This window comes from Cryptocyanus atlanticus LEGE 06306, from assembly GCF_056633155.1.
The window spans coordinates 1-53,731 of the sequence record NZ_JBSJOZ010000015.1; the positions used below are offsets into that span (position 1 = coordinate 1).

The window sequence follows — 53,731 nt, forward strand, 5'->3', positions numbered from 1 at the left end:
CAGGGTGGGCCAGATTTCGTGTCGCCGGAGGACCAATTCCGGATGTCGCTTGACATCCCGCACATCTTTGAATTCTGCATAGCTTTTGCTCGCGGCATAAAGGAGATATGGACCCCGGATCTGCTGGCTACTGCTGCACTGCCTCAACATCAGGTCGTCGGTGGGAGTTGCTGTCAAGACCAATTGAATAGGGAAACCGGCCAAGTAATCAGATGCCTGGGTTCTCTGCAGGCCCCTCTCTCCCTGGTCAAGAGGAGCGAGTTCCCCAAAGCCCACCCCACAATTGAGGGAGTCTTGGCTTGATCGGGTGTCCCTGCTGCAGAGCCCCATTCAGCACCGCACCAAACTCCCCCGGGCGGAGCGCGATGTGCGGATCCTGCGCCTGCGGGCAGCGGGACAGAGCCATGGCTTCATCGCCCAGCAGCTGGGCTGCGGCGAGGCGACGGTGCAGCGAGTGGTGCGGCGCCATCTGCAGGAGCTCCAGAAGGAGATCAAGGTGCAGACGGCTTCGATCCGAGCTCAGCACCTGCTGGAGCTGCGCTGGCTACGGGAGCGGCTGGCAGGGGCGGTGGTGCGGGGAGAGGTTCAGGCGATCGGGCGCTGGATCCAGATCCAGGAGCGGGAAGCGCGGCTGCTGGGGCTGGATGTGCCGCTGCACCTAGAGGCCGCGGCCAGTGAAGCTGCCGCCAGCACGTTGCTGCAGCACCTCTCGGAGCAGCTCCCTGCAGAAGTGATGGAGCAGATCGTTGCTGTGCTGGTGGAGGACCCAAGCGATGAGCCACCGGCGTAGAACCATGCTGGCTGCGCTGCAGGCGCAGGCCCGTGAGATGGGGATCCAGCAACAGCGGCTGGAGCATCACCCGATCATGCAGGCCCAGAAGCGCCTGCTGGCTTGGGTGAAGAGCCGCCCGGATCTGCTGCCAGCAGTGCCCTGGCAGGAGCTGGACAGCTCCAGAACGCAACCTGCAGGGCGGCCGGTATTGGTTGAAGGGGATCTGTGGTTCCTGCGGATGCGGCGGAATCACTTCAGCGGGGCGTATTGGATTACACCCAACCCGACCGCGGAGCAGATCACCCGAGTGCAGCCGCTGAGCTGGTTCCCAATCCAGGGAAGTGAGAGCGAGCTGATCCACGCCTGCGGGGTCGCGAACATGGTGCAACAGGCCGCCGAGGGCCTTCCAGAAGCCTTGTCGGCAGTGCTTGAGGCGACAGGTCAGGAGGTCGCGGCCCGGTTCGTGAGGGAGCACGACGATGGGTATGACTTGTGGGGGCCTCCCATGGTGCCCGCATCCTTCCCCAGCCCGCGGACATTGCTGCGCCAGACGTTTGCTGATCCACGCTGGGAATGGGAGCTGGGTGTGCTGGAGGAACACACCGAAGGCGGGGAGCACTGGGAGCCGTGGCCGGAAGCGGTGTCCATCCCCGAGTTGGAAGGAGCAGTCCCTCAGATCGGCAGACAACTCCAGTAGGGGCGTCGTATTCGGCGCGAATGGAGTGCCTTCCTACTGGTTTCAGCGTAGGAGAAATCAGCCGGTATTTCCCTGCCCAGAAGCCTGCTCTGACTCCGTCCTGCGGTTGGAGCTGAGAGTGATTCGGCTGGGAGAGGATGAACCTCCAGGCACTGGCCGATGGGGGGTGATCCCCATGCTGGAGGTGCTGATGAACCTTGCCTACCGCTATTACACCAAGGAGGATCCCTGGGAGGACGACGATGACGGTTGTCATGGCCGCCCGGTGATCCTGGCCCGCATGGATGGAGCCCCCGGCGGAGAAGCCATCTGGAATGGTTTCCGAGGGTGCTGGGAGCCGTTCCCGGATCTGTGGCTGCGGCTGATCGGTGGCGACTGGTGGGACCGGATCGATGAAGACCGTGCACGCTGCTACTTCAAGGCTGAGGCGTTTGCGGGAGGGCCGATCCTTGAGCCCGCGCCGAGCAGCTGCTGGAGGGAATGCGAGCGGTGGGAAAGGGGGCGCAGACAGGGAAGAGGCCGATTCCTGTCGCGACACCAATTGGCGGTAATACTTAATGATGCAAAGCGCCGGACCAGTTTTCGCTGTCGCCTGACAAGCGGCGGCCTGTGGTGCAGCTCTCGTTGCCCCAGGTGGAGGACGCACGCACCCGTCCCATCTATCTCCTGCTCACCCGCGAAGGGATGCGCCCTTTTTCCGGGGATGACCCGGAGACAACCGCTCGATACTTCAGCCTGTCCGATCTCGGCTCTGCCGTGCAGCTGCAGCCCATCCCCGGACAGGTGATGAGTGTGATCGAGCTGCGTTCCTGGTTGCGGCAACACGATCCCTCGCTGCGGCACCTCACAGCCGCGATCACGCCAGACGGGGCCGGCTACTACCGGGACGTGCGCACCATCGCAGCCCAAGAAGGCTTCCGCTCGGGCTGGCTGAACCACGAAGGCGATTCTGTGGTGCTTGGAAACGCAGGGCGGAGCGGCTCGTTGGTGCAGTGAGAGAGATCGAGATTCCGAGCGCTGCCAGCCCCAACCCTGCCAACCTTCGATCGGGATTGCAAAGGTCAGAGGCTCACGAAGCCGCGAGAACGTTGTCGGATCGTAGGGGTGCTCATCACGGGTGAGGCAGTCAGTCGAGATCGACCGAGTCCAGCAATACTCTGGCACGCATCAGCCGGTCCGCGTCGATGGCCCAGGCCACGATTTGGCTGTGTTTGGCGCCCTCATCCTGCTGCATCTCCTCAACGACACCGTCGTGGAACGTCTCGAGATAGCGGACCAGTGTCAGGGCGATCTGCTGGTCCTCATAGGCACTGGTGTCGAGCTTCTCGATCAGATCGAGCACCTCCTTCACCTTGGGGCTCTGTCCGCGTTCGGGCTTCTCGGGGCGCTGGTCCTTGGACTGCATGTCGATGAGTTGCTGGGGACTGTCGGGGATGCCGGACTGCAGCGGCACTGCGAGCAAGTCCTCGGTCATCTCCGGGTGCAGGCCCTCGCTGGGGTCAACCGGCTTGCCATTGCGGAAGCGGTAGCGGAAGCTCCGGTGACCGGATTGATCTGGGGTGTGGTTCATTGCTTCCTCTCCATTGCTTCCACCAGGATCTCCGTGCTGAGCTGATTCGAGGATATTGTTCGTGCGAAACACGGAGATTGATGGCGGAACCATGATGTCTGTGTGCTCTGCCGCACCAGAAGGAAGCCGGTTCCCCTTCTGCTTCCGAGCCTTCGCTCAAGTCTGGGAGATCATGACTTGACGTTCTCACCAATGATTGATGAGGCCCACTCAATGGCCTCGGGATAATCGTCGCAATCAAGAACGAACTCCTGACCTTTGCCGACGGTGTTGAGGATCACTTCCTCACTTCGTCCCGTCGTCCAGCGCTTCGGATCGGCGTGGTATGTCAAAGGCTTGCGGCCTTCGGTGGGCATGAACCACGGCGGCAAAGACCAGATACTTCGGCTGTGCCCAGTTTTTGTTAGCTTCCGGCGTTGCGAAAACCTGGCGAATCTTCCGCCTCCAAAGCTGGCAGACTGGTAATAATCCGATTTGGCCTTGGAGATATACAGAGTATTGTGCTGATCCATGTAATGGCCTGGTTGAGCCACGTGTGGATGATCGACGATCCATGGGTGCCGCACCAAGCATTCTTCCCGATGAGTGACGACGGGAAGCCTTTCGTCAACTTCGAGCCAGCCGAAGATCAGGTGGAGATCGGGCGACTTTGCTGCATAGGTCCAGCGGCCATGCTGGCTGATCACTTCCCGAAACCAGCCAAAGAAAAGGAACAGGTCGCCATTGCCAACTCCCCGAGAGGCAAGATGGCTCTGAGCAATGCCTGTTTGCCCGAAGGCAGGTCTCCAGCCCTGCGGGCGACTGGCTTTGTTTCTGCGAAGATCGGGATCAAGATGGACGGTGCTTGAGGCGTGGAATTCCCCCTTGCTCAGATCCGAGAGAAGCTGATCAATTTCATCTGTAGATCCCAGATCGGCTTGTGCGAAAGTATGGTGATCGTGGGATGAGGGAATGGGTAGGGGCACAAGCCTTCCATCAGGAAGAATCGGGCTTGGTTTTCCTCCATAGGAAGCATCAAACCCTTTTCGTGACAGGATGATCTTCATTTCGAGGGCTTCATCTTAACGATCGGAGAAAGAGCCTAGTGCCCACATGGGGCGCATTTTGTAGAGCCCTGCCTACGGCTGGCGTGGTGAGTGCTTCCCGCGGGTTTCCCATGGATCCCTGCAGGTAACGAATGCAACCAGGCCAATACTGCATCTGTGGAGCCTCCCTCGGTGATTCGCTTATGGTTTGGGCCTGTCTTGATGATCCAGTGGTGTTGAGCTGGAATTTCAACGGCATTATCTCCGTAGTAGCAGAAATCCCGGCAGATCAGGGCATTTTCGCCACTCAGATCTCGCTGGATCGACTCGGGTCCATGAAATCTGTTGGAGTGCTGATGCCACCTGCCGCTATTGAATGAGTAAATGTTATCGCCGGAATACTCGCGGGGATCTTGGGAGGCCAGAGGCACCTTGCGGTGGAAATCCTGGCGGCGCCCATAGTCTGCCAAGGAAACCACTTCGCTCACGCGGCCAGCGTAGATGAGCTTCTTGTGAACTACAGTGGTTGACGACCCGGTTCCCACGATGTAGTCGCCGACGCTGGCTGTCTTGCGGATTTTGGGCTTGCACGTGGCCAGAGTCAGAAAGCCGCCATAGGGATTGGGGGCAAATCCCAGATCATGTCGAACGACATAGGAGAACAGGCTCATGGGGTGGCTCCTGGATGAGTGGCTATCGATTTCCATCACTGTGTCTTCCTCAGTTCGTGAATCAATCACTCATCCTGCGAAACACCAGGTGGATTGGTGTTTCGCACGAATCCATACTCCCTCGCTGGTTGGGGACGCGACGCTGCGGAGGCCATCGTTCATCAGAGCCCACGCCATGAGCCGTGAATCCGACCCCTTCCGCATCCCCCGCGCCGGCTGGGAGGCGGCCCCGACCGCCGGTGTGGCCTCGATCGACGTGAATGCCAACGGTGGAGCCTTCAATGGCGGGGAGTTCGTGGCCGAATCGACCATCGGCGGCGTGGTGGTCTACGCGATCTACCAGGCTCTGCTCACTGCCCTGCGCACCGAGGCCCTGCGCCAGAGGGGCGAGATCGACCGCGCCACCCAGGTGCGCACCATTGCCATGACGGTGTGGGAGTCCGCCAAGCAGGGGGCGGTGGTGAGCGTGGTGCTGGGGGTTGTACTGCTGGTGTTCCCCTGGCTGGGCCTGCCGCTGACGCTGTTCGGTTTCGTGGGGATGGGCAAGGCCTCGATGGATACGTTCCATGCCTTCTGGGACGGCCTGGGTGAGGTGCAGCGGGCGGAGCTGCTGGCAGCGTCCTACGAGGCGGGCGTCAACCTGCGCCGCTTTCTCGGTGGTGAGGAAGGAACGCAGCCGGCATGAGACCGCCATGGCGCAGCGGCGCATGGGGTGCGCTCATCGGTCGGCTCGGGGACGGGCTGGCCGATCCCGCCGCGATCGCGGTCCTGCAGGAACGGCTGGCCCGCCACGGCGCGGAGATCAGCGGCCAGCTGCCGGAGCTGCTGCTGCGGGCCCCCGATCCCCAGGCGGCGGTGCGCAGCTGGCTGGCGGACAAGGACCTCAGCCACTGGATCCCCCAGGCGGAGGGCGGAACTGCTGCGCAGGGATGGCAGTTCGAGACGGCGAGCTGGAACCGCGCCCGTGGTGCCGAAGGGATGGAGGATTGGGAGATCGGCCGCGCCCATCTCGATGGCGGCCTCGATGCGCTCGCCGCCGAGGGGATGCCGCAGGCGCTGGTGATCGAAAGCCTCGAGGCGGCGCTGCTGGCGGCGGGGCTGAGCCTGGGGCTGGCGCTGCTGCAGAGCCGCCGGAGGTGGAGCACAGCTGATCCGGCTGAACGGCGGCAGTTGCTGCAGGAGGCCCTGGCGGCCACTGGCCTGGGGGCCTTGAGCGGGGCGACCCTGTCACTGGTGCTGAGCGTGGCGCTGGCGCTGGTACCCGGTGGGCAGGTGCTGCTGGTGGGGTTGACGGTGATGGGCCTGAGCCGTTCGCTGCCAGGCCCCGGCGACGATCCCTTCCTGATTGTTCGGAGATAGCTCAGGGATCAGCACCAAGAAGCGTTGATCTCAGCGGCCACCCCAGAAACCCTTCCAGAGGGAGATGAGCAGATCACCGAGATCAGATGGCCCTTTGCCCGAGCCCCGGGGGCTCTGCTCGCGGGGGGCTCGGATCGACACGGCTGCCGAGCGCATCACCGACGGCATCGGGGCGGCTGCACGAGCAGGAGGCTGGCTCCAGCGGATGTGGTGGTGGAACTGCTCCCAGCTGCCGGAACGGACAGGCATGGGCGATCAGGCGAAGGACCGCTTCACTGTCCTGCTTGTCGGGCCGATTCATCCTGTTCCTCGTGCGAAGGACGAGGTTCAGGCCATCAGGGCCGCGAGGCGGAGCTGCCTCGTCCAGATTCGAAAAATGTTCTGATTCTCCGCGCTGTAGATCCAGGCGATCCGCTCCGGTGTCTCGAAGCGGTTCTGGGCCACGTGGGGCCGGTTGGGATCCAGCTCGGCCAGAAGAATGGAGGCACCCCGCTGCTGGAGCAGCTCCTGCAGCATCCGCAGGCCCCGAGCACAGTCGCGGTAACTGGCCTGATCACTGGCGAGCACGAGCGTTCCCGGGGCGAGGGCATCAAGGCGCATCGCCAAGCCCTGCTGGAGCTTCTCGGCATCAAGGCCCACCAGCTCGTTGAGGCAGTTCATGGTGGTGAACACCTGGGCGCACCGCAGCGCCTGATGTTCCCGAGCTGGCAGCTTGGGCTGAAACAGATCGATGGCCACACCGCCGATCCGCACTTCTGGATGCTCGGGATAGTCGTCAATGATGCGGGTGGTGATGGGCCAGCAGTCGGCCCAGGCTTCGGCATGAAGATCCAGCACGGTGGCCTGGAGGTATTGCCCCCCCGCCTGCTGGTGAAGCGTTGCCAGGGCAATCGCTTCTGGGCAGGGTCCACCGCACAGGGCCGCGAGCTTCAGCTCCGGCAGTGCGAGCACGTCTGCGGCGGCGGTGCCTTCCAGATCCCTCAGCAGATCGCCGAGCTGCAGGGTGTAGTGCCCCAGATAGCGAAACAGGTAGGCCGCTCTGAGGATGGGTTTGGCATAGGGCTCAGCCGCCACGGGTGCCGAGGTGGCGTAGTTCCCCCGCAGACGGATATCGGCATCGCGCAGACGGAGAAGGAAGTCGCGCTCGCTTTCTCCTGGGTAGGAAAAGGTGTCGATGACCTCGGGAATCAGCCGGTCATACATGGCGGATCGCCTCCGGGCGAATGACGCGAAAGGTGAGGTTGATGCGTTCCTGTTGCACCCGAAGGCGCTGGGGCACCTGGTGCAGCCAGTGCTCCTGGGTGGGGGGATCCATCACCAGGAGATCGCCGTGGCCCAGCTCATAGACCAGCGGATCGCCGGCATGGGCCTCGGGGTCCTTCGGCTTGAGCCGAAAGCTGCGCGCGGCACCCAGGCTGAGGGAGGCGATGGGAGATGCCGGATCGAGTTCCCGTTCATCATCGGCGTGCCAGTCGAGCTTGTCGCGACCATCGCGGTAGCGATTGAGCAGTAAGGAGTTGAAGCTGCAGCCCACCTCTTGCTGCACCCGCTCGCGCAGTTGCTGGAGCGGGGGAGACCAGGGCTCGATGGTGTTGGCCACGCCGCTGTAGGTGTAGGTACAGCCGGGATCCCCAACCCAGCAGGTGTGGCGCGGGATGGGATGGGTGCGGCCGAAGAGGGTGATCCAATCCTGTTTCCAGGCCACCTCACGCCGCAAGCGCTCCATCAAGCCATCGGCCTCGGCTCCGACCCAGCCGGGCCAAAAGCGCAGGGCAAGGCCAGGTAACGCCTGAAGCTGCGGAGCATCGCAGGGAGAGGGATCAAAGAAGCCGAGCTGGTCGGTCATCGGAGCAAACAAGCAGGCGGGAACCTCTGCTCTCCACGCTCCCACTCGTGACGATCCGGTGGGCCATCTTCGTGCGAATCACGAGCCATGGTCAACTTCTGTAAGGCCCATCTCTACCAAGCTGCTAGGGAGCTGCTCGAGGGGAACCAGTTCTCCTCGCCGCTGATCGAGAATGGAACTCAGAAACCCACCCAACATGTCATCGAGTCGCTGACATTCAGTGTAGGTGACGGGCTGAACTCCAACGTCATCGACGGTCGCAAGTCCAAGGCCGGTGGCCATCGTTTTGATTCCGCCGGTGTAGTCCACCCAGATCCGAGCTCCAGGCTCCTCACGTCGCAGCCGTTGAAGGAGATTGCGGCAGCACTCGTAGACGGCGTGCAACTGGTCGATCTCCCCTGCTGGTGAGTCGGTGCCGGCAGCGGACTGGCTGAGCACGAGTACATCACGTGTCGGCTCAAAGCCCATGACCCGCACCTTGCTGAGGATCTGATCCACCAGTGGCCGGGTGCCCTGCGAGCAGACAAACACCGTCCGGCGTGGCCGGAGGCGCGAGATGCACTGCTCCAGGGGGTCGGTGGTGGTGCCCAAGCTGAGCACGAGGATGTCGGTCATGAAGTCTGGCCGAGAAGGAAGCGGGCAGCGGGCCCATCGAGCAAGGTGGCTCCGGGCAGCTGGTGGGGCGGTGAACCCTGCGTGCAGCCGACCTCAGAGAGTGCCCTGGTCACCAGGTTGGTGACCCTTTGCTGCAGAGCCTGCCACTCCCCTTCCTGCACCGGCCGCAGACCGTGGCCGAGCAGGGACTGGTTGCGTGCTCCCAGAAGCTCGCGCAGCTGAAACCACTGGCTACCGGCCGCACCACCCAGGCCTGTACTCCCCTCGGTCTGCCGCAACCACCAGTAGAGACCACCCACGCCGCGTTTCACATTCCATTGCCTGCAATCACGCTGGATCTGCTCGTCATCCCAGAAGGCGTGATGGTCGTAGCCCTTCTCCAGCTGGATGTAGGTCTGGGCGAGCAGTTCGAGGGTCCGGTAGAGACGTGCCACAGCATCGTCGTACCAACCCCGGCAGCCCCGGCGTTCGGCGTTGAGCAACAGGTCCTGCACGAGTTCGTAGCCGGTGACGGTCACCGCTGGTTCCGCCTGATCCAGCCAGCGACGGGACTCCACCACCCGCTGCCACCAATCGATGAGGGCTGGGAACTGTTCCGGCAGGATGGTGCCGGCAGCCTGCTCCAGGGCCTCCTCCCAGCGAAAGCGATCCCAGAGCATCAGCACCGGCAGGCATTCCTCCAGCTGCTGAATCGCCTCCAGACTCGGTGTGTCGAGGCTGTTCTGATGGAGGGTGAGCAGTTCATGCAGGGCCACTGCAGCCCGGTCGTAGAAATGGGATCGCAGCAGCAGTGGCAGTTGCTCCTGTAGCAGACGCGTCGCCCGGAGGGGACCGACGGCAATGGAGCGGCTGCCCTCACTGGACTCAATACGGATCAGGTTGCTGCGCTGGCCCGCCACCAGGCTGATGCCGGCGCCCTGGTCCACCAGCACCATGGCCAGGGCCGCACTCATAGTCTTGGTCCCACCGCTGTAGTCGCCGCACAGCTCAAGCCGGCTGAAGCGCTGCTTGAGCGCCTGGCAACAGCTTTGGATGCGGCGATGGCAGTCCACCAAGTCGTCGGGATCCGGCAGCTCCACGAGTTGCAGATCGGGCCGGAAATCGGCAAGGCCTAGTTGGTTGACAAGATTGGGCCGCCATTCCTGCTGACCATCCGGGCCTGAATGCAAACAGGGCATCCCCTCACCGATCACCTGGTCGACGCTTGGCGCCTCACAGGGGGGGGCGCTGCAGATGAAGATCAACTCATCGGGCTGGTGGGCCTCCACTGCAGCCAGGATCGGATCGGGGCTGCCGCCAACGGTGACAAGCAACACGTGGGTCATCGGGTCAGATGGAGAGCATCACGTCCAGTACCTTTCTTGTAGGCGCCACGGACTACGAGCAGGTTGGGGTCCCCCGCGCCGTGTTCACCAGAGCCGGACTGAGCACCTCAAAAACCCGCTGCCGGGCGTCATCGGCGATCGCCTTGGCGAGTACGGACAGCAGTAAGGAGCTGCCATAGCGGTCCCGTAGCTTGCACGAAGAGCTGATGAACACCTGCACCGGAGCAAAGATCGTGACGACGGTAAAGATGGGTTGTGTGGCACCCGATTGATCTGCCAACCCGTTACTGCACGTCAACACGATGATTCAAGTGTGTGCTTTCTAGGCCGATTTCCCTGGAGTTGTCGCCATTTTGAGGCGAACTACGAAGTATTGAAGGATTGACGGGTTTGCAGGCCAGGTCCCCGTTCTTCGCACGAAGTGGAGACTCATCGCACCTGGTGTCGTCGAAGCTCGAAAGAACCCCGCACCACGGCTCGAGCGATGACCGATTCCTCTCAACGCCCTGCATTGATGGTTCATGGCCTGATCAGCCTGGTCAATGGGGCGATCACCCTGGTTCTGCTGCTGATCGCACCACTGGGGCTGGCTGCAGTGATCACGTTGACCCTGCTGGTCACGGCAAGCACCTTCCTCACCGGCCTTGGTGGTGTGGTGTTGCAGCGTTGGCTGGAGGGCGCCCAGCGTCAGCGGGGCAGGCCTCCAGCCAGCGCCTCGCCCGCGCGGAGCCTTAATCCGACAACCTGGCGTCTGCCCAAGCGCTGATGCGCAGCCTCTACCTGCTCCGTTCCTATGGAACGGCCGGCATCGATGGCGAGCAGCTGGTGGTGCGCTGCCGGGGGGAGGAGATCGAACGGGTGCGGCTGCCCCTGCTGGACCAGATCCTGGTGATGGGCAACCTGCAGCTGAGCACTCCTTTGATCCGGGCCTGCCTGCAGCGGGGAATCCCAATCGCCTACCTGAGCCGCCATGGCTGGTGCCACGGCCGTGTTCAGCCGGTGGAGGGAGGATTCCGGCACCGAGGGCGCCACCAGCTGATGCTGGGGGAAGCCGACCGGCTGGCCGCCGCCTCGAGCCTGATCGCCGGAAAGATCTCCAATGGCCGGGTGCTGCTGCTGCGGCTCACCCGCCGCGACCGGCGGGAGCTGGTGGCGACCACGATTAAGCGGCTCAACTGGCACGGGCAGCAGGTGCGCCTGGCTCGATCGGCCGATCGCATCCGGGGGTTGGAGGGAAATGCCGCCGCCGACTACTTCATGGCACTGGGCCGCTTGCTGGAGGGGGATGGTTTTGCCTTCCTCGGACGCCACCGCAGGCCACCCACCACGCCCTTCGATGCCCTCTGCGGATTCGGCTATGCCGTTCTCTGGAATGGTCTGCTCACCCGCATCGAACTGCAGGGTCTGGACCCCTATGAAGGGGTGCTGCATGTGGGTTCGGCGCGGCATGCCGCGTTGGTGTCGGATCTGATCGAACCGCTGCGCACCCTGTTGGTGGATCCATTCAATGTGTGGTTGATCCGCATCCGACGCATCCGGGCCGATCAGGGGTTTGAGGCCCGTAATGGCGGCATCTTTCTTGATGAAGCCACGCGCCGCCTGTGGTTGAAAACCTGGTCGAGCTACATGGCTGAGCGGGTGACATTGGCCGATAGCCGGCATGGGCCACGCTGGGAACTTGTCGACGGGCTGGTGCGGGCCTTTGTTCGTTTTGTATATGCCCCTGTGGATGGATTGGTGGTTCCCCAGCGGCGTTGAGTCATGGCTCGTGAACAACTCTGGGTGATCGCCTATGACAGCCCCAGCAACAAGCGCCGCCGCAAACTTGCCAAGCTGCTGGAGGGCTATGGCGTGCGGGTGCAGTGGAGCGTGTTCGAGTGCATGCTGCGAAAGGAGGAGATCACCGTGCTGCGGCAGCGCCTGACCCGGCTGATTCAGGTCGAGCTCGACAGCGTTCGCCTCTGGCCGGTGCCGGAAGCGAGCTCCGCGCGGATTGTGCACCTGGGCAAAGCCGTTGACAGCACAGACTGGGACGATCCGGTGATCTGAGCGCGCACCACTCGCTACGCCCAGATCCCAGTGATGGCTTTGCGTAGCGCTCAGCTTTGCCGTGCAACGGTTTTGAAGGTATTCAGCAGCGATGGGTCGTGTCTCTTCTGGTCCCTACCATCACCACCGCCCACACCGAAATTGTCCGCAGCGTCACCACTCGCTGGTGACCCCTCTTGATTGGAAACTTCGTGGGCCGCGGCAGCTCAACCCCGCCTTCGACGAGTCCATTGCCTCTACCGCCGAAAGGCCTGCAGGAGGCTCGATGAGAGCAGGGAGCGCTGGCAGAGAAGGGGGCGGTGCAGCCTCCACAGTAGAACGAAGGGCAGGGTCATCGATTTCGCCCGTTCGGGCGAAAGTGCTGCTGCGCGGCGAACACTTGGATCAGTCAGATTCCATGGGCACCAGTTTGCCGGCCCCGAAATGGCGCCCCCAGCCCACGGCGAGCAGCGGCATGGGCTGCTCCGCTTCCAGTTCGGCGTGGTAGCCGAGGGTGGAGGCCGCACGGCGATCACCGCGCCAGGCGACCAGGTTCCTTTCTGCCGCTTCCCAGGTGCGGGCGCTGAGGCGGCCGAGCCGCGGGTGTTCGATGCAAGCCCTGTCTTCGGTGCCTTCGAGCGCATGGGCTTCGAGGTTGATCTTGCCCTGCTCACCGAGCCCCCACAGCAACGACTGGATCGCCTGGATGGCTGGTGAGCGCTGCGGCCTGCCGGCCCGTGGCGTGGTGTAAAGCAGCATGGGGGTGGCGGTGCGAGCGCGTCGTGCACGGGCGATTGGCATGGCATTGAGCTGCATCAAGCGCAGAGGCACCTGCATCCCCCTAGGCCCGAAGAGAACCTGCAGACCCGTGAGTCCATCCAGCTCATCGTCGTCAAACGGCTGGGGGCTGAGCACCTCCAGGAACGCGATCCTTTCCTGGCTGGCTTCCCAGCGGTACCAGGCGCGCTGATCCTCCGGCAACGGTCTGCCGCTGATGAGGCCGGCAAACAGCGGAGAGCCAGGAGCCCGCTGTAGCAGGGCCCGATGCAGCCGATCCGTCCAGGCGATCCCGGCAGAGGACGGCAGGGCCACGGTTGTCTCCACGCCGTACAGCGCGCGGTTAGCCAGTTCCATGGCTGAGGAACCGGCCCGGGGGAGCCGGCGGGTTGGCGTGTAGCGATAGCGAACCGAGCGTTCCCCCAGCCCAGCAGGGTGTCCCGGGACACCGGTAGTGCCCGGTTCGGCCCAGCAGAGCAGCTGAAGGGTTCCATCCGGAGCGGGCATGCAATTGGGATCAGGCATGGAGGGGACCACCTGCCAGAGCGCCGTGTCCTGCGGCCGCCCCAGACAGCACAGTTCGGCCAGGCCGGCCGTCAGATGTCTCTCCTGTTCGGCCGAGAGATCCACAGGCCAAGTCACATGTAATGCCGCTCCAGAGCCGAGCTGGAGCTGGGAAGCGGAAGGCGCAGATCCAGAGGATCGCCTCAGGGCGTGCCGGGTGTCGACCTGGCCGTAGGGGAGGTGATAGTGCGGCGGTTGCGCTGCCAGCAGGCCAACCACCTCATCGAGCCCAGCACTGACCTGCGACAGGGCCTGCAGCAGAAACAAGGGGGGAGGGGGGTAGTGCTCCCGGCCACAGGAGCCGCTGAGCAAGGTGATCCTGATCGTGGTGGCCATCAGAGGTCCAATCGGGGCTGGCCTGCCGCCGAGCATGGCTGGTCGGGAGCGATGCAGCAACAGAGCGCGCAGCCCGAAAATCCCACAAAAGCCGCATTCCAGCGTGGAGCTGCGCGCTGCACTGCAGCGCAGGGGATCTCGGCGACCTAGACCCTGTTGCGGGGGAGGTTGGCAGGGTCCATAGTGGGGGTGCGCGCAAATAGCCTGCAAACTCCTTGGACCGGACGGCTTCTCAAGGCCAAAGTTCCGGATGACTCGCTCATCCGGGGAAGTTGAAACTAGACGGGGGCCTGGGGGATGGGGCGAGAGCGGCCTGTTCCGGATGACTCGCTCATCCGGGGAAGTTGAAACGCGAATGAATACTTTGAGCGCACGGGCGGGTAACGTTCCGGATGACTCGCTCATCCGGGGAAGTTGAAACGGGGGTGGGCCCCCCGTGCGATGACGGGAGGCCTGGTTCCGGATGACTCGCTCATCCGGGGAAGTTGAAACCCCCTCGTGTGGGACGGAGGTAGGCCAGGGTGATCGGTTCCGGATGACTCGCTCATCCGGGGAAGTTGAAACCTGGAGTTGCTCGTAGAGGGTGAGGGGGTTGAGTCCGATCTGCTGGTTCCGGATGACTCGCTCATCCGGGGAAGTTGAAACTCAACAGGGGGAACAGTGGGTTTAGCCACTTGTCGATTTGTTCCGGATGACTCGCTCATCCGGGGAAGTTGAAACCACTCTTGACCCCACCCCCCCATGACCCAACCCATCCAGGTTCCGGATGACTCGCTCATCCGGGGAAGTTGAAACTGGCCCAGCACACCGAGGCTCCCCATCAACGGGGAGCCTCGTTCCGGATGACTCGCTCATCCGGGGAAGTTGAAACCTTGGTCTGGGCCAGACCATCAACGACACCCCACCCACGTTCCGGATGACTCGCTCATCCGGGGAAGTTGAAACAGGACGTTGATCTGCATCGCCACATCTACAACCTCGCCCTGTTCCGGATGACTCGCTCATCCGGGGAAGTTGAAACGCTTTGGCTGAGGTCTTCTTCAGTCGGAAGCTCCTCGGTTCCGGATGACTCGCTCATCCGGGGAAGTTGAAACGAGCTGGGGTGATCTGGTAATGATCGCCCAGGTCTGGTTCCGGATGACTCGCTCATCCGGGGAAGTTGAAACTGTAAGCCAGTTTTGAAGTGTTCTCGGGCTGGATGGGTTCCGGATGACTCGCTCATCCGGGGAAGTTGAAACTCCCCGGCCCTTTGGCTGAGGTCTTCCTCGCTCGGAACCTCGTTCCGGATGACTCGCTCATCCGGGGAAGTTGAAACGTGATGTAGTCTTCCTGCTCGTTAGTGATCATGGCTTTGTTCCGGATGACTCGCTCATCCGGGGAAGTTGAAACTGGATCCACGCTTGGAGATGGCCATGACGAGGAGCCCCGTTCCGGATGACTCGCTCATCCGGGGAAGTTGAAACGCGGAGTCAATGGCCGCGGCGACCATCTGGGATTCTTGTTCCGGATGACTCGCTCATCCGGGGAAGTTGAAACGGTGTACCCCTCTGGCGCGCAGGAGGCGGCCTCCAGCTCCGTTCCGGATGACTCGCTCATCCGGGGAAGTTGAAACTGCCCACCCCCGCCTTTTGCTGCTCCTCGGTGGCAGCGTTCCGGATGACTCGCTCATCCGGGGAAGTTGAAACTCTTGTCCAGGTTGAGCTTTTCGTCGACACGGGCTGTGACGGGTTCCGGATGACTCGCTCATCCGGGGAAGTTGAAACCTCCGAGTCCGGGTCGTAGCCCAGTTTGTCCAGGGAGCTATGTTCCGGATGACTCGCTCATCCGGGGAAGTTGAAACTGCTTGCTTGACGACCATTCCGACATGGTGGAAGACGGGTTCCGGATGACTCGCTCATCCGGGGAAGTTGAAACATTTTGTCGAGGATCTGATCTCGAAGCTCAGGTGGAAGTTCCGGATGACTCGCTCATCCGGGGAAGTTGAAACAATCTCTCCGGTTGATTTGCGGATGAGTTGAATCGGTGTTCCGGATGACTCGCTCATCCGGGGAAGTTGAAACAACAGGAAGGCCGCGGCCTACGGCGCCACCGTGCGGGGCCTGGTTCCGGATGACTCGCTCATCCGGGGAAGTTGAAACCGGAACAGCTGCAACAGGTCGTCCTCATCCATGGCCAGTTCCGGATGACTCGCTCATCCGGGGAAGTTGAAACGTGTATCCCTCGGTGGCGCAGGAGGCCGCGGCCAGCCGGTTCCGGATGACTCGCTCATCCGGGGAAGTTGAAACTAGGCGACATTGAAGCCGTTTGACTTGAGGGTGTCCTCAGTTCCGGATGACTCGCTCATCCGGGGAAGTTGAAACAACATCATTGCCAGCTGAGCTGGTCCCTACCCTTTCGTGGTTCCGGATGACTCGCTCATCCGGGGAAGTTGAAACTCGCCTACGCCTGCCTGGCGCTGCTCCTCGGTGGCAGGTTCCGGATGACTCGCTCATCCGGGGAAGTTGAAACTTCCTCAGGATGGCGAACACCCCCGGGAGGGGGAAAGGTTCCGGATGACTCGCTCATCCGGGGAAGTTGAAACATGTACGTGTTCTGATTGGGTCGGATGCCGCCCACAATGGTTCCGGATGACTCGCTCATCCGGGGAAGTTGAAACTCGAATCGCATCAAAAGAATTTACGTGACCCCAGTACGGGGGTTCCGGATGACTCGCTCATCCGGGGAAGTTGAAACGAGATCGGCGTCACGGAGATTGGCGCCATGGAGAATGGTTCCGGATGACTCGCTCATCCGGGGAAGTTGAAACTCGGCCTTCCTCCAGCCTCGTTGCGATGATCTGCTCGTTCCGGATGACTCGCTCATCCGGGGAAGTTGAAACACGTTGAATCCGTTGGCCTTGAGGGTGTCCTCAAGGGTCCCGTTCCGGATGACTCGCTCATCCGGGGAAGTTGAAACTCGTGAAGGTCAGTGTTGGAGACCTCTGCCATTCTGTCTACGTTCCGGATGACTCGCTCATCCGGGGAAGTTGAAACACTGACACACCAAAAGACCATGGCTACACGTAAAGTGGTTCCGGATGACTCGCTCATCCGGGGAAGTTGAAACTCGTCTTCGATGACCTTCTGGAGCAGTTTTGCGTACTGGGTTCCGGATGACTCGCTCATCCGGGGAAGTTGAAACACCTCCTCGAAGGTGAGCAGGTTCCTCAGCTCCTGTTGTTCCGGATGACTCGCTCATCCGGGGAAGTTGAAACACGGAGATGTCGTCCTCCTCCTGGATTCCAGGGATGTCGTGGTTCCGGATGACTCGCTCATCCGGGGAAGTTGAAACCTGTTGGACTGCAGGGGCTGCAGCTCACCCGTTTGGGGTTCCGGATGACTCGCTCATCCGGGGAAGTTGAAACTTCGCTCAGCTGGAGCACAGCTCCGGCCGTGGCCGCCGTTCCGGATGACTCGCTCATCCGGGGAAGTTGAAACGTCTACTGGCGAGTGGGGGTACTTCCCCTCCTCGGGGAGGGGTTCCGGATGACTCGCTCATCCGGGGAAGTTGAAACTACTCCACCCCATGAGATGGCTCATAAGAGGAGCAGAGGGGTTCCGGATGACTCGCTCATCCGGGGAAGTTGAAACGAGATGCTTGATGAGCAGATCGCAGGCCTCAAAGCCCTGGTTCCGGATGACTCGCTCATCCGGGGAAGTTGAAACAGGCTCAATGCCTAGCCGTTCTTGTGAACCATCCCGAGTTCCGGATGACTCGCTCATCCGGGGAAGTTGAAACTAGTTGCAGTTGGATGCTCCCTTTCGAGAGCACTCTTAGGTTCCGGATGACTCGCTCATCCGGGGAAGTTGAAACGTCTGCTGCCCAGCAGATCAAGGAGGCGAACCGGGGTTCCGGATGACTCGCTCATCCGGGGAAGTTGAAACTTGAGGCAGAGGCATACGTCTGTTTTTCGAGATTCTGTTCCGGATGACTCGCTCATCCGGGGAAGTTGAAACATGAGCTGCCTTTGAATGGCTGCGGCCTGTTGGGCACTGTTCCGGATGACTCGCTCATCCGGGGAAGTTGAAACATGGCTGAGCCATGCAAACCGCCACCAGCAACACCGGTTCCGGATGACTCGCTCATCCGGGGAAGTTGAAACTGGTGGAGGTGGTGTCAGTAACAGCTCATGCTTGTCCTGGTTCCGGATGACTCGCTCATCCGGGGAAGTTGAAACACTGCTGCAGGGGTTCCTCCTGCGCAATGACCTCCAGACGCGTTCCGGATGACTCGCTCATCCGGGGAAGTTGAAACTTCATCGGCCTGTACGTTCAGGCCACTCCCCAGGAGACATGTTCCGGATGACTCGCTCATCCGGGGAAGTTGAAACGCTTTAATCCTCCACTTGTACCCCTCGGCGGGTTCGGTTCCGGATGACTCGCTCATCCGGGGAAGTTGAAACTCCCGCCGCCGTGGCGGGCCCGTCGATTTAGACGCGGGTTCCGGATGACTCGCTCATCCGGGAAGTTGAAACCGGGGGTGCGGCTGTCCTGAAGGCGGCGGATGAACAGGGTTCCGGATGACTCGCTCATCCGGGGAAGTTGAAACCCCGGTTCTGCCTGAAGAAGAAGTTCTGGAAGCTGCTGTTCCGGATGACTCGCTCATCCGGGGAAGTTGAAACCCTCTTGCGTTTGCAGCGTAGGTGTGATAGCGCCGTCCTGTTCCGGATGACTCGCTCATCCGGGGAAGTTGAAACCCGGAGAAGGGACTTTCCGAAATCGGTATCCTGTGGCGAAGTTCCGGATGACTCGCTCATCCGGGGAAGTTGAAACACGTTGTCCTTCAGCTCGGTTGGGTAACGAGAAAAAGGGGTTCCGGATGACTCGCTCATCCGGGGAAGTTGAAACCCTTGCGGGGCAGGCTGCGAGTGGAAGCTGGCGACGTTCCGGATGACTCGCTCATCCGGGGAAGTTGAAACGTGGGCGATCTCATCCACTGGGCTATCCGTCTTCATTGGGGTTCCGGATGACTCGCTCATCCGGGGAAGTTGAAAATTCAGTTGCCGAGAGTACAGAAACACGGCGATTCTTGGCGTTCCGGATGACTCGCTCATCTGGGGAGGCTGTACTCAGTGATGTTGTTATAATAGTAGCGTATTCACTGCAAAATGCCCGTCGATGGCAATGTATCAATTAGTATGTTGGCAGTCACTCCGGAGCCTCAGGCGTAGCTGCCAGCCACTCTTGGGCATGACATTCATGCATCAAGCTCAGCCATGGACAAAGGGATGAGACATTTTATTAAGATATGCTAGACCCGTAGCAAGGTCATGATTATAAATCTTGCATCCATGCAGCCAATGAACGCCTCGGGAGGTGCATCTGAATGGCACCTGACCAGCAGGAAGTAACTGTTCCGGAAGTACCTCATTACCTGCTCACCGTTCTGGGAACGCATCCACGTGAAGCCAGCTATTCACTCAACAGCCAGGTTGTGAATGCGGCTCTCGCCCCCCTGGCCTTGATGAGTCTTCTTCCGCCTGACCAGAGGCCTAACCGGGTGGTAGCTCTCTGTACTCAAGAAGCCCGTAAAGACAGCCTTCCGTTGCTCATGCGTGGGCTTCTTGGGTATTGCGAAGTGATCACAGTCGACGTTTCATCGGGCCATAGCCAGGCCGATATCAACACCTTTCTCACTCAGGCAACTGGAGCGATTCCTGCTGCAGTTGATGGCCCCCTTCGGATAAGTATCGATGTCACTCATGGCTATCGACACTTCTCCTTCCTCACCTACCTCGTCGGCCTCTATCTCGTCAGCCTCCGCAATGTCGAGCTGATCGGCGCCTGGTATGGACTATTGCAGCCCGAAGAGAGCCCCTTCCTTGATCTCAGGCCGCTTTTGGAGCTGCCGAGCTGGATCCACGCGTTGCAGGTTCTACGTGACACAGGAAGCGCTCTGCCGTTGGCCGAGGCGCTGCAGACTGGGCTGAAGCAGGGAGTGGCGACCGCCATCGCCAAGGATCTGAAGCTGATTTCGGAGGGCTATCTCTCCGCTTTGCCCATCGAACTGGGCCGCCAGGTGCAGCTGTTCCGTAGCCAGAGGCTGAAGCCCATGAAAAAAGCCCTGGAGAATGATCATCACCTTCCACTTGCCCAAGAGCTTGTCCAACAGCTTGACAGGCTGCTGCTGCCTTTTGAGCTCCCGTCCCAGGTGGGGGGTGAGCAATGGAAAGGACAGGTGCCGCTGACGGAGTTCGAACTGCATCGCCAGGGGAACCTCATCGACAACCTGTTCTCGCACGAGGATGCTGCAATGGCTCTGGGTCTTCTCGATGAGTGGACGGTGTCCTGGGCGTTGTGGTGCATGGAAGACACTACGGATTGGATTAACTACAAAGCCACACGCCGTAAGGCTGCAAGCCAGCTTGGGGCCATTGCTGCTGCCAGCCAGGAATCTCACCTGCGTCTATTGCTCTCGCTCGAGCAGATGGGTCTGGGTGACTTCTGGCATTTGCTTACCAACTTACGAAATGGCTTCGCTCACCACGGGATGAGAAAGGAAGTGCTAATCGGCAACCCCAAGGTTCGCAACGAGATGGAGAGCGTTAAGGCTTACTGGTCTGAGAAGCTCAAGGTCTGTCCGCGTTTCTCCCTCAGCCTGGGTGATGGAGAGGGCGGTACCGTTTTGGTAAGTCCGATCGGCAGTCGACCCGGTGTGCTCTTCAGTGCGCTGATGGCCTCTCGCAAGCGTATTGGCGGTGAACCCTCCGCTTGTCTTGTGATCTGCTCCAGCCAGAGCAAGATGGTCATCAGGGAGGCTGCCGACCGGGCTGGTTTCCAAGGGGTGGTCACCCCTTTGGTTCTGGAGGATCCCTACAGTGGCCTAGAGGAATTCAAGCGGCTCAAGTTGGAAGCCCAGGAGGCTTGCGTTCGCGCCAGCGAGGTGCTGGTGAACGTGACCGGTGGAACCACGCTGATGGGGCTGGCGGCTCAGGAACTGGAGAATCAGGCCAGATCATTTGGCCGTCCGGTGCAGCGCTTCGGCCTGATCGATCGGCGCCCCTCACCGGAACAAGAGGCCGATCCCTATCAGGCCGGCGAGGCCTTTTGGCTGCAGGGCAATAGGAGGGTCAATGGTAAACACGATTGAGGCAAGTTACCGTCTCACGACTCCTCTCTTCTGTGGCGGAGTCACTACCGACACCGCCGAGCTGCGGCTGCCCAGCTTCAAGGGGGTGCTCCGATTCTGGTGGCGGGCCTTGGCCTGGAGCCGTTGCAATGGGGATCTGGCCCTGATCCAGCAGCAGGAAAATCTTCTGTTCGGCAGCCCCGGCGGGGGGCAGGCGCGTGTGGTCATGCGGCTCGGGTCGTCCACGCGGTTGGATCTTGTCGACGTGGGCACGGTGCTCCAAGAAGCCAAGGGCGACAACCAGGTGGTCGGCATGGGGGGCCGCTACCTGGGCTATGGCCTGATGGCGGCTTTCGCTAGCCCCAGAACCAGCACGCAAGCCGGTGAGCTCTGCCGTGCAGCACTATTGGCACCGCTCGATTTCAGCGTTCAGCTCAGGGCCACCGAGCTCAATGACGATGCTGACCTCATGGATTCGCTTCTGCAGGCCCTGATCGCCCTGGGTACCCTCGGCGGTATGGGTTCCCGCAGCCGCAAGGGCTATGGCTCGCTCGCGTTGCAGTCGCTCACGGTGGATGGCGCCAGCACCTGGCAAGTACCGTCCGACGAGGAGGGGCTCGTCGCCTCGATCACAGCGCTGCAGCAGCAGGCCAACCGCCAGGGCCTGCCCGAATTCACCGCGCTCTCCAGAGGGGCACGCCATATCGTTCTCAGTTCCGAGGATTGCTGGGAGGGACTCCATCTTCTCGATCTGATTGGCCGCGAGATGGTGCGCTATCGCAGCTGGGGCCAGTCTGGGAAGATCCTGCGCGATGTACCCAGCGAGAGAAACTTCAAATCCGACCACGATCTGATGGACGAAAAAATAACTCCTGTGAGTGCTCGAAAATCGCATCCCAAGCGGATCGCCTTCGGACTCCCCCACAACTACGGCAAGAGCAGGGTCAAGCAAGTCGCCCCCATCGGCTTCGACCGCCGCGCCAGCCCCCTGCTGATCCACATCCACCAGTGCGGTTCAAGGCCAGTGGCGGTGCTCTCCTTTCTGCCGGCCCGCTTCCTGCCGGCTTCCGGCAATGGCGGCCGCGCTCAGATCTCCGTGGGCAGCAAGCCGATCCCGCAGCAACCTGAGCACGAGCTCTATGCGCCGATTCACACCTTCCTTGATCGGCTGCTCGACCGTATCCCTGCTCCGAAGCAACGCAAGGAGACGTTCACCACGGCCTTGGAAGTGGTGTCGCCATGACACTCCTGCTTGATCTCTCGATCGGCCCTGTGCAGGGCTTTGTGGCCCAGTCGCGCCGCACCCGCGATCTCTGGGGCAGCTCCTATTTGCTGTCCTTCCTCTCAGCCCATGCCATGCGCGGCATAAGCGAGGCCGGCATCAGGATCGTGCGTCCTTCCGTGGCCGACGACCCTCTCTATGCCTGGGTCTGCGCGGAGCGGCAGGGAAAGACCGGTCCCGGCGAGCCCCCTCGCATTGGATCGGTGCCCAATCACTTCGTGGCCGAGCTCGATACCGGCGTCGATCCCGCCGCGGTGGCCCAGGCCGGGGTGGCGGCGCTTGAGGCCGCCTGGCAACGGGTGCAGAAAGCCGTCTGGGAGCGGTTCGTGGTGGCGCCCTCCTCCCGGGGTCAGGGCACGGCCGAGATCTGGGCCCGCCAGACCGCCGCCTTCTGGGAGGTGCTCTGGACCGCCGGCGACGCCGAGGCCGCCGGGGGGCTGCTGGCGCGCCGCAAGCACTGGCGCAGCCAGCGGCTGCCGGAGGAACCGGGCGACAAGTGCAGCCTGATGCCCGATTTCCAGGAGCTCTCTGGCTTGATGCGCGCCCAGGGTCGGTCCTCCCGCGAGCAACAGGACGCTTTCTGGGAGCGCCTGCGCCGCGATGTAGGCCCCCTCGAGCTGCGCCCGGACGAACGCCTTTGCGCCATCGCCCTCGTCAAGCGTTTGTTCCCGAAGGTGGCCCGCAGCGCCATCGGCTGGGAGCTGGATGTCAGCCGCTGGCCCTCCACCGCCGGCATGGCCGCCGTGCCCTGGCTCCGCCGGGTGAGCCTGGCAGCCTCGCCCCAGGCCGCCGCCTTTTCCGAGACGCTGCGCGCTGTGGTGCCTCAGGACGCCCTCAAGGTCTCGCCCCGGGCTATCCCTGCACTGGCGGACCTGCGAGGACCGCTGCTCGGCATCGACGCCAACTATCTCCAAACCAGTTTTCTTACCGATGAGCGACTCTGCCCCTTTGGGGAGAGCGACGCTGCTGAGCGGCCCCAGCCCGAAAGGCGACAAGACAAGCGTTGCCAGGAACTGATCCAGTCACTGAAAAGCCTCCAGAACGCGCGTGACGACCAGGGCGTCCGTTTCGGCAGCGCCCCGGTGTTCTATGCGCTGCTGCTGGCCGACGGTGATCGCCTCGGCCAGCTGGTCGGCAGCCTCGGCGGGCAGACCGTGGGCGCGGCTCTGGCCGCCTTCACCGCCAAGGTTTCCGCCATCGTGCAGCAGCACAGCGGCGTCACCGTCTACGCCGGTGGCGATGACGTACTCGCCATGCTGCCGGTTCCCGAGGCCCTCACCTGTGCCTCGGCTCTGGCCGAGGCCTATGCCACTGTCTTCCGGCAGGTGGACTCCAAGGCCCGAGCCACCCTTTCAGCCGCCGTGGTGTTCGCCCATGTGCGGCTCCCGCTCACGGCCGTGCTCGGCGAAGCCCATCGCCTCCTCGATGATGTGGCCAAGGATCAGAACGGACGCGATTCACTCGCCGTGGCAGTGCTCAAGGGCGGCGGGCTCAACAGCCTCTGGACCACGACTTGGCGCCGACCCGACGGCAGGCCCACTGCCGTCGGGTCGCTGTCGGCCACCGATCAGCTCGACGCCCTGGTCTGCATGCTGCAGCAACGCCTGAGCCAGTCGAGTGTCTCCTCCTCGCTGCTCTACCGCCTGCGCGACATCCTCAGCCTGATCTGCAACTGGCCGCAATGGGCGCCGGGGGCGTGGGGCGTCCTGCCCGGCGACCTCGACCTGCGCGCCTTCCTCCGTGCCGAGGTGATCAGCAGCCTGGAGGATCAGGGTGTCAAGGAAGCCGACACCCTAAGCGAGCAGCTCACCGGTCAGCTGCTGGCGCTGCTCCCTCCAGCCCGCGCCGGCACATCGGGCGAGGCAACAACCTCCACGGCCGTTTCCTCCACAGCCGCTCGTGAGGTCGGCATCGACGCGCTGCTGCTGGCCCGTTTCCTCGCCGCACCCGCCCTGGAGGAGGACGCCTGATGCGCCTCCAGCTCGAACCGGTCGACACCCTCTTCTTCCGCGATGGCACCCCCTTCTCGGCAGAGAGCAACGGTCCCGGCGAGGTGGGTGGTCTGTTCCCGCCCCACCCTGCCTCGATCACCGGTGCCCTGCGGGCCGCCCTGGCCCGCGGCAACGGCTGGTCGGGTTCGGGGCGCTGGTCTGTTGAGCTCAACCGCGCCCTCGGCCCCGGCCCCGACGACCTCGGGCTGCTCTCCTTCACTGGCCCCTTCCTGCTGCGCAACGGCGAGCCCTTGTTCCCGGCGCCGCTCCACCTGCAGGGCTCCAGCGAAGGCGGCGGCTGGTACCCCGGTGCCCTACTGAGGCCTGGCGCTCCGGTGCCGTGCGACCTCGGTCCGGCCGTCCGCCTGCCCGACCTGCCCGAAGTGATCCAGGGACCCGAGAGGGCAGAGCTCAATGCGGCTGAAGGCTGGTGGCTGACCCCGCCGGGTCTGGAAGCCGTGCTGCGGGGTGAGCTCCCCAATGCGAATGCGCTCGTGGCCAGCCGGGAGCTCTGGCAGGAGGAACGCCGTGTCGGCATCGCCCGCGACAACCGTACGCGCACCGCCCAAGAGGGAAGGCTCTACACCACCCGCCATGTGCGGCTGTCTAGTGGTGTGGGCCTAGGACTGGAGATCGCTGGCCTAAATGCCAGCTGGAGCGCTCCCTACGGCTTGCTCCCGCTCGGTGGCGAGAGCCGCCTGGCCGAATGCCGCCCCTGGTCGGATGCTCCCACCATCGCGTCGCCGCGCGAGGCCATCACCACCAGCGGGCGGCTGCTGATCGTGGCCCTCACCCCGCTCGATCTCGATGCTGATCAGGCCCTGGGCCGGCGTCCCCTCAGCGGCCTCGCCGATGCCCGCGTGATCAGCGCCTGCCTGGGCCGCCCCCAGCGCATCGGCGGCTGGGATTCCCTCGCCCGCCGCCCGTTGCCCCTGCAGTCGTTCCTGCCGGCCGGCAGCGTGCTCTTCTGCGAGCTCCCCGACCCGGGGGCTCTGGCCGAGATCCTGGCGGCAAGCAGCGGCTTCGCCCGCCTCGGCGCCCGCCAGCGCTGGGGCTACGGGCTCGTCGCCCTCGGCACCTGGACCGACACCCCGTCCTGACCACCTGGACTGATCCCATGAACACCGCCCTGCTCGGACTCTTCGCCGAGACCCCCATCCACCCCGGCTGTGGCCGCAGCATGGGTGTGGTCGACCTGCCGGTGGCCCGCGAGGCCGCCACCGATTACCCCGTGATCGCCGGCTCCAGCCTCAAGGGAGCCCTGCGCGACAAGGCTGAATCCGTCATCACTGGCGACGTCGACAAGCGCTTCGGCAGGCCCGATCAGGCCGGCGATCTGTTGGTCGCCGACGCGCGCCTGCTGCTGCTGCCTGTGCGGAGCCTCACCGGCGCCTACCGCTGGCTCACCTGCCCCCATCTGCTGGAGCGCTTTCGCCGCGACCTCGCCCGCGCCGGCCTGACGCCATTGCCCCCCGCGATCTCCGTGGCCCCGGGTTCTGTCCTGGCGGCGGGGTCCGGGCACCTGTTTCTGGAGGAACGCCAGTTCACCATCCAAGGGCTGCCCGATCAGACGCTCGTTCCCTCCATCCAGCCGCTGCTGGCCCACGAGACGAGCCGCGGCCGGTTGGCCAGCCAGATCGCCGTGCTCCACGACGACGATTTCGCCTGGTTCGTGCGCTACGGGCTGTCGATTCAGGCCCGCAATGTGCTGGAGGACGGCAGCAAGAAGAGTCAGAACCTCTGGTACGAGGAGACTCTGCCTCCGGACACGGTGATGTATTCCCTGGTGATCGCTCGGCAGAGTGACTCCCTCTCTTCCCTTCAGACTCTGTTCCCCGCCGAGGCGGCCTACTTGCAGGCAGGCGGCAACGAAACGGTTGGCCAAGGCTGGTTTGCGGTCTCCCTGCGCCTGGGTGGTGAAGGAGGTGGGCAATGAACACCCTTGAACAGCTTCGTGCGGCCAATGCCCTGGAGCGCGTCGCGCAACTCAGAGAAAAATCTGAGAAGTTCCGCAAGAGCTACCGCGCCTATGTCGATCGCCTCTCCCCCGCGATCGTGATGAACGGGCTGGGCCAGGCCCTCGCCAGCGAACAGGCCTCTGCCGGGGTCTCTCCCAACAACGACCCCGACAAGATGGCCCATCGCGAGCTCTACGGCAGCCTGCACAGTTGGCTCTGCCACAGTGAGGGAGGCGTCTATCCCGGCGAGAGAGATCTGCTGCAGGCGCTGATGACCCACGACGAATCGTTCTATCTGCGTGCCCAGGCGGAAGCCCTCGCCTGGCTGCTCTGGCACAAGAAGTTCTGCCGGGCCGAGTTCCCCCGCGGCGAGGTCGACTGACATGGTCCGTCCTCTCTACAAGACTGCTGCCGATGTCACGCCAACCCGTGCGGCAACTGGCAATGCCGGCCTCTGGTATGACAAGTTCTGCGATCAGTGGGACGCCGCGTCATGGTCGCTGCAGTCCGAGGGCCAGGGGTCCAATCCCAAGCTCAAATGGATGGAAACTCTGGCCGGCCAGGCCCACGGTGTAGCTGACCAGCTGGAGGAGATCACCACTCGCCTGATCCGGCTGAGCCTCCAGCAGGGTGGGCGCTCCCTGATCTTCCTTACGGAGAGTCGCTTCGTCACCGGCCTGGGGCGCAGCCATCCCGTGGAGAACGGCTTCGCCTGGCATCCCACCCTCGGCACGCCCTACCTGCCCGGCAGCTCGATCAAAGGGATGGTGCGTGCCTGGGCCGAGTACCAGGCCGATCCCACGCCAGATGGCGCCACCCTCGCCCGCCTGTTCGGCGCCCCCGGCCAGGCCGGGGCGGTCTGCTTCCTTGATGCTGTGCCGATCACCCTGGTGAGGGTGGAGGCCGATGTGCTCACGCCCCATTACGCCAACTGGAGCCCCTTAGATCCACCCGGCGACTGGCATTCACCAAAGCCGATTCCTTTCCTGGTCACCGCTCCCGGGCTGCGGCTGCTGTTCACCGTGCTGCCCTGCGGAAAGCTGGCCGATGGCGATCTGGGGCGGGTCGAGACCTGGCTGAGCGAGGCGCTGGCCTGGGCCGGTGCCGGCGCCAAGACCGCCGTGGGCTATGGCCGCATGGCGCCCGATCGGCAGAAGACCGACGACCTGCTGCTGGCGGAGCAGCAAAGCCAGCAGCAGAAGCAAGAAGCCCGCCTCGCGGCCGAACGCCTGGCCAGCCTCGATCCCCTGGACCGGGAGTTGGAGGGAATCGCCAGGTTTGAAGACAATCTTCCCCCTTACCGCGCCTGGATCAAGGCGGTCGAGAATGGCCGCTGGAACGACCAGCCGGCGATCGAGCGCACCGTTCTCCAGCGCATCGAGGCGGTGATGCGCAGCATCCCAGGCTGCTGGAAAGACATCTCCACAAAAAAGCAGCCGAGCAAGGACAAGGAGTTCCTCAACACTCAGAAAGTGAAGGAGCTGATGGCAAAAAATTCAGAGCGGCAGTAGCACGTTTGGACATTGAAGAGTTGGCTTCACACCTCAGACAGGTCACCACTCCCTGGTGACACCACTTGATTGAGAACAGGACCATCTATCTGGGCCACCCTCGATCTGCTGCCAGGGCGATTCCCTTCTGAGCAGCTTCGATACAGCGGTTGGTCCGGCGCTTGGTGTCGTCCTCACTACGAGCGCGCAGGAGATAGGCCTCCATCGCATCTGGTGTCTCGATCACGGCCAGCAATCCAGCGTCCTTTGCCCCCAGTCGTCCATCACCCAGCAGACGACTCACCAGGCTCTGATCCCAGAGTTGGTGAGCTGCGGAGCCAGGAGAGAAAATTTTGTCGTGGAGCAGGCCGAGGCAGGAACGCTGGAGTTGCTCGAGCTGCCCAGGCCTCAGCCGGCGGCTGTTGGGAAGCCCCGCGGCCCCACCGACATCGTGCTCCATGCTCCAGCTCAGGCCGGTGCCCGGCAGGCCCACGGTAGTGCGGGGTGCCCCGCGGCGGTTGACGGGGAGATTGAGCGAAGCGCCGCGGCCACCCACCGAAATGGAGCTCAGGCCGCCTTTGGAGAAGTTGAAGCGCAGGGGCCCAAGTCGGGCGCTGCGGCGGAAGCGGAAAGTCATGGTCGTTCAGGTGTTGCCGTGGTGTTCAAGACGGTGAGCTGCTCAGCTCCACCCGGGTCGTGGCCGCAATGGCCTCCGTGCGTTCCGGATCGCAGGTGAGCAGGATCACCTGCAGACCCCGTTCCGCGGCCTGCTCGAGCATGCGGTAGACCCCCAGCTGACGGTCAGGGTCGGAATGGGCGAAGGCGTCGTCGAACACAAGCGGCAGGCAACCGTCGTAGGACTCCGCCAGCACATCGGCCATGGCAAGCCGCAGGGCGGCAGCGAATTGTTCCTTGGCACCGGTGCTCAGCACCTCGAAGGAGAAGGCGGCTTCTCCCGTCCGCTGCCACTGCAGACCCCGAAACCCGCCAAGGGCTTCATAGTTGAGGTCCGTGCGGGGAGCATCCGGAAACACCTCAGCCAGGTAGGTGCCGATCCGCAAGGTCAACGGTGCGCTGTATTCACTGGCCAGGGCGTTCTGTTCCTCCTCCAGCAACGTGCGCAGCAGGGTGAGCATGCCGGCCTCCTTCTCCAGGCGTTCCTGCTCGGCCATACGGCACTCCAGCTCGGCCTGCCTCTGCTCCAGCTCGGCCTGAAGGTCCACCCGCCCATCGCCCTGCAGCCGGCTCTCGGCGCGAATGCGGGCTTCCATCGCCTCCTGATTCTGCAGCTGGAAGCCGGTGATGGCGGCATCAAGTGCCTGAGCCGCACAGTCGAGCCCAGTTGGATCAAGGGCCGTGAGCTCGGCCTGCAAGCCGGCCAGGTTAGCCCCCAGCTGATCCCGGCGTTCCTGCCGCGTCTGGATCGCTGCCAGCAGTGCGTCGTGACTCCCCCTGCGCAGCAGCACGGCCTCGATGTGGGTCCTGGCTTCCAGCAGGTGGTCCTGTCCAGCGTTCAGAACCTCACGCTGCGCCTCCGCCTGCTCTCTGAGCCTGGCCACCCCTGTCTCGGCCTCGCCCACCACAACCTGCTGGGAGGCCGCAGATGCCAGGGCCTGGTTGCGGGTCTCCCGGGCCGCCTGCAGCGCGATCTCCAGCTGGCTGATCAACTCCTCGGGTGTGAGCTCTGCCGCTGTCTCACCGGCCGGCTCCTCCGGAATAGCGGTGATCTGATCCGACAGTTGATCCAGCTGGTGGCGGAGCACGGCCGGTTGTTCCGCACCAGGCTGCTCCAGCAGGCGTTCCCGCTCGCCCAGCAGATCGGTGCGGCGCCGCTCGGCGGTGGCCGCCGCATCCACCGTGCTCAGCGCCCAGCCCTCCAGAGCGCGCCGGAGGGCGGTCTCCGCCGCGCTCATCTGCTCTCTGGCCTGGCTGGCGGTGGTGCCGCCACCAGGAACCACGCGCAACTCCACCTCATCACCCAGCTGCAGCAGCGCAGGGTCGCTCAACTGCCGGGTGGCACCCACCTCCAGGGTCTCTCCATCCAGGAGAACCGGTTGGCCGGCGCGGAGCACCTCGATGCCGGTGGCCATGGCTTCCGCCCTGCTTCTGGCGGCCTGCAGCCTCCCCTCGAGTTGTCGCAGGGTTTCCACCGCCTCGGCGTTGATGGCCGGGAGGCGCTCGATGTCCTCAGCGAGCTCACGCAGGCGCTTCTCCAGTGCCTCGGCTGCCTCCAGGCGGGCAACCAGCTGCTGGTGCTTCAGAAGCAGTCGGGTGCGGCCGAGTCTTCGCTCGAAGGCCTCGGCGGCTTCCGTAGCCTGAGTGCTGGTGTTGCGCAGCCCATCCAGGTGCTGCCTTGCCTGCAGCACCTCCTGCTCGGCCGTGGTGACCCTGGCCTGCAGCTCTTCCAGTTCCATGGCGCCAGGGGCCTGGGCAGACTCCAGCTCCGAAGCCAGGGCGCTTTGGCTGGTCAGCTGCACCTGATCGGCCTGAAGCTCGCCCAGCTCTCTGACCAGCCCATCCAGCACGGGGCGCTCCTGGGCGATCAGGTTCTGCAGCTCCCGGCTGCGCGCCAGTTGCCCCTCCAGCACCTGCCGTTCCGCCTGGCGCTGCGGCAGCTCGAGGGCCACCCGCGCCTGAACCACGCAAGCTGACTCGAAGGCCTGCCGGGCTTCATCCTGCTGCTGCAGTTCAGCCTCAAGGCGTGCCTGCTGGCAGCGGGCCTCTTCGGTGGCGGCCCTGGCTTCCTGCAGCTCGGAGCCCCGTCGCACCTGAGGAGCGCGGTTGGCGCCACCGGGGGTGTACACATCGGCCCAGCGTTGCTGAACGGTGTCGACGACGGCCAGATCCAGGTCCGACTGAACGCCGAGGTCTGCCCTGGCCTGCAGCCGTCCCACGAGGCGGTCGTGGTCGTAGGCCTGCCCGCCGAGCGCGAGCGGGTTGTCGCTCGCCGACCCTTGCCACACCCAGAGATGGCCCCAGCGCTCGCGGAGCTGGTTTTCGGCGCCACGGCTCCGTGCCACGGCGGCCGTGCCGATCAGATCGGCCAGCCGCTCCTCAGCTGCATCCCCCTGGAGGCCGCGGCCGCGGGAATCCTGCAGCGTCACACTGCCGCGGGGACCGGCGAAACGCTTGCGCAGCGTCCAGGTGTCGCCCGCGCTCTCAAAGACCAGCTCCACCTCGGGCTCGGCACGGAACGGATCCGTCCGCATGCCATCGAGAACGGCGCCGCCGGTCTTCACCGGCAGGAACAGGGCACGGTGCAGCGCTTCCGCGAGCGTGCTCTTGCCCGACTGGTTCGGGCCGCAGATCACCGTGAAGCGTGGATCGAAGGTCAACGACCGGTCACGGTGAAGCCGGTAGTCGCGGATGTGGGCAGACAGCAGGCGCATGGGAGGTGATGGGGTTGGTTCGGTGGGGGTGTTGCTGGGCAGGGCTCAGGGATGACGGACGCAGGTGTGGTGCAGTTCGCGCAGACCCAGGCGGGCCAGTTCCTTCTCGCTCTCGTCGCCGCACTCGATCAGCTGCTGCAAGCGCAGGGCCACGCGGGCCACCAGGGGATCTCCAGCCCGCTCGGTGAGCTGGCGCAGTTCATCCGCATCGGGAGCGACGCTGGTGCGGTCGCGCAGCTTCAGGCGCAGCAGCCGGGCCTCGAGGCGCTCCAGCAGATCCTTCAGGCGTGCGGCGGCCGCCAGGCTGAGGCTGCCATCGAGCTCGAGCAGCAGCAGATCCTCATCACTGCGCGGGCCGATGGCATCGCGGATGCGCTGCTCGAGGCGTTCGAGATCATCGTCGCTGGAGAAGCGGTGTTCGATCTGGTGCCAGCGGATGCCGCCGGTGAGTACCGGGGTCACGTCGGGCCTGGAACCCCTGGCCGCGCTCACCACCAGCACCTGGCCGGAGCGGTATTCGGCGGCGCGGGGGAAGCGGTCCATCTCGTGGCAGCCGGCGTACCAGGCCCGGGGGGCCACCTGCTTGAGGCCATGCCAGTCGCCCAGGGCCGTGTAGTCGATCTCGCCTTCCGGCAGGGCCGCCAGATCGATGCGGTTGGTGGGCACCGGCGGGTTCTCATCGTCGGTGTCGTGGCCCTCCTCCCCCCCGAAGCCCTGGATCGAGCCATGGGCGAGCACCAGGCGGGGCTGGTCGGGCCAGAGAGAGAAGTCGAGGCTGCGCAGCCAGGCGGTGGGATCCACCGGTTCCGCCTTGCGCAGCAACGGACAGGGGAGCAGCACGCCGGCAGGCACACCGATTGTGGTGAGGTCGAACGGCTGGCGCTCCAGCAGCACCTGGAGGTTCGGAGCCAGCTGCTCACGCTCCTCCGTGAAGTAGGGCTCCTGCCAGAGGCTGCCGGCACCGCCATGGTCGTGGTTGCCAGGGATCACCAGCACCGGCAGCTCCAAAGCACCGATGGCACTGCAGGCCGCCGACACATCAGCGCGAGTGGGCTGGTGGGAATCGAACAGATCCCCCGCCACAAGGATGAAGGCGGCCTCCTGCTCACGTGCCACAACGCCGAGGCGGCCGATCGCTCTGAGCCGCTCCTGGCGTAGCCGTGCTCTCTTGTCGGGATCACTGATGCGGGCGTAAGGCTTGCCCAGCTGCCAATCGGCGGTGTGGAGGAAACGGATCGCGGTCATGGGCTTGGCCTGTACGTCTGGAGTGCTGTCCTTGAAGGTATGGCGATCGCGTTGGACGAGGTGAAAGCTTCCTGCGAACTACGAAACTCCACTGGGTTCGTCGTTGGCGCCCAGAGCCGCTGGTTTCAGAACAGCGCAGAAAAGACCTGCAGGAGTCGATCCCTCTCGCTCAGCTGAATGGCCACGCCGTGCTGCAGATCCCCAAGCTTGTTCTCCAGGGTGTTCAGGTTCCGCAGCAGACCCTCCAGCTCCAACTCCGCTTTGCTGATCTGGGTCGTTTCGGCGGGATTCACCAGATCCTCCAGCCGCACGGGCCAGGTCCGTTTGGCCAGCTGTCTCCGCAGCTCGGCCATCACGCCATCAAGGTGCATCCGCAGGCGGGTCTGCAGCCCCTTGCCGATGCCAGGCACCGCCGTGAGGCGGTCGATGTGGCTGCGCAGATGCTCCCCATGGATCAGTCCCCGGTTTTCCAGCAGGGCCAGCCGACCCTCCCCGAACCCGTCGATCCGCCAGGACCGGATGGGTTGTTGCTCCAGTTGCCGGGTCATCCATTGCTCCTCCTGGGCCGTGAGAGCGGCATGCAGCATGGTGGTGGCCATCTGGGCCGGGGGCTGATCCCCCTTGAATGGCGGCCGTACCCCGGCATCGAGAGTGGAAAGCTGGGAGACGAGAACCTGCCGCTGAGCCTGCAGCCGGTTGGCCGACTCCATCACCCCCCTGGAGATTTCGATCGCGACGCGACTGAGCCGCTCCAGAGTCTCCTGTCGTTGCCTGACCTTGTCGCGATGGCCGACCAGTTGGCTCATCAAGTTCCGGAAGGGATGCATCCGACGCTCCAGAGCCGGCCGATCAATCAGCTGTGCCGGATCTCCAGATTCCTGGATGAAGCGCTGCAGCGACTGATCAAGCCGTACCACCCGCTGCTTGAGCTCCATTGTCTGCTGGCTCAGGCGCTGCCGACGCCTGAGCAGAGCCTCCAGCTGCTGCAGGAGGCTGCCGTAGGTCTTCTGAAGTGGGTCGCGAGAGGCCTGGTCTGAGGGGGAAGCGGGAGGCGGAGGGGGGAACGGCTGGGTCGGCGGGCGTCGAGGACGAGGATTGGGGAAGATGCAGAAGGTCTGCCCGACCTTCTGATCCACAGCACACCACAGGCACTCCTCCCCGGCGGGGTGATGGTGATGGGAACTGTGGCTGCAGGGCACAACCTGCCGGTGCAGCTCCTGCATCAACCTGACCCACTCCGCCGCTGTGGGTCGCTGAAGCACCCCCAGGCCGTCGCCAGCCGAACTGAAGCTGCATTGGAAGGCCCGATCGATCGCGTCAGAGATCTGGCTGGGGCAGGGCCGGTAGGGACTCGGTCTCAGCCCTGGGTGAGGATGGCTGGCGTGTGGATAGAGCCCACGGCGGATCTTGGACGATACGTCCAGATCGGGTTCACGCGTATTGATGGCGTTGTCGTAGGGGTGGTCGTGTAGAAGCAGTTGGTAAATCACAACTGCCAAGGAGAAGTCATCGGAGCTGGTGAGACGCCAGGTCTGAGCGAAATCTCGCCCGATCAGCTCAGGTGCGGTGTAAAGCGGCCGGCTCACCGGGCAGAGATGCCGGTGTCCGCCGTGGATTGAGATCTGGAAACTGTCGGTGTCGAGCAGGATCGCTCGCCAGGTTGACCCTCCCCCATGGGTGGACTGCTGCTCGAAGAGCACGTTCTCGGGGTTGAGGTCACCGATCACCACGCCGTGGCGATGCATCTGCGCCACCGATTGGGCCAGCCTCAGCGCGGCGAGCACGGCGTCCTGCCAGGTGTAGCGAGTGAGTCGTCCGATCTCCTCGAAATTGAAGAGCCGTGCGGCCGACATGCTGCGCCTCTTATCGATCCGGCGCATGGCGTATCCCGACAGTGCGCCCTGACCACCCGCATGATTCACGAACACCAGCCGCCGGGGCAGGGTGGCGAACTTCCCGCAGGACGCCTCCAACAGCTGAAGGGCCCTGAGCCTGTTGGAATCCGCATGCTTCATCAGTTTCACGGCCATGGATTCACCGCCAATTCGGGCGGGGTACACCTGGCCCTGCCCACCGGCGCCGAGGCGCGATCCTGCCGAGACATCGAGGCTGAATGTCTCGCCAGTGTCGGTGAGGAAGGTGCGCTGCATGTCCGTTCCTGCCATCAGGCGGCGATCACAAGAGTGCGGTCGTCATCCGAAAGCCGGCGGATCGCTTCGTCGGCCAGGGACGCCTGCAGCCAGTCCGCATAGCCCCGCCAGCCACGCTTCTGCTGGTGCTGCTGGATCACCAGATCCGCCAGGGCGGCATTCGGCTGAAGACGATCGGGGAATCCGGGCTGCGGCGAGAGGAAGGCCGCCTCCAGACCATCGGAAAAACCGATCACCGCGTCGATGTCCTTCGAGGGCATCGTCCGCAGGCCAATGGCTCTAGGTGGGGTGTCAGGGCGAAGAAAGGTGGTCTCATTGGCGAAGGTGCCCTTGGCGGGTGGCAGAGCCAGCTCCCAGAAGCCATCGCGGCGCAAGAGCACACTCGAATCGCCCACCTGGGCGAGCAGCAATCGGTGTTGGTCCCACACGCAGGCCACAACGGTGTGATTCACGCAGGGGGCGCCGCGGCGGGCATGCAGAAACGCATGACGGAATCTCTCTTGCAGGGAACCGAGGTCCGAGCGGCGGCGGGACCTCTGAAGATCCCGACGGACGGCAAGCAGAGCCATCCAGGCGGCACGGGCACCAATAGCGGCACCACAGGCGATGGTGGGTGTGCCTCCAGCTCCGTCGCAGATCACGAAGCCGCTGACACGGCGCCCCCTCGGTGGTATCCAGAGTGCATCACAAAAGGGCTGCTCGGCCGCGGCATGCCGTTCGCCTCGGTGCTGGGCGCCGATGAATCCCGGGACTCGCCTCACAGCACCCATCCGTCGTAGAGGTCATCACCGGTGACGGGATTCACCAGCTGCACCTGCTCCCCTGGTGAGGACTGGGAGACGCGGCTGAGGCTGCCTGACAACCAGAGGAACATCTCCTCGAACTTGAGGTTGGCAAGATCAAGACAGCGCCCCCCGAAAGGCTTGCTCAGTTCATTGAGCACCTGGCGGCCGACCCCGCCCACCCCGATGCCGATGGTGAACAGGGTGAATTTTTTCTCGGCCGCAGCGAGTTCAAGCGGCTGGAGCAGGCTCCGGTAGCCGTCGGAGTAGTGCCCGTTCTGGTCGGTGGGTTCACCATCGGTGAGCAGGAAGATCCACGGCCGGTAGTAGCTGATTCCATGCTCGATGTAGGCCTTCTTCCGCTCGGTGACCTTGAGCATCGCCAGCTCGAGGCCTTCCTTCATCGGCGTGCAGCCCTCGGCCTCGAACACGAGCTCGTCCATCTCGCGCACGAGCGCGAACTCGCTGCGCACGGTCACCGGCCCGAAGGTGATCACACACAGCTCCACACTCTGGGCGGCCACCGTGTTCCTCAGGATGTCGTCGCGGAAGGCTCGGAAGCCCGCGTTGAGCCGTTCAATCTTCTCGCCATCCATCGAGAAGGAGGTGTCCAGCAGGAGTACGCAGGGGGTGCGCCTGTGCCGGTTGGCGAGCAGGCCGCGGGCTTCAGGGTTGTCGAACAGCATGGATCTGGGGATGCGGTATCCAGAGCCTGATGCAGGGGCGACCTCAGAGCGCCTAGCTACGTGCGAAAGACCAGCCTCCGGTCGTTGCTCCTCCCATGGGTGCTGGGGTAGGGGTCATGCCTTGCCTGCGTACATGGTCACCACGTCCTGGGCGATCCCACGGTGCAGGTCACGCAGGCTTTCCGGTTTCTCGATGCGGATGCCGGCCCCGAAGCGGAACAGCCAGGCATGGAGATCCCGGTCCTGCTCCAGGGTCCAGATCGGAAGGTCGATCTCCACGGGAAAGGGATGGCTGTCGCCTGGGGGATTGGGCTGAAGGCAGTGCAGCTTGTCGGCTTTCCAGCCGGCATTCACAGAGACGGGTTTGGAGTAGCGGATCTGTTTGGCCGGGAACTTCTGCGAGGCTTCGCGGATGAAGGCGAAGCTCCATTCCTGGCACGAAAACCGCAAGGTGTGGTTCAGCTGCCGTTTCTGGCGCGCTGGGGTGCCGCTGGCCAGATCGAGCTGAGCGTCAAGGTCTTCGCCGAAATAGATGCCGCCGCACACCTGCAGCAGCAGCTCCAGGCGCTGCAGGGCCTGGTGATGGACTTCCTCGTCGCGCCGGCCAATACCGTCCTCCCGGATCCAGTGGAGGCGATCGAGCCGCTCGGTGCGGATCAGGCCCTGCTCCTGCCCGGCACGACACTCTTCATAAGCCAGGTACCAGGCGATGTTGTGAAACAGCACCTGCAGCGGCCAGAGGGTGATCGTTCCTTCCGGGCTGTTGGGATGCGACGACGCCCGCTGGATGCGCTCGAGTTGAACGCGTCGGTGTCCCACGATCGCTGTGTCGATTCGGCTGCCGGTGGTATCGGCAGCCAGGCTGCTGGCGCGGGGATGAACGATCGAGCGGTTCACCACAGCGCGCAGGGGCAGCCGCTGGTCGGCTTCCGCCAGAAGCCCGCCCCAGCTCAGCCGTCGGCGCAGATCCTCCAACAACTGCTGATGGGAAGGATCGGCCAGGCGCTCACCGGTCTCCCGCAACCAGCCGTACACCTCCAGCAGCTGGGGGCCGGAGAGCATGGCAGTGCCGAGGGCATAGCCATGCCGAGCATTGTCGTTCCTTTTGCGGAAGCCGTAGGGCGTGAGCAGATGGCGCACGTCCTGCTGCAAGGTGTCTTGCTCTCCGGGCACATAGCTGCCGGGGATCGCCACCAGTTGCTGGATCAGATGGGTGGGGAGCTTCTGTGAACTGGGCCCGGTAGCACTCGGCGCTGGACTCTCCCCCTGGGTGGGGGCATCGAAGGGCTCCAAGAGGATGTGGCGCAGCAGGGTGAAAATGCGCTGGAAGATGCGCAGATCACCGTGGGCGGGGTAGCCGCCATGCACGGGGTCGAATGGCCTGGCCTGGAAAGGCCCCGGCTCGATTGCAGAGCAGCTGGATTGTTTCGCCCGCAGAAAGCCATTGGCCTCAAGCCAATCGAGATCCCGCTCGATGGCGGCAGGGTTCGCGTAGCATTCCCCGAAGCCAGCCTGGATCTCGTTCCAGCTGCGCAAATAGACCGCAGCCCTCTCGGCCAGGCTCCCTTCCGGCAGGGGGCTGACGATCCCCTCCAGCTGTTCCCGTGTGGCTTCATCGGGGGCCTCCAACTCCGGGAAGCAGCTCAACAGGCGAATCAGATACAGCAGCCGCTCAAGATCCAGCAGGCGTGAGTAGGCGTGCAGCTCTTTGCCGTTCTTCTTCCCCAGCTCCTTGTTAAGGGCTTTGTGGATGCGCTTGTCGAGCCCATCCAGGTGGGCCCGAAGAAAAGCCTCATTCATGTCATCCCTGCTTGGATCAATGTCCACCAGCACTGCAAAGCCTTCGGCCCGGGAGGGGCTAAAGGTCTTGTGGCTGAGCGCCGCCGCCATCTCACGGATCACCGGCTCCGGCACCGTCCGCTCACGGGTTTTGTTCCAGGTGAGGCATTGCGCCGGCGGGGTATGCAACCACCAGCCGATCCACTCCACCGGAGCCGGCAGCTCCAGGGCCTGGGTGAAAGCGAGCCGCCAGGGACGGCGGGCATGGGTGGCATCGAGGATCACCGGTCGGCCGGCGCGCACCTCCTGCCGCAACTCCTCCAGCAACCGCTCGCGGATGTCGGGCCAGGGGCCTTGGACTGCCGCATCGCCGAACACCTCGGCGCGGAGGCGATCCGTGGAGAGCACGAGGGCGGGCGGGGCACCCGGCTCGCTAAGCAGGGGTGCTAGCTGATGGGCAAGGGTGGTTTTGCCGCTGGCGGGAGGGCCGATCAGCAGGTGGCAGCGAACGGGTGGCTTCATCGGCAGAGGCTTGCAAACCCGGCTCCATTGTGTACAGGCTCACGTGCGAAGGACGAACGATGCAGGTGCCCTTCTGCGGCTCGCCTTGTCCTTGCCGGAAGCGAACGGGTGGCCGTGGGGTCCAGGATCCTGCAGTGGGTCGTGTTCAGGCGTAACCGCTCCTGCAACTCCTGCACGTCAAGGAGCAGGGCATCCCGGTGGCTTTCCAGTTGCCTGGCCTGGGCTTCCGCCTCAGCGAGCAGCAGGGCCTGCAAGCGCATCTGCTCCTGCAGGGTGCTGACCAGCACGCTGTGGCGCTGGGCGCGATGGGTGACCACCACATCCCGGATGCGGCCACCCAGGCCGATCACCTGCTGACGCCGGCGGCTTGTCCCGCCGTCCGGCGCGATGGGCTGATCCCAACCCTTGGTGCAGCGCTGCACCTTGGCCGTGAACAGCACGGTGTCGCCGGGCTCGATGCCGGCCTGGGCCCAGTCTTCCCGGAGGCGAAACCACCAGTGGTCGGGGTGCACCGGCTGGTCCGTGCTGGCGAGGTGCAGTTCGCGCAAGCAGAGGGTCTGGATGATTCGTCCCGACTGATGGAAGCTGCCGAAACGGTCGATCACGCCGGTGAAGCGGTGGATCTGGCCATGAAGTGATTGGAGGGCGAGGGGGTTCATGGGGGGGCCTTGAGCGATGCACCCATGCTTCGGCGAGCCCCTTGAGTTGTAACGGAGCTACCTGCGAACAACGGCCTCTGCAGGACAGCCCAACTGCCTGCCGGTGCTCGTTCTTCGCAGGTGTTCTCCCCTGTCCCATCGCCTCACAATGTCCACCCGCACTGGCCTCCTCGACGGCCTGCTAGCCCTGCCCAGGGAAGGCGCCAGCCGTTTGCCTGCCAGCCACTCTCACTGTGCCTCGACAAGTTAAGAGGGACATGTCATTCAGGCTCAGTCCAGACGGCCGGTCTGCTAGTTCGCTGCCCTGCCGGCCGGATCCGATGGTTGCCGGTCTGGTGCGCATGATCGACCGGATCACACCTCACCATGGGTAGTCTTCCAAGACACGCTGCAAAGCGCTGACCATGGCGAGCACGTCGTGCAGCTGCACTGGTCGCGAGCTGCCATCTGTGGCCGGATGACCCATCCAGTTGCCGAAGCAGCGCACCTGATGCAGGCAGCTGATCAGCCAGCGGTCGGCACCCTGTTCAGCCAGCCGGCGGATACCGCCGTTGAGGTTGAGGCGATCGGCGTCGCGCTCCCCCGCCAGCCGCTGCAGAACCAGCCCCTCCACCACGCGCCTGGCGTGGATGCCGAGGGCGATCGGTGACAGCTCCTGCCCGCGCAGGAGATTCAGCAACTCGTTGATGTCATGTGCCAGAGCGTCGCTGGCGCTGGCTTGGCCGCTGCTCCACCGGCGCAGCAAGCCCCCCATCTCCGAGATGCCCGGCAGGTTGGCGGGCAGGGCCATGCGGAACTGCTGAACCGTGGTGCGCCCCAGGGCCGAGTCGATCGCATCTCCGAGGGGGCTGAGGTGCCCAGCGCCGCGGGCCGGTGCGCTTCTGCGGCGCCGGCATGGTCACGCGGGCGGTGGCGATTCCACTGGCGGTTCTCTGAGCTCCCTGGCTGCAATCGAAGCCAGGGAGCGATTGGTTTTTCAGGAATCCCCAACTAAGAGTTTGTGGAAAAACCGCCTGAGAAGCAGCGTTTTTCCCTCCTGAGACCTGGGCCGGAGCTCCTATCGGGCTGGTTTTCAGGGTTTCAGCGGCTCAGAGCTCCCCTTTTGGTGTGTTTTGCCCCTTTGGGGCTCTCTGATCACTGCCGTCTGGGCACACCTAAGGAACGCCTTACCAGTAAGGAGATGGTGTCGGGGCAGAAGCGCCACGATCTGGTAGCGGAACAGGGGATCGGCCAGCACACCCCGGCCGCTGCTGCGCTCTCCGGTGATCACCAGATCCACAGAGCCATCCAGCAGGCCCGGCAGGGGATCGAACTGGGCGCCGAGGCGCCCATCCAGCTCTACATCGCCATGGCCGTCGCGGAAGGTGAGCATCGCCGGCAGCAGCTAGTCGATGCAGGAGTGGCACTCCAGCGTGATGAACAGGCGCCCGGCGGCGCCGATCACCATGCGCTGCAGATCGTCCTCGGCGGCCTCGATTTCCGGCAGCACCACCTGTGCGCAGCGCAGCAGGCGACGACCCGCCGCCGTGAGCACCGCGGGCCGGCGATCCCTTTCCACCAGCCGGAGCTTCAGCTGTCGCTCCAGATCCCGCAGCAGATGGGAGAGGCCCGACTGGGTGCAGTGCAGGCTGCGGGCCGCCGCGGTGAGGGAGGAATGGCGGGAAATGGCCTCCAGAGCGCGCAGGTGATGGAGTTCGAACATGGGCGGGCCCGCGGAGGCATGAACCATGAGCCGCACTCATCATCGCGGATGGCATGGCCCTCCGGCATGGTGCTGGCCTCCCCACAGGCGGCAGGGGGAGGCTGGCCACCATCGTCAGCGCCCGCACGGCCATGCCCAGCCAGCCCACGACCCCCCTGCCGCCCCGGATCACCGGCGGCGACGGCACCGCCTGGGTGCAGCCCTTCCTGCACCAGCATTTTGTCCAGGTGGGGGCCATGGCCTGGCAGGGTCTGCAGCTCTCGGGACGCGGCCTGGTCGTCTGTGAGGTGGAGCTGCCCCAGGGGCGCCCCATCCACTGGGCGACCGAGCCCGTTCCCCATCGCCTGGGGTACTGGCCCAGGGGCGAGGTGACCGCCCAGCTGCGGGCCCTGGGACTGGACACCGTCGACCGCGGCCTGCTGCAAAACGCCCTTGTCACCTACGAAGCGGGCACCGAGCTGGTGGCGCTGATGCTGGCGTCAGCGGAGCCCACCATCGTGCAGTTGCGGCGCATGCGGATCACCCCGGCGGAGTGTCACCGGCAGGTGCAGCGGCGCCGCAGCGAGTTCTGCGGTGTGGGCCGATGAGCGCGCCGCCACACTCCATCACGAGGGTCGACTTCGTGCTCGGCCCCTACAGGGCCAGCCGCAACGACCGGGCGGCCTGGCAGGTGCTCAACACCCTGGTGCCCTATCTGCTGCTCTGGTGGCTGACCCTGCGGGCGGCGGCGGTGTTGCTGTGGCTGCCGCCGCCGTTGATCCTGCTGCTGAGCCTGTTCTCGGTGCGCTGCTTCTCCCTGATGCACGACTGCGGCCACCGTTCCCTGTTCCGTCAACGCTGGCTGAACCGCGGCTTCGGGTTTGTGCTCGGACTCGTCAACGGGGTGCCGCAGCTGGCCTGGTCACTGGACCATGCCGATCACCACCGCACCAATGGCGACTGGGACCGCTACCGCAGCGTCATCGACATGCTGAGCGTCGATGAGTTCCTGCGACTGGACCCGCTTCAGCGCCCCCTCTACGCCACGCTGCGCCATCCGCTGATGGCCTTCCCAGGAGGGTTCTTCTACCTGGCCATCAAGCCCCGACTCGATCTGTTGTCCGGGCTGGTCGCCCGCATCGGCGGCGGCTCAGCCGCGGGCGCATGGGCCTCCCGGGAGGAGTTCGTCGACCTGCTGCTGTGCAATCTGGTGTGGGTGGGGGGCGTGGTGCTGCTGGGCTAGTGGCAGGGGTTCGGGCTGTTTCTGGGGATCTATGCCGCCGTACTCACGCTTTCGGCAGCGATCTTCATCGATGTGTTCTTCGTCCAGCACATCTTCGAAGACAGCTATGCCCATCGCAGCGAGGGATGGAGCCACCTTGAGGGAGCCCTCCGGGGCACGAGCCTGCTGCATCTGCCACCGGTTCTGGCCTGGTTCACCGCCGACATCGGCTTCCACAACATTCATCACCTCTGTGAACGCATCCCCAACTACCAGCTGCGGGCCTGCCACGAACACAACCAGCACCTGCTGGCCGACGTGCCGACGCTGACCCTGGGGACGATGCTGGCCTGCGCCAGCTACCTGCTCTGGAATTCCCACCAGGACCGACTGGTGACGATCGCGAGCTTGAGTGAGGCTCAAGCCGTAAAATCGTGACGCCAAAGCCTCGCCGACCCAGCATAAAAGCACCACCGAGTGTCATAAATGAGACACTGAACCGCTGCGTATCCATGGCATTGGCGGGGGCAGCTCCCTTAGATTCACCAAAACAATGATCCTTTCTCCATGCATCGCGCCAGATCATCCCTTGCCATGTTTCTGGGATTGGGGTTATCGACCATCACGGTGACTGACCTGGAATTGCGGGCGGCCTCGTCGTCGTCGTCCGATGGCGAGAGCCAGGCCCCTTCGGCTGTCAGGGCCTGGCACGTCGCTCAAGGGGGAGAGGGAGGGGGAGGGGGAGCCATGAGTGAAGGAGAAAAGGCCAATGCCTCCTTTCAGGACAAACTCACTCCCCCCGAATTGTTGAAGGAGCTGCGGATGGGAGGCTATGTGATCTATTTCCGTCACGCCCAGACTGACCGCGACTATGCCGATCAGGCTGACAAGGCCATGAAGTTGACTGACTGCAACACCCAGCGCAAGCTCAGTATTGTGGGTATCCAGCAGGCGACCGATATCGGTGCGGCCTTCCGTGCCAAAGACATTCCCGTTGGTCTGGTGTTAGCCAGCCAGTACTGCCGGGCCTGGAAGACAGCAGATCTGGCATTCGGCCGTCACCAGCAGGAACCGCTTCTGAACTTTCTGCCCTTTGAGGATTACACGGAGCAGCAGGTTCAGCAGATGAAGCAGAATCTGATGCCGCTGCTTACGGCGGTTCCCAGACAGGGAACCAACAGCATCATTGTTGGCCATGACGACCTTTTCGAGGCCGCCACAGGGATTTACCCGGAGCCGCAAGGCATGGCCTATGTGCTGAAACCTGATGGCCGAGGTGGATTTGTACTGATCGCCAATGTTCTCCCCGATGAGTGGGCTGGGCTGTGAGCGGCGCCCGAAGTCTGCTAGTCATGCAGGGTTGCTGGTAGCCGAAGCACCTGGCTCCTGATCGCAACACACCGGACCAGACAAGCCCAGCCCAGTCCAGCTCAGCCCACACCGGTGTAAGGAGTCTGTTGCCTGGGGTTCATAGCCGACCATCGGAGATCAGCACCCCATCTCCGGCTCCCATGAAACGGTTCCTCGGCCCCCGGCCCCTGGGCCTGCTGCTGGCTCTCGTTCCAGCGGCGGCGCACGCCCATGCCGAGCACGGCCCTGGCGGTGGGTTCGTGGCCGGGTTTGTCCATCCGATCAGCGGCCCCGACCATGTGGTGGCGATGGTAGCCGTCGGCCTCTGGGGCGCGTTGCTGGGGGCGCCGGCCCTCTGGGAGCTGCCGGTGGCCTTTCCGCTGGTGATGGCGTTCGGCGGGCTGCTGGGCCTGCTGCGGATCCCAATCCCCGGGGTCGAGATCGCCATCGCCGTGTCGGGGTTGGTGCTGGGTCTGATGGTGCTGTTCGAGGTGAAGGCTCCGCTCTGGTTGGCGGCGCTGATCGTGGCGGCCTTCGCGGTGTTCCGCGGCCATGCCCACGGCAGTGAACTCCCCGCCGGCGTCGATGCCCTCGCCTACAGCCTGGCCTTCGTGATCGCCACCGGGCTGCTGCACCTGGTGGGGATTCTGCTGGGGGAGACCAGCCGCTGGCCCGGTGACGCTGCTTCGTACAGGCGGCCGGTGCCCTGATGGGGCTGTTCTTCCTGGAGCGGGCCCTGGCATGAGGCCGGTTTGGCGCCGATGCCTCAACGTTGGGGCGGCCGTGTTCCTGATGGCGGCCCCACACGCTGGACTTCAGCCATCTGCAGGCCTGGAGCCTGAACCTCAACGGCTCCGTCTGGGATCCCGCCAGCCTGAGCAGCTTTTGGTTCGAACTGGTGAACGGTGCTTACGGCAATGTCTACCGCGCCAAGGCCCTGATGAACCTGCCCGATGGCCGGGCCTTCTTTTGCAACTGGATGGTGAGCCGCGAGGGCTCGCAGTTCCTCCCCTTGCAGACGATCGCACAGCCCGACGGTCGCCCGGAGCGCCTGTCGCGCCTGGTCGTGCAGGGCAAGGATCTCGATCCCGCCGCCATCGAGGCCACCCTCGCCGACTGCCTGCTCAGCGATGCGGTGCTGGAGCTGCAGCAGGCACCCCTGCGCCAACGGAAGGCCCCGCCCCATCCATCCCCTGCCGCCTGATCGACATGACCCATGCCGTGATCTCCTGCCTGCACGCCAACCTCGCTGCCCTGGAGGCCGTGCTCGCCGACATCGACCAGCGGAGCATCACCACCATCACCTGCCTGGGGGATCAGGTGGGTTATGGCCCCCAGCCCAATGAGGTGGTGAATCTGGTTCGCGAGCGTGCCATCCCCAGCTGCCAGGGCTGCTGGGATGAGGACATCATCGAGGGGCTCAACTCCTGTGAGTGCAGCTACCCCTCTCAGCTGGCGGAACGGCGCGGTCATCAGGCCCATCAATGGACTGCCGAGCAGCTGAGCGAGGAGAACAAGGCCTTCCTCGCCAGCCTGCCGATGTCCTTGCGACGCGATCGGCTGCTGTTTGTGCATGGCAGTCCCAACAGTCAGCACGAATACCTGCTGCCCGACATGGATGCCTTTGCCGCTCTGGAGCGGGTGCAGACGGCCGATGCCGACACCCTGTTCTGCGGCCATACCCACCGCCCCTACGTTCGTGAGCTGCGGGATGGCGTCATCCGTGTGCGCGTGCAGGCGCCGACGGATCCGCAGTCACCAGCCGAGCGGGAGATGGCCTTGCCCGTGCGCCGCATCGTCAACGCCGGCTCTGTGGGTGAGCCGCGCCATGGCAACACCCACGCCACCTATGTGATTCACGACGAGGCCACCGGCAACGTCGAGATCCGCGAAGTGCCTTACGACGTGGAGCGCACCTGCAGGGCGATTGTTGAGGTTGGACTGCCGCCGGTGTTCGCCTGGCGTCTGCGCCATGGCTTTGAGTACGCCGAGCGGGCCGATGACGCCAGCCACGTGTGTGAGCGCTGATGGCACGCTGGGCACTGGTGAGTGGGTTGCAGGGCGACCTTGCGCTCTACGAGGCGATTCAACGGGATCTGCGCCAGCTGGGCCGAGTCGACACCCTGTTTGTGTTGGGTGATCTGATTGGTCCCGATCGGGATGCCAATGCTCTGCTGGCTCGGCTACAGGATCCCCGCCGCGGAGAGCTGGCGCCTCAGTGCATCTACGGCTGGTGGGAAGAGCAGTTGCTCGCCGAACGCGGCTATCGCGGTGAGCGGCAGGCTGACCCTCTGCGTCAGCAGTTCGGCCAGGCCGCCGTGGAGGCGCTGGAGCAGGCCGTTGATCCAGGACATCTGGCCTGGCTAGCAGCCCTGCAGTTCGGCTTCATCGAACTGGATTGCGCCCTGCTGCATGGCAGCTCTGCCGATGTGGGCGACAACCTGGGTCCAGACAGCTCGCCGCTGTTGCTGCTGGACCGGCTCACCCGGATGGATGTGAACCGCCTGTTCACCGCCCGCAGCGGCCAGCAGTTCCGGCTTGAGCTCACCGGCGGTGGCATCGCTTCTCAGGTGCAGGATCTGGAGGGCCAACGGCAGCAGCAGCAGAGCGTTCCGCAGCGTCAGGTGATCGGCATCGGCGCTGGCGTCCACTACACCCTCTACGACCCAGGCAGCGATCGCCTCGACTTCTTCATTGCTGGCACCAAACCCAAGCAGCGGGCACGGGGGTTTGCATGACACCGCGGCTGGAGGGAACGCTGGAGACCCTGCAGATGGACCTGGCCGGGCGGCAGCTGCGCTTGGTGCTGGAGCGCCGGGGGCCGCAGGGGGCGCCCCTGTGGCTGCTGCTGCCCGCACTGAGCACGGTGTCGAGCCGGGGCGAATGGACAGCATTGGCCGAGGCGGTTGGTGATCAACGCCAGCTGGTGAGCTTCGACTGGCCCGGTTTCGGCGACAGCGAACGCCCCGCGATCACGTATGACGCCGCCCTGCTGCGCTCGGCACTGCGGGCCGTCCTCTCCTATCTGCGCACCACAACCCGCCAGCGCCCCACCGTGATCGCCGTCGGCCACAGCGCCTCGGTGGCCCTGGGGCTGGCGGCGGAATGGTCTGGCCTGTGGCAGGAGGTGGTGCTGGTGGCCCCCACCTGGCGCGGCCCTCTGCCGACGATGACCGGCTGGCCCTCCCGGCGGTTCGGCTGGTTGCGGCAGCTTGTCGCGTCACCCTTCATCGGACCGGTTCTCTACCGGCTCAACACCAGCCGGCCGGTGCTGCGCCTGATGCTGCGGCGTCATGTGTGGGTCGCCCCCGCCCTGCTCACGCCGGCGCGGATCCGCGAACAGCAGCTGCTGGCCAGGCGCTCCGGGGCACGCTTCGCCAGTGTGGCGTTCGTGAGTGGCGGCCTTGATCCAGCAGACGATCGCGCCTGGTGGTTGCAGCAGGCGCGCCTGCTGCAATGCCCGCTGCAGGTGGTGCTGGCTGCCGAGGCCCCACCACGCTCCAAGACAGAGATGGAGGCTCTGGGCTGGGAGGCGGCCGATCAGCTCAGCGTGATTCCAGGGCGTCTCGGTCTCCACCAGGAATTTGGCGCACTGCTGGCCCGGCAGTTGCTGGAGAGCGACGGGTCGTTTGGCTGACCACCAGCGCCAGCAGAAAGCCCGCAAATTGCACGATCACCACACAGGGTCCGGAGGGCAGGTTGGTGAGGCCTGAACCCAGCAGGCCCAGCAGGGCACAGCCACCGCCGAGGCCCGCCGAGACAAGGGCATAGACCGGAAAGTGGCGGCTGACCAGCCGCCCGGCGCAGGCCGGAATCACCACAAAGGCACTGATCAGCAGCACCCCCACCGCCTTGATCGACACCGCGACCACCACCGCCAGCAGCACGATGAAGGCCAGGCGGTGACGGCTGGCGCCCACCCCGAAGGCTCCGGCCAGATCGCTGTTGAGGGTGAGCAGCACCTGGGCGCGCAGGCTCAAGGCGAGATAGGTTGTGGCAATCACCAACAGCAGTGCAATCACGGCCAGGTCGTGCCAGCTGATGCCGAGGATGTCGCCGAACAGCAGCTGCTGGATGCCGCCGCGATAGGTCTCCACCAGGCTCAGCGCCACCACCGCGAAGGCCAGAGAGGTGGAGTACACGATGTTGAGCAGGGCGTCTGCCGGCAGACCGCTGCGGGCCACCAGCTGGTTCACCAGCAAGGCGAACAGCACCGCGAACGGGATCAGCACCAGGGTGGGATTCACCCCCAGCAGGATTCCCAGGCTGATGCCCAGCAGGGCGGAATGGCCCAGGGCATCACTGAAGAACGAGAGCTGGCGCAACACCGCGAAACTGCCAAGCAGCCCGCCCAGGGCACCGGTGAGCAGGCCACCGAGCAGGGCCCGCTGCATGAACGGCTCGGCCAGAACGGACCGGATGGCTGTCAGGTCCGTCATGGGCGCTGAGCACCGGCGTGGTTGTGCTGATGCCGGTAGGGCACCACGTTGGGCCCGTAGAGCTCCAGCAAGCGGTCGGGGCTGAGGGCGTGATCAGGGCTGCCGCTGCAGCGCAGACGGCGGTTGAGGCAGAGCACCTGATCGCAGCTGCGCCGCACCATCTCCAGATCGTGGGACACCTGCAGCACGGTCCAGCCCTCCTGGCGGCGCAGCTCCAGCAGCAGCTGATGGAACTGCTCGGTCGACGGCACATCCAGGCCTGCCTGGGCCTCATCCAGCACCAGCAAACGCCTGGGACGCACCACACAGAACGCCAGCAGCACCCGCTTGAGCTGGCCACCGGAGAGTTCACTCAGGAGGCGATCGCCAAGATCGGCGCAGCCCGTGCGCTGCAGGGCCTGCTGGATCGCCTGACGGCGGCCGCGGCTGCCACCAGCCAGCCAGGCCAGGTTCAGGCCCGGCAGATCAAAGCCAAACCCAACAAACTCGCTCACTGTCAGGGGGAAACGGCCCTGCAAGGCCAGGGTCTGGGGCAGGTAGGCGATCTGGGAACGAACCGAGCGTGGAAGCTCTCCGGCAGGACCGAGTTCCTGGCCCAGGATCCGCACCGAACCGCCCGACCTGGGCAACAGCCCCAGCAAAGCCGCCACCAGGGTGCTCTTGCCTGCGCCGTTGGGCCCCACCAGGGCGGTGTCGGTCTCTGGGGCCAGGGAGAAGCTGACCCCATCAACCGCCAGCAGGCCGTCGCGCAGAACGCTCAGGTTCTGCACCTGCGCCACCGGAGGCGATCCCATCAGCTCTCAACCTCCAAAGGCCTGGATCAGATCGGCTGTGTTGCGCCGCATGACTTGGAGATAGGTTCCAGGGTCCTTGGAGGATTCCAAACTGCCGGTCTCTAGTGGGTCAAACACACTGACCTTGACCCCAAGATCCTTCGCCAGGGTGTTGAACGAGCGCTGGCCTTCCTGCGGTTCGCTCAGCAGCGCCTTGAGCTGGGTTGTCCTCACCTCAGCCGCCACCCGCTGCAGATCGGCCGGGTTGGGGTTCAGTTCCGGCACATCCACCAGGAACTCGGCCTTGAGGCCATAGCGATCAGCGAAGTATGGGGCGAAATCGTGGAAGGCGATGAAGGTTTTGCCGCTGTAGGGCTTGAGCTTGCCTGCGATCTCGCTGTTCAGTTGCCGCAGCTGGGTGATGTACGCAGCTGCATTGCGCTTGTAACCCTCAGCGCAGCTGGGGTCAGCCTTGATCAGCCCGTCGCGGATGGTTTCCACCTGCTGCACGGCCCGCAGTGGATCCAGCCAGATGTGGGGGTTCACCGCCCCATGGGCATGTCCATGGCCCTCGTCCTCTCCATGCTCATGGCCATGGTCAGAGCCATGCTCATGGCCGTGTTCCGCTTCTTCTTCTGGCGAGTCGATGGTGGTGATGCCACGGCTGGAATCAATCACAGCCAGCTTGCTGTTGCCAGCCGAGGCCACCAGCTTGTCCAGAAAGCCCTCCATCTCCAGCCCGTTTTTGACGAGCACGCGGGCCTGGCGCAGCGCCGCCAGATCTCCTGGCTTGGCCTGGAAGTCGTGGGGACCTGTGCTCGGTGGAATCAGGGCGGTGACCGTGGCGCAGTCGCCCGCCACGGCGCGGGTGAACAGGGTGATCGGCAGGAAGGTGGTGACCACCTTGAAGGCCTTGCCCGCCGTGGCATCAGGGGGCTCCGGGCGGGGTGCACCGCAGGCGGCCAAAAGCAGGACCCCGATCAGCCCCCCGGTCCGTTTCAACAGGGCTTGGAGCCCGGCAGGCAATCGCATCCGAAGCTTCCTGGCAAGAATGGTTCTCATTCTATAGCTGAGCCTTGAAGCCGGACCCTGCGCGCTGGTGCTGCCGTTCGCGCGGCGGCACCGCCACCGGCCACAGCCACCAGCGCCCGTTGGCATCACCGGCGGCCAGGTGGCGGCCATCCGGTCGCCAAGCCAGAGCGTTGAAGCCGCTTCCCTGGCCCTCGAGCGGCTGCAACATGCGCCCGCGACTATCCCAGAGCGCCACAGTGCCGTCGCTGGAGGCACTGGCCAGCAGGGTGCTCCCGGGCGCAAAGGCCAGGGCATTGACGCGTTTTTCGTGCCACAGCGACGGTTCGGGCTGCCAGGCCTTTTCACCCTGCTTCACCTGTGTCCACAGGATCACGGCCTCTGCGGCGGCACTGGCCAGCAGCGGGGCCAGGCGGCCGGACTGCTCGCTCCAGGCCAGCTGGCGCACCTTCGCGGGAAAACCGCTGAACTGCCAGGGCTGGCCATGGCAGCCCTGCGGCCACACCAGCAGGGAGCGATCCAGCATCCCGCAGGCCAGATGATGACCCGGTCCGGAGAAGGCCAGGGTCAGGCCGGCCGAGGCGATCGGGTTGCGCAGCGGCGGATCGGCCGGCGTGCTCAGGCATGGCTGCCACAGCACCAGCTCACCGTGGCAGCTGGCAGCCAGCTGCACCCCATCGGCGCTCCAGGCCAGGGCCTGAATGGTGCCAGGCAATTCCAGCGGTGGCTCACGCCACCGACGAGTGGCCCCATCCCAGAGCCGCAACTCTCGCCCGGCCGCCACCGCCAGCAGCAGGCCACCGGGCTGCCAGGCCGCCGCATCAATCCAGCCGCCGCCCAACGGGATCGGATCCATGGCCAGCGGCCGCACGCCTGTGCCGCCCAGCTCCCAGAGCAGCAGCTCGCCGTCCTGGCCGGCGGCCATCAGGAACTGGCCGTCCTCGCTGAAACCCACCACGTCAAGGCTGCTGTCATGGTCGCCCCGCAGCAGCTCCTCACAGCCGGCGCGGAAATCGAGCAGCAGCAATTCACCACCGGTGCTGGTGATGGCTAGAAACTCACCATCAACCGACCAGGCCATCGCCGAGATCGGCTGCTGCAGATCGCCGCAGAGCCGTTCGCTCACCAGCGGGGCCGGGGGTGCCACCGACAGCTCAGGCGACACAGGCCAGGAAGCCGGCTCGCAGGGCCTCGGCATCGAGATCACGGCCGATGATCACCAACTCGGTGCGGCGCGGCTCCGCGGGCTTCCAGGGGCGATCGAAATCGCCATCGAGCAGCATGTGCACTGACTGGAACACGTAGCGACGGGCCTCTCCCTGCAGCTGGATGATGCCCTTCATCCGGAACAGATCAGGGCCGCGCTCGGCCACCAGATCCGACAGCCAGCGCCCCAGCTTCTCGAGGTCCATCGGCCGTTCCTCCACCAGGGCCACCGAGCCCACGGCATCGTCGTGCTCATGGGCGTGCTCGTCCACCAAAAAGCCCGGATCGAGGCTCAGGGCCCGCTCCAGCTCAAAGGCTTCCACCCCCAGCAGCTCCTGCATCGGCACATCGGCGTTCTCGCTCGTGATCAGGCGGGCCACGGGGTTGATGGCGCGCACCCGCCGCTCGATCGCCGCCCGATCGGCATCGCTCACCAGATCGGCCTTGTTGAGCACCAGCACATCGGCAAAGGCCAGCTGCTCCTGCACTTCCTCGGCCTCCCAGTGCTGCTCCACATGCTTGAGGTCTACCAACGTGACCACCGCGTCCAGCCGCAGCTCATCGCGCAGGTCTTCATCCACAAAGAACGTCTGGATCACCGGCGCCGGATCGGCCAGGCCGGTGGTTTCAATCACCAGGTGATCGAAGCGGTCGCGCCGCTTCATCAGGTTGCCAATGATCCGGATGAGATCACCGCGCACGGTGCAGCAGATGCAGCCGTTGTTCATCTCGAAGATCTCTTCATCGGCATCCACCACCAACTGGTTGTCGATGCCCACCTCCCCGAATTCATTCACGATCACCGCCACCTTGAGGCCGTGCTCATGGGTGAGGATCCGGTTCAGCAGGGTGGTCTTGCCGGCGCCGAGGTAACCGGTGAGCACGGTCACGGGCAGCCGCTCGGCAGCGGGAACAGGGCTGGAGAAGGCCATGGAAGCGACAGGGAGACAGCATCCCCTAGGGTAATAATGGTTCTCGTTCTAGCAGCTTGATCTCCTGGCGCCATGCCCATGGCTCACTACGCCCATCCATCCGATCGGGCACCGCAGACCCTTGGGCCCCGGCAGCAGGCCTTGCTGAGCCTGCTGTGCGAGGCGGATGTCGAGCTCAGCGGCCAGGAGCTGCATGAACGGCTGAGGCAGGGCTCCCAGCGGCATGGCCTGGCCACCGTGTACCGGAACCTGCGACTCCTCCAACGCTCCGGTCTGGTGCGCTGCCGCAAGTTGACCAATGGGGAGAGCGTCTATGCCCCCCTGGAGCGCGATGACCATCACCTGACCTGCGTGAGCTGCGGCCACAGCGAACCGTTGCCGATCTGCCCGGTGGGAACCGGTGGCCTCGGCCTGAACATGGTGCTGCTGCAGGGGTTCAAGCCCCTGTTTCACACCTTCGAGATCCACGGCCTCTGCCGTTCCTGCCAGCAGAGCGAGCCGTTGGCCCATGGCTGACCTCGTGATTGTCGGGGCCGGGCCCCAGGCTCTCACCCTCAGTTGTCTCATGCTGCAGAAGCGACCGCGGCTGCAGCGGCGCCTGCGGATCGTTGACCCCAGCGGCCGCTGGCTGAGCCGCTGGCACCGGCAGATGGACCAGTACGAGATTCCCTGGCTGCGCTCCCCCTCACCCCATCACCCCCATCCGAACGCCCATGCCCTGCGGCAGTTTGCGCAGTCCCGGCAGCGCAGCCGTCAGCTGGGGGGCCCCTATGGCCTCCCCCACACCGATCTGTTCGGGGACTTCTGCCGCCAGGTCATCAGCGAATACCAGCTGACTGAGGGCGTACGGGCCGCGAGCGTGGAGCGCATCCGGCTTCCCAAGGTGGGAGGCGGCCCGATGGAGCTGGCACTCAGCGATGCCACCACCGTGGCCGCCTGCCGGTTGGTGATTGCCACGGGGAGCGGCACACCTCAGATGCCCGCCTGGGTCGGGGAGATCGCAGGCGACCCTCCGCTAGACGCGCTGCTGCACAGCGACAGGATCCATCTCCCGTCGCTGTACTCACTGCAGGGCCAACGGATCCTGATCGTGGGCGGCGGGCTCACCAGCGCCCATCTGGCCCTGGGCGCGCTGCGGCGGGGTGCGCTGGTGCATCTGCTCTGTCGGCGGAGCCTGAAGCACAAGCCCTTCGATGCCGATCCGGGCTGGCTTGGGCCCAAATACCTCAAGGCCTTTCATGCCGAACCCTGCATGCGGCGGCGTCATCGGCAGGTGCTGGAGGCCCGCGACGGTGGCTCCATCACGCCGGAGACGGCCGCCCAGCTGAGGCTGGCCCAGCGCGCAGGGGCGCTGCAGCTCCACGAACACTGCGAGGTGCATTCAGCGCGATGGTGCGCCAGTCACTGGTCTGTGCGCTGCACGGATGGCCATGGACTTGATGTCGATCGGATCTGGCTCGCCACAGGGCACCGCCAGGGCGTCAGCCAGCACCCACTGTTGCGGCAGGTACAGGAGCAGCATCCGATCGACTTGGTCAACGACTGGCCCGTGCTGGACTCCGACCTGCGCTGGCCAGGCAGCGCCGTGCACGTGATGGGTGCTCTCTGTGCCCTGCAGATCGGCCCCGCTGCCCGGAATCTGTTCGGCGGGCGGGAGGCAGCCCAGCGCATCTGCCGGGCTGTGATCAAACAGTGATCAGCGCCACCAGATCCCTGCACCAGCAGGGCTGTGCTGTTCCAGCGATCGCAAGATTCGGCACTCAGATCACGACCATGGTGCCGAACAGGCTGCCTTAAGGATTGCAGGCCGGTTACTTGGCCAGTTCGGGCTGAATGAATGAAGCGGGACTTCTTGATAGCCGGCCTCAGGGGCTATGGAAGACCGGGAGGCACTTGGCCTCCAGCATCTTGCTTTAATCTGGATCCGTAAAAAACCAACAGCTGGCGCATGCGCGCGTCGCGGCCAGTTGGCTGGGGCTGTGGTGCATTGCCCTCGCCATAGCTGTGTGTCTGCTTGAGCGACACCTTCTCTTGGTCAGTGGTGGCGACAGGCTCCGGCAGATCGTTCCTGTGCCAGTCAGGCCCCTTCCGCATAGCTGCCGTCATCGCAGCTGCCATGGCAACAGGAGATGCGAGCGCAGCCCGGACGGGGCGCTCGCAGCACCACAGCCGTGATGGGAGATGCCCTTCTCCTCCTTCTTCTCTGACTCCAGCCGCCCCAGCAGCGGCACCTCTCCAGCCCCCCTGGCCCCTGTTGCCCCGTGGCAGCTCTACAGCCAGCCTCAGCAGCAACCCAACCAAGGCCCTGCTGGCGCCAGCGCTGCCCCAGCCACTGGCCCTGAGCCCAGCGACACCGACGAGGATGACCTCGGCGGCAAGGACGTGGGCGGCAGCGACGACAACCTCGATCCCGTCGCCCCCCCCTCTGCCAGGAAAGTTGACGCCTCTCCATCCCGACCACTTTTTCCACCAGG

At 64.4% G+C, this 53,731-nt stretch carries 49 protein-coding genes, 2 pseudogenes and 1 CRISPR repeat array; of the genes and pseudogenes, 26 read left to right on the plus strand and 25 right to left on the minus strand.

All coding sequences use genetic code 11. The features are described from left to right. From ACWJI7_RS12600 to ACWJI7_RS12615, 4 genes are all read left to right on the plus strand, one after another. The coding region (locus ACWJI7_RS12600) for a hypothetical protein (RefSeq protein WP_479938357.1) at positions 1 to 303 on the plus strand (303 nt) is incomplete at its 5' end. 4 nt (positions 304 to 307) lie between these two features. After that, positions 308 to 790: a hypothetical protein gene (locus ACWJI7_RS12605; protein ID WP_479938359.1), complete on the plus strand. Its 483-nt coding sequence runs from the start codon at positions 308 to 310 to the stop codon at positions 788 to 790. 4 nt (positions 791 to 794) lie between these two features. Beyond that, positions 795 to 1,469: a hypothetical protein gene (locus ACWJI7_RS12610; protein WP_479938361.1), complete on the plus strand. Its 675-nt coding sequence runs from the start codon at positions 795 to 797 to the stop codon at positions 1,467 to 1,469. A gap of 633 nt (positions 1,470 to 2,102) precedes the next feature. Then, positions 2,103 to 2,465, plus strand: coding sequence for a hypothetical protein (locus ACWJI7_RS12615; RefSeq protein WP_479938363.1), 363 nt, complete (start codon positions 2,103 to 2,105; stop codon positions 2,463 to 2,465). A gap of 130 nt (positions 2,466 to 2,595) precedes the next feature. On the opposite strand, the gene ACWJI7_RS12620 is transcribed toward ACWJI7_RS12615, so the two are convergent. The 3 genes from ACWJI7_RS12620 to ACWJI7_RS12630 all read right to left on the minus strand — a co-directional run bounded on the left by ACWJI7_RS12620 (position 2,596) and on the right by ACWJI7_RS12630 (position 4,735). Next, on the minus strand, positions 2,596 to 3,111 hold the full coding sequence (locus ACWJI7_RS12620) for a hypothetical protein (RefSeq protein ID WP_479938365.1): 516 nt from the start codon (positions 3,109 to 3,111) through the stop codon (positions 2,596 to 2,598). A gap of 98 nt (positions 3,112 to 3,209) precedes the next feature. Further along, a complete protein-coding gene (locus ACWJI7_RS12625; protein ID WP_479938367.1) occupies positions 3,210 to 4,085 on the minus strand; it encodes an Nmad3 family putative nucleotide modification protein in 876 nt (291 codons plus the stop codon). 35 nt (positions 4,086 to 4,120) lie between these two features. Next, the gene (locus ACWJI7_RS12630; RefSeq protein WP_479938369.1) at positions 4,121 to 4,735 is read right to left on the minus strand and encodes an Nmad2 family putative nucleotide modification protein; all 615 of its coding nucleotides are present in this window, start codon (positions 4,733 to 4,735) and stop codon (positions 4,121 to 4,123) included. 175 nt (positions 4,736 to 4,910) lie between these two features. On the opposite strand from ACWJI7_RS12630, the gene ACWJI7_RS12635 reads away from it, so the two are divergent. Together ACWJI7_RS12635 and ACWJI7_RS12640 are read left to right on the plus strand one after the other, a co-directional pair. Further along, positions 4,911 to 5,420 (plus strand): hypothetical protein, encoded by a 510-nt coding sequence (locus tag ACWJI7_RS12635; RefSeq protein ID WP_479938371.1) that lies wholly within the window; start codon positions 4,911 to 4,913, stop codon positions 5,418 to 5,420. Next, positions 5,417 to 6,094 carry a hypothetical protein gene (locus ACWJI7_RS12640; RefSeq protein WP_479938373.1) on the plus strand — a complete coding sequence of 226 codons (678 nt, stop codon included), beginning with the start codon at positions 5,417 to 5,419 and terminating at the stop codon, positions 6,092 to 6,094. The genes ACWJI7_RS12635 and ACWJI7_RS12640 overlap by 4 nt, the downstream gene beginning before the upstream one ends. Before the next feature lie 327 nt (positions 6,095 to 6,421). Here the strand turns inward: ACWJI7_RS12640 and ACWJI7_RS12645 are convergent, their stop codons facing one another. The 5 genes from ACWJI7_RS12645 to ACWJI7_RS12665 all read right to left on the minus strand — a co-directional run bounded on the left by ACWJI7_RS12645 (position 6,422) and on the right by ACWJI7_RS12665 (position 10,181). After that, positions 6,422 to 7,297: a hypothetical protein gene (locus tag ACWJI7_RS12645; RefSeq protein ID WP_479938375.1), complete on the minus strand. Its 876-nt coding sequence runs from the start codon at positions 7,295 to 7,297 to the stop codon at positions 6,422 to 6,424. Beyond that, a complete protein-coding gene (locus tag ACWJI7_RS12650) occupies positions 7,290 to 7,940 on the minus strand; it encodes an alpha-ketoglutarate-dependent dioxygenase AlkB family protein (protein ID WP_479938376.1) in 651 nt (216 codons plus the stop codon). The genes ACWJI7_RS12645 and ACWJI7_RS12650 overlap by 8 nt, the downstream gene beginning before the upstream one ends. A gap of 78 nt (positions 7,941 to 8,018) precedes the next feature. After that, positions 8,019 to 8,555 carry a hypothetical protein gene (locus ACWJI7_RS12655; RefSeq protein WP_479938378.1) on the minus strand — a complete coding sequence of 179 codons (537 nt, stop codon included), beginning with the start codon at positions 8,553 to 8,555 and terminating at the stop codon, positions 8,019 to 8,021. Next, entirely contained in the window at positions 8,552 to 9,868 is a 1,317-nt protein-coding gene (locus ACWJI7_RS12660) for a TIGR02710 family CRISPR-associated CARF protein (RefSeq protein ID WP_479938379.1), read from the minus strand. The genes ACWJI7_RS12655 and ACWJI7_RS12660 overlap by 4 nt, the downstream gene beginning before the upstream one ends. A gap of 64 nt (positions 9,869 to 9,932) precedes the next feature. Then, positions 9,933 to 10,181, minus strand: coding sequence for a type III-B CRISPR-associated protein Cas10/Cmr2 (locus ACWJI7_RS12665; RefSeq protein WP_479938380.1), 249 nt, complete (start codon positions 10,179 to 10,181; stop codon positions 9,933 to 9,935). 183 nt (positions 10,182 to 10,364) lie between these two features. On the opposite strand from ACWJI7_RS12665, the gene csx18 reads away from it, so the two are divergent. From csx18 to cas2, 3 genes are read left to right on the plus strand one after another with little or no spacing between them, the layout of a single operon-like run. Then, positions 10,365 to 10,646, plus strand: a complete 282-nt coding sequence (gene csx18, locus ACWJI7_RS12670; protein WP_479938382.1) for a CRISPR-associated protein Csx18 — start codon at positions 10,365 to 10,367, stop codon at positions 10,644 to 10,646. Beyond that, positions 10,646 to 11,638: a CRISPR-associated endonuclease Cas1 gene (gene cas1 / locus ACWJI7_RS12675; protein WP_479938384.1), complete on the plus strand. Its 993-nt coding sequence runs from the start codon at positions 10,646 to 10,648 to the stop codon at positions 11,636 to 11,638. The genes csx18 and cas1 overlap by 1 nt, the downstream gene beginning before the upstream one ends. A 3-nt stretch (positions 11,639 to 11,641) precedes the next feature. Next, complete coding sequence (gene cas2 / locus ACWJI7_RS12680) at positions 11,642 to 11,929, plus strand: CRISPR-associated endonuclease Cas2 (RefSeq protein WP_479938386.1); 288 nt, start codon at positions 11,642 to 11,644, stop codon at positions 11,927 to 11,929. 384 nt (positions 11,930 to 12,313) lie between these two features. Here cas2 and ACWJI7_RS12685 read toward each other — a convergent pair whose 3' ends face one another. Beyond that, on the minus strand, positions 12,314 to 13,585 hold the full coding sequence (locus tag ACWJI7_RS12685; RefSeq protein WP_479938388.1) for a hypothetical protein: 1,272 nt from the start codon (positions 13,583 to 13,585) through the stop codon (positions 12,314 to 12,316). 243 nt (positions 13,586 to 13,828) lie between these two features. Next, positions 13,829 to 18,693: a CRISPR direct-repeat array (repeat unit 36 nt; unit sequence GTTCCGGATGACTCGCTCATCCGGGGAAGTTGAAAC). A 256-nt stretch (positions 18,694 to 18,949) separates the two neighbouring features. On the opposite strand from ACWJI7_RS12685, the gene ACWJI7_RS12690 reads away from it, so the two are divergent. The 7 genes from ACWJI7_RS12690 (at position 18,950) to cmr6 (ending at position 27,434) form a co-directional block, all read left to right on the plus strand. Then, a complete protein-coding gene (locus ACWJI7_RS12690; protein WP_479938390.1) occupies positions 18,950 to 20,713 on the plus strand; it encodes a CRISPR-associated DxTHG motif protein in 1,764 nt (587 codons plus the stop codon). Beyond that, on the plus strand, positions 20,697 to 21,935 hold the full coding sequence (cmr1, locus tag ACWJI7_RS12695) for a type III-B CRISPR module RAMP protein Cmr1 (RefSeq protein WP_479938392.1): 1,239 nt from the start codon (positions 20,697 to 20,699) through the stop codon (positions 21,933 to 21,935). The genes ACWJI7_RS12690 and cmr1 overlap by 17 nt, the downstream gene beginning before the upstream one ends. Continuing rightward, positions 21,932 to 23,944, plus strand: coding sequence for a Cas10/Cmr2 second palm domain-containing protein (locus tag ACWJI7_RS12700; protein ID WP_479938394.1), 2,013 nt, complete (start codon positions 21,932 to 21,934; stop codon positions 23,942 to 23,944). Before cmr1 ends, ACWJI7_RS12700 begins: the two co-directional genes overlap by 4 nt. Next, positions 23,944 to 25,065, plus strand: coding sequence for a type III-B CRISPR module-associated Cmr3 family protein (locus ACWJI7_RS12705; protein WP_479938395.1), 1,122 nt, complete (start codon positions 23,944 to 23,946; stop codon positions 25,063 to 25,065). The genes ACWJI7_RS12700 and ACWJI7_RS12705 overlap by 1 nt, the downstream gene beginning before the upstream one ends. 17 nt (positions 25,066 to 25,082) lie before the next feature. Then, the gene (cmr4, locus tag ACWJI7_RS12710; RefSeq protein ID WP_479938396.1) at positions 25,083 to 25,901 is read left to right on the plus strand and encodes a type III-B CRISPR module RAMP protein Cmr4; all 819 of its coding nucleotides are present in this window, start codon (positions 25,083 to 25,085) and stop codon (positions 25,899 to 25,901) included. After that, a complete protein-coding gene (cmr5, locus tag ACWJI7_RS12715; protein WP_479938398.1) occupies positions 25,898 to 26,305 on the plus strand; it encodes a type III-B CRISPR module-associated protein Cmr5 in 408 nt (135 codons plus the stop codon). Before cmr4 ends, cmr5 begins: the two co-directional genes overlap by 4 nt. Positions 26,306 to 26,465: 160 nt before the next feature. Next, complete coding sequence (cmr6, locus tag ACWJI7_RS12720; protein WP_479938400.1) at positions 26,466 to 27,434, plus strand: type III-B CRISPR module RAMP protein Cmr6; 969 nt, start codon at positions 26,466 to 26,468, stop codon at positions 27,432 to 27,434. Positions 27,435 to 27,519: 85 nt separating this feature from the next. Here the strand turns inward: cmr6 and ACWJI7_RS12725 are convergent, their stop codons facing one another. The 11 genes from ACWJI7_RS12725 to ACWJI7_RS12775 form a co-directional block, all read right to left on the minus strand. Next, positions 27,520 to 28,050: a DUF4236 domain-containing protein gene (locus ACWJI7_RS12725; protein WP_479938401.1), complete on the minus strand. Its 531-nt coding sequence runs from the start codon at positions 28,048 to 28,050 to the stop codon at positions 27,520 to 27,522. Between the two features lie 25 nt (positions 28,051 to 28,075). After that, entirely contained in the window at positions 28,076 to 30,802 is a 2,727-nt protein-coding gene (locus ACWJI7_RS12730; protein WP_479938402.1) for an AAA family ATPase, read from the minus strand. A 45-nt stretch (positions 30,803 to 30,847) separates the two neighbouring features. Beyond that, positions 30,848 to 32,047 (minus strand): metallophosphoesterase family protein, encoded by a 1,200-nt coding sequence (locus tag ACWJI7_RS12735; protein WP_479938403.1) that lies wholly within the window; start codon positions 32,045 to 32,047, stop codon positions 30,848 to 30,850. 125 nt (positions 32,048 to 32,172) lie between these two features. After that, the gene (locus ACWJI7_RS12740) at positions 32,173 to 34,212 is read right to left on the minus strand and encodes a protein kinase domain-containing protein (protein WP_479938404.1); all 2,040 of its coding nucleotides are present in this window, start codon (positions 34,210 to 34,212) and stop codon (positions 32,173 to 32,175) included. After that, positions 34,212 to 34,967, minus strand: a complete 756-nt coding sequence (locus ACWJI7_RS12745) for a protein phosphatase 2C domain-containing protein (protein WP_479938405.1) — start codon at positions 34,965 to 34,967, stop codon at positions 34,212 to 34,214. Before ACWJI7_RS12745 ends, ACWJI7_RS12740 begins: the two co-directional genes overlap by 1 nt. Continuing rightward, positions 34,955 to 35,665 (minus strand): vWA domain-containing protein, encoded by a 711-nt coding sequence (locus ACWJI7_RS12750; RefSeq protein WP_479938406.1) that lies wholly within the window; start codon positions 35,663 to 35,665, stop codon positions 34,955 to 34,957. The genes ACWJI7_RS12745 and ACWJI7_RS12750 overlap by 13 nt, the downstream gene beginning before the upstream one ends. A gap of 114 nt (positions 35,666 to 35,779) precedes the next feature. After that, complete coding sequence (locus tag ACWJI7_RS12755; RefSeq protein WP_479938407.1) at positions 35,780 to 37,966, minus strand: AAA family ATPase; 2,187 nt, start codon at positions 37,964 to 37,966, stop codon at positions 35,780 to 35,782. Continuing rightward, positions 37,963 to 38,625: a hypothetical protein gene (locus tag ACWJI7_RS12760; protein WP_479938408.1), complete on the minus strand. Its 663-nt coding sequence runs from the start codon at positions 38,623 to 38,625 to the stop codon at positions 37,963 to 37,965. The genes ACWJI7_RS12755 and ACWJI7_RS12760 overlap by 4 nt, the downstream gene beginning before the upstream one ends. Before the next feature lie 361 nt (positions 38,626 to 38,986). Continuing rightward, positions 38,987 to 39,415 (minus strand): DUF4145 domain-containing protein, encoded by a 429-nt coding sequence (locus tag ACWJI7_RS12765; protein WP_479938409.1) that lies wholly within the window; start codon positions 39,413 to 39,415, stop codon positions 38,987 to 38,989. 282 nt (positions 39,416 to 39,697) lie between these two features. Then, the gene (locus ACWJI7_RS12770; RefSeq protein WP_479938410.1) at positions 39,698 to 39,997 is read right to left on the minus strand and encodes a LysR substrate-binding domain-containing protein; all 300 of its coding nucleotides are present in this window, start codon (positions 39,995 to 39,997) and stop codon (positions 39,698 to 39,700) included. A 12-nt stretch (positions 39,998 to 40,009) separates the two neighbouring features. Beyond that, the gene (locus ACWJI7_RS12775; protein WP_479938411.1) at positions 40,010 to 40,327 is read right to left on the minus strand and encodes a LysR family transcriptional regulator; all 318 of its coding nucleotides are present in this window, start codon (positions 40,325 to 40,327) and stop codon (positions 40,010 to 40,012) included. A 53-nt stretch (positions 40,328 to 40,380) separates the two neighbouring features. Between ACWJI7_RS12775 and ACWJI7_RS12780 the strand changes: the two genes are divergently transcribed. The 8 genes and pseudogenes from ACWJI7_RS12780 (at position 40,381) to ACWJI7_RS12815 (ending at position 46,515) form a co-directional block, all read left to right on the plus strand. Next, complete coding sequence (locus ACWJI7_RS12780) at positions 40,381 to 40,914, plus strand: hypothetical protein (protein ID WP_479938413.1); 534 nt, start codon at positions 40,381 to 40,383, stop codon at positions 40,912 to 40,914. Next, positions 40,911 to 41,966 (plus strand): annotated as a pseudogene (locus ACWJI7_RS12785) (fatty acid desaturase). Before ACWJI7_RS12780 ends, ACWJI7_RS12785 begins: the two are co-directional and overlap by 4 nt. Positions 41,967 to 42,095: 129 nt before the next feature. Next, on the plus strand, positions 42,096 to 42,857 hold the full coding sequence (locus tag ACWJI7_RS12790; RefSeq protein ID WP_479938414.1) for a histidine phosphatase family protein: 762 nt from the start codon (positions 42,096 to 42,098) through the stop codon (positions 42,855 to 42,857). Positions 42,858 to 43,039: 182 nt separating this feature from the next. Beyond that, positions 43,040 to 43,588 carry a HupE/UreJ family protein gene (locus tag ACWJI7_RS12795; RefSeq protein WP_479938416.1) on the plus strand — a complete coding sequence of 183 codons (549 nt, stop codon included), beginning with the start codon at positions 43,040 to 43,042 and terminating at the stop codon, positions 43,586 to 43,588. A 95-nt stretch (positions 43,589 to 43,683) separates the two neighbouring features. Then, a pseudogene (locus ACWJI7_RS12800) lies at positions 43,684 to 44,082 on the plus strand (GTP-binding protein); the annotation flags it as partial. A 5-nt stretch (positions 44,083 to 44,087) separates the two neighbouring features. Beyond that, on the plus strand, positions 44,088 to 44,906 hold the full coding sequence (locus tag ACWJI7_RS12805) for a metallophosphoesterase family protein (RefSeq protein WP_479938418.1): 819 nt from the start codon (positions 44,088 to 44,090) through the stop codon (positions 44,904 to 44,906). Then, entirely contained in the window at positions 44,906 to 45,616 is a 711-nt protein-coding gene (locus ACWJI7_RS12810) for a phosphoesterase (protein ID WP_479938419.1), read from the plus strand. The genes ACWJI7_RS12805 and ACWJI7_RS12810 overlap by 1 nt, the downstream gene beginning before the upstream one ends. After that, the gene (locus ACWJI7_RS12815; protein ID WP_479938421.1) at positions 45,613 to 46,515 is read left to right on the plus strand and encodes an alpha/beta fold hydrolase; all 903 of its coding nucleotides are present in this window, start codon (positions 45,613 to 45,615) and stop codon (positions 46,513 to 46,515) included. Before ACWJI7_RS12810 ends, ACWJI7_RS12815 begins: the two co-directional genes overlap by 4 nt. Here ACWJI7_RS12815 and ACWJI7_RS12820 read toward each other — a convergent pair. The 5 genes from ACWJI7_RS12820 to ACWJI7_RS12840 form a co-directional block, all read right to left on the minus strand. Continuing rightward, positions 46,424 to 47,317 (minus strand): metal ABC transporter permease, encoded by an 894-nt coding sequence (locus ACWJI7_RS12820; protein ID WP_479938423.1) that lies wholly within the window; start codon positions 47,315 to 47,317, stop codon positions 46,424 to 46,426. The two genes, ACWJI7_RS12815 and ACWJI7_RS12820, sit on opposite strands and share 92 nt — an antisense overlap. After that, positions 47,314 to 48,111 (minus strand): metal ABC transporter ATP-binding protein, encoded by a 798-nt coding sequence (locus tag ACWJI7_RS12825; RefSeq protein ID WP_479938424.1) that lies wholly within the window; start codon positions 48,109 to 48,111, stop codon positions 47,314 to 47,316. Before ACWJI7_RS12825 ends, ACWJI7_RS12820 begins: the two co-directional genes overlap by 4 nt. A gap of 6 nt (positions 48,112 to 48,117) precedes the next feature. Further along, positions 48,118 to 49,092, minus strand: a complete 975-nt coding sequence (locus tag ACWJI7_RS12830) for a metal ABC transporter solute-binding protein, Zn/Mn family (protein WP_479938425.1) — start codon at positions 49,090 to 49,092, stop codon at positions 48,118 to 48,120. A 61-nt stretch (positions 49,093 to 49,153) separates the two neighbouring features. Continuing rightward, complete coding sequence (locus tag ACWJI7_RS12835) at positions 49,154 to 50,266, minus strand: WD40 repeat domain-containing protein (RefSeq protein WP_479938427.1); 1,113 nt, start codon at positions 50,264 to 50,266, stop codon at positions 49,154 to 49,156. 7 nt (positions 50,267 to 50,273) lie between these two features. Further along, positions 50,274 to 51,257 (minus strand): CobW family GTP-binding protein, encoded by a 984-nt coding sequence (locus ACWJI7_RS12840; RefSeq protein ID WP_479938428.1) that lies wholly within the window; start codon positions 51,255 to 51,257, stop codon positions 50,274 to 50,276. A gap of 78 nt (positions 51,258 to 51,335) precedes the next feature. Between ACWJI7_RS12840 and ACWJI7_RS12845 the strand changes: the two genes are divergently transcribed. Beyond that, complete coding sequence (locus ACWJI7_RS12845; protein ID WP_479938429.1) at positions 51,336 to 51,773, plus strand: Fur family transcriptional regulator; 438 nt, start codon at positions 51,336 to 51,338, stop codon at positions 51,771 to 51,773. After that, positions 51,766 to 52,953, plus strand: coding sequence for an FAD/NAD(P)-binding protein (locus ACWJI7_RS12850; RefSeq protein ID WP_479938431.1), 1,188 nt, complete (start codon positions 51,766 to 51,768; stop codon positions 52,951 to 52,953). Before ACWJI7_RS12845 ends, ACWJI7_RS12850 begins: the two co-directional genes overlap by 8 nt. The last annotated feature ends 778 nt before the right edge of the window (positions 52,954 to 53,731 follow it).

Bases quoted from the DNA above. Each gene is read 5' to 3' on its own strand.
- ACWJI7_RS12690 (WP_479938390.1), top strand. From the start codon at position 18,950: ATGGCACCTGACCAGCAGGAAGTAACTGTTCCGGAAGTACCTCATTAC.
- ACWJI7_RS12805 (WP_479938418.1), top strand. From the start codon at position 44,088: ATGACCCATGCCGTGATCTCCTGCCTGCACGCCAACCTCGCTGCCCTG.
- ACWJI7_RS12700 (WP_479938394.1), top strand. From the start codon at position 21,932: ATGACACTCCTGCTTGATCTCTCGATCGGCCCTGTGCAGGGCTTTGTG.
- ACWJI7_RS12640 (WP_479938373.1), top strand. From the start codon at position 5,417: ATGAGACCGCCATGGCGCAGCGGCGCATGGGGTGCGCTCATCGGTCGG.
- ACWJI7_RS12685 (WP_479938388.1), bottom strand. From the start codon at position 13,585: ATGGCCACCACGATCAGGATCACCTTGCTCAGCGGCTCCTGTGGCCGG.
- ACWJI7_RS12850 (WP_479938431.1), top strand. From the start codon at position 51,766: ATGGCTGACCTCGTGATTGTCGGGGCCGGGCCCCAGGCTCTCACCCTC.
- ACWJI7_RS12810 (WP_479938419.1), top strand. From the start codon at position 44,906: ATGGCACGCTGGGCACTGGTGAGTGGGTTGCAGGGCGACCTTGCGCTC.
- ACWJI7_RS12735 (WP_479938403.1), bottom strand. From the start codon at position 32,047: ATGACCGCGATCCGTTTCCTCCACACCGCCGATTGGCAGCTGGGCAAG.
- ACWJI7_RS12655 (WP_479938378.1), bottom strand. From the start codon at position 8,555: ATGACCGACATCCTCGTGCTCAGCTTGGGCACCACCACCGACCCCCTG.
- ACWJI7_RS12635 (WP_479938371.1), top strand. From the start codon at position 4,911: ATGAGCCGTGAATCCGACCCCTTCCGCATCCCCCGCGCCGGCTGGGAG.
- cmr5 (WP_479938398.1), top strand. From the start codon at position 25,898: ATGAACACCCTTGAACAGCTTCGTGCGGCCAATGCCCTGGAGCGCGTC.
- ACWJI7_RS12755 (WP_479938407.1), bottom strand. From the start codon at position 37,966: ATGAAGCCACCCGTTCGCTGCCACCTGCTGATCGGCCCTCCCGCCAGC.
- ACWJI7_RS12650 (WP_479938376.1), bottom strand. From the start codon at position 7,940: ATGACCGACCAGCTCGGCTTCTTTGATCCCTCTCCCTGCGATGCTCCG.
- ACWJI7_RS12730 (WP_479938402.1), bottom strand. From the start codon at position 30,802: ATGCGCCTGCTGTCTGCCCACATCCGCGACTACCGGCTTCACCGTGAC.
- ACWJI7_RS12825 (WP_479938424.1), bottom strand. From the start codon at position 48,111: ATGGGATCGCCTCCGGTGGCGCAGGTGCAGAACCTGAGCGTTCTGCGC.
- ACWJI7_RS12645 (WP_479938375.1), bottom strand. From the start codon at position 7,297: ATGTATGACCGGCTGATTCCCGAGGTCATCGACACCTTTTCCTACCCA.
- ACWJI7_RS12740 (WP_479938404.1), bottom strand. From the start codon at position 34,212: ATGGCAGGAACGGACATGCAGCGCACCTTCCTCACCGACACTGGCGAG.
- ACWJI7_RS12745 (WP_479938405.1), bottom strand. From the start codon at position 34,967: ATGGGTGCTGTGAGGCGAGTCCCGGGATTCATCGGCGCCCAGCACCGA.
- ACWJI7_RS12610 (WP_479938361.1), top strand. From the start codon at position 795: ATGCTGGCTGCGCTGCAGGCGCAGGCCCGTGAGATGGGGATCCAGCAA.
- ACWJI7_RS12630 (WP_479938369.1), bottom strand. From the start codon at position 4,735: ATGAGCCTGTTCTCCTATGTCGTTCGACATGATCTGGGATTTGCCCCC.
- cmr4 (WP_479938396.1), top strand. From the start codon at position 25,083: ATGAACACCGCCCTGCTCGGACTCTTCGCCGAGACCCCCATCCACCCC.
- cmr1 (WP_479938392.1), top strand. From the start codon at position 20,697: ATGGTAAACACGATTGAGGCAAGTTACCGTCTCACGACTCCTCTCTTC.
- ACWJI7_RS12770 (WP_479938410.1), bottom strand. From the start codon at position 39,997: ATGCTCACCTTCCGCGACGGCCATGGCGATGTAGAGCTGGATGGGCGC.
- ACWJI7_RS12840 (WP_479938428.1), bottom strand. From the start codon at position 51,257: ATGGCCTTCTCCAGCCCTGTTCCCGCTGCCGAGCGGCTGCCCGTGACC.
- ACWJI7_RS12790 (WP_479938414.1), top strand. From the start codon at position 42,096: ATGCATCGCGCCAGATCATCCCTTGCCATGTTTCTGGGATTGGGGTTA.
- cmr6 (WP_479938400.1), top strand. From the start codon at position 26,466: ATGGAAACTCTGGCCGGCCAGGCCCACGGTGTAGCTGACCAGCTGGAG.
- ACWJI7_RS12775 (WP_479938411.1), bottom strand. From the start codon at position 40,327: ATGTTCGAACTCCATCACCTGCGCGCTCTGGAGGCCATTTCCCGCCAT.
- ACWJI7_RS12820 (WP_479938423.1), bottom strand. From the start codon at position 47,317: ATGACGGACCTGACAGCCATCCGGTCCGTTCTGGCCGAGCCGTTCATG.
- ACWJI7_RS12845 (WP_479938429.1), top strand. From the start codon at position 51,336: ATGGCTCACTACGCCCATCCATCCGATCGGGCACCGCAGACCCTTGGG.
- ACWJI7_RS12625 (WP_479938367.1), bottom strand. From the start codon at position 4,085: ATGAAGATCATCCTGTCACGAAAAGGGTTTGATGCTTCCTATGGAGGA.
- ACWJI7_RS12705 (WP_479938395.1), top strand. From the start codon at position 23,944: ATGCGCCTCCAGCTCGAACCGGTCGACACCCTCTTCTTCCGCGATGGC.
- ACWJI7_RS12750 (WP_479938406.1), bottom strand. From the start codon at position 35,665: ATGCTGTTCGACAACCCTGAAGCCCGCGGCCTGCTCGCCAACCGGCAC.
- ACWJI7_RS12780 (WP_479938413.1), top strand. From the start codon at position 40,381: ATGGCCCTCCGGCATGGTGCTGGCCTCCCCACAGGCGGCAGGGGGAGG.
- ACWJI7_RS12795 (WP_479938416.1), top strand. From the start codon at position 43,040: ATGAAACGGTTCCTCGGCCCCCGGCCCCTGGGCCTGCTGCTGGCTCTC.
- cas2 (WP_479938386.1), top strand. From the start codon at position 11,642: ATGGCTCGTGAACAACTCTGGGTGATCGCCTATGACAGCCCCAGCAAC.
- ACWJI7_RS12725 (WP_479938401.1), bottom strand. From the start codon at position 28,050: ATGACTTTCCGCTTCCGCCGCAGCGCCCGACTTGGGCCCCTGCGCTTC.
- ACWJI7_RS12760 (WP_479938408.1), bottom strand. From the start codon at position 38,625: ATGAACCCCCTCGCCCTCCAATCACTTCATGGCCAGATCCACCGCTTC.
- ACWJI7_RS12815 (WP_479938421.1), top strand. From the start codon at position 45,613: ATGACACCGCGGCTGGAGGGAACGCTGGAGACCCTGCAGATGGACCTG.
- ACWJI7_RS12765 (WP_479938409.1), bottom strand. From the start codon at position 39,415: ATGGCCCTGCCCGCCAACCTGCCGGGCATCTCGGAGATGGGGGGCTTG.
- cas1 (WP_479938384.1), top strand. From the start codon at position 10,646: ATGCGCAGCCTCTACCTGCTCCGTTCCTATGGAACGGCCGGCATCGAT.
- csx18 (WP_479938382.1), top strand. From the start codon at position 10,365: ATGACCGATTCCTCTCAACGCCCTGCATTGATGGTTCATGGCCTGATC.